Annotated in this window: 54 protein-coding genes and 1 pseudogene (1 of these 55 cut by a window edge); 27 read left to right on the top strand and 28 right to left on the bottom strand. The window is 60.7% G+C overall.

Features of this window, described 5'->3' with window-relative positions:
• The 6 genes from GGQ98_RS10995 to GGQ98_RS10970 all read right to left on the bottom strand — a co-directional run.
• A protein-coding gene (locus GGQ98_RS10995; protein ID WP_184069403.1) for a TonB-dependent receptor crosses the window boundary here: on the bottom strand, positions 1-679 show its 5' portion. The gene continues 1,727 nt to the left of window position 1, outside the view; the window shows 679 of its 2,406 coding nt (coding positions 1-679); the start codon lies at positions 677-679; its stop codon lies beyond the left edge, outside the window.
• Between the two features lie 421 nt (positions 680-1,100).
• Positions 1,101-2,045 (bottom strand): LysR substrate-binding domain-containing protein, encoded by a 945-nt coding sequence (locus GGQ98_RS10990; RefSeq protein WP_184069401.1) that lies wholly within the window; start codon positions 2,043-2,045, stop codon positions 1,101-1,103.
• Between the two features lie 59 nt (positions 2,046-2,104).
• On the bottom strand, positions 2,105-3,577 hold the full coding sequence (locus GGQ98_RS10985) for an aldehyde dehydrogenase (protein ID WP_184069399.1): 1,473 nt from the start codon (positions 3,575-3,577) through the stop codon (positions 2,105-2,107).
• A gap of 47 nt (positions 3,578-3,624) precedes the next feature.
• On the bottom strand, positions 3,625-4,893 hold the full coding sequence (locus GGQ98_RS10980) for an acyl-CoA dehydrogenase family protein (protein ID WP_184069396.1): 1,269 nt from the start codon (positions 4,891-4,893) through the stop codon (positions 3,625-3,627).
• On the bottom strand, positions 4,890-6,038 hold the full coding sequence (locus GGQ98_RS10975) for an acyl-CoA dehydrogenase family protein (RefSeq protein ID WP_184069394.1): 1,149 nt from the start codon (positions 6,036-6,038) through the stop codon (positions 4,890-4,892). The genes GGQ98_RS10980 and GGQ98_RS10975 overlap by 4 nt, the downstream gene beginning before the upstream one ends.
• A gap of 14 nt (positions 6,039-6,052) precedes the next feature.
• Entirely contained in the window at positions 6,053-7,300 is a 1,248-nt protein-coding gene (locus tag GGQ98_RS10970; RefSeq protein ID WP_207791357.1) for a CaiB/BaiF CoA transferase family protein, read from the bottom strand.
• A gap of 96 nt (positions 7,301-7,396) precedes the next feature.
• Between GGQ98_RS10970 and GGQ98_RS10965 the strand changes: the two genes are divergently transcribed.
• From GGQ98_RS10965 to GGQ98_RS10955, 3 genes are all read left to right on the top strand, one after another.
• The gene (locus tag GGQ98_RS10965; protein ID WP_184069392.1) at positions 7,397-8,170 is read left to right on the top strand and encodes an IclR family transcriptional regulator domain-containing protein; all 774 of its coding nucleotides are present in this window, start codon (positions 7,397-7,399) and stop codon (positions 8,168-8,170) included.
• Between the two features lie 354 nt (positions 8,171-8,524).
• Positions 8,525-9,829, top strand: coding sequence for an aspartate aminotransferase family protein (locus GGQ98_RS10960; RefSeq protein WP_184069390.1), 1,305 nt, complete (start codon positions 8,525-8,527; stop codon positions 9,827-9,829).
• A 37-nt stretch (positions 9,830-9,866) separates the two neighbouring features.
• Positions 9,867-10,622 (top strand): enoyl-CoA hydratase/isomerase family protein, encoded by a 756-nt coding sequence (locus tag GGQ98_RS10955; RefSeq protein ID WP_184069388.1) that lies wholly within the window; start codon positions 9,867-9,869, stop codon positions 10,620-10,622.
• Positions 10,623-10,819: 197 nt separating this feature from the next.
• Here the strand turns inward: GGQ98_RS10955 and GGQ98_RS18395 are convergent.
• A pseudogene (locus tag GGQ98_RS18395) lies at positions 10,820-10,993 on the bottom strand (helix-turn-helix domain-containing protein); the annotation flags it as partial.
• Positions 10,994-11,069: 76 nt separating this feature from the next.
• Between GGQ98_RS18395 and GGQ98_RS10945 the strand changes: the two are divergent.
• Entirely contained in the window at positions 11,070-11,681 is a 612-nt protein-coding gene (locus tag GGQ98_RS10945) for a pyridoxamine 5'-phosphate oxidase family protein (RefSeq protein WP_184069386.1), read from the top strand.
• Between the two features lie 385 nt (positions 11,682-12,066).
• Here the strand turns inward: GGQ98_RS10945 and GGQ98_RS10940 are convergent, their stop codons facing one another.
• Positions 12,067-13,350: an NtaA/DmoA family FMN-dependent monooxygenase gene (locus tag GGQ98_RS10940; protein ID WP_184069384.1), complete on the bottom strand. Its 1,284-nt coding sequence runs from the start codon at positions 13,348-13,350 to the stop codon at positions 12,067-12,069.
• Positions 13,351-13,388: 38 nt separating this feature from the next.
• On the bottom strand, positions 13,389-14,732 hold the full coding sequence (locus tag GGQ98_RS10935) for an MFS transporter (RefSeq protein ID WP_184069382.1): 1,344 nt from the start codon (positions 14,730-14,732) through the stop codon (positions 13,389-13,391).
• A 377-nt stretch (positions 14,733-15,109) separates the two neighbouring features.
• Here GGQ98_RS10935 and GGQ98_RS10930 point away from each other — a divergent pair, with 377 nt between their 5' ends.
• The 5 genes from GGQ98_RS10930 to GGQ98_RS10910 all read left to right on the top strand — a co-directional run bounded on the left by GGQ98_RS10930 (position 15,110) and on the right by GGQ98_RS10910 (position 21,388).
• Complete coding sequence (locus tag GGQ98_RS10930; RefSeq protein ID WP_184069380.1) at positions 15,110-16,183, top strand: LLM class flavin-dependent oxidoreductase; 1,074 nt, start codon at positions 15,110-15,112, stop codon at positions 16,181-16,183.
• Positions 16,184-16,213: 30 nt separating this feature from the next.
• Positions 16,214-17,716 (top strand): GMC family oxidoreductase, encoded by a 1,503-nt coding sequence (locus GGQ98_RS10925; protein WP_184069378.1) that lies wholly within the window; start codon positions 16,214-16,216, stop codon positions 17,714-17,716.
• Positions 17,717-17,899: 183 nt separating this feature from the next.
• Complete coding sequence (locus GGQ98_RS10920) at positions 17,900-19,000, top strand: LLM class flavin-dependent oxidoreductase (protein WP_184069376.1); 1,101 nt, start codon at positions 17,900-17,902, stop codon at positions 18,998-19,000.
• A 43-nt stretch (positions 19,001-19,043) separates the two neighbouring features.
• Positions 19,044-20,213, top strand: a complete 1,170-nt coding sequence (locus GGQ98_RS10915) for an acyl-CoA dehydrogenase family protein (RefSeq protein WP_184069374.1) — start codon at positions 19,044-19,046, stop codon at positions 20,211-20,213.
• Entirely contained in the window at positions 20,210-21,388 is a 1,179-nt protein-coding gene (locus GGQ98_RS10910; RefSeq protein ID WP_184069372.1) for a thiolase family protein, read from the top strand. Before GGQ98_RS10915 ends, GGQ98_RS10910 begins: the two co-directional genes overlap by 4 nt.
• 21 nt (positions 21,389-21,409) lie before the next feature.
• On the opposite strand, the gene GGQ98_RS10905 is transcribed toward GGQ98_RS10910, so the two are convergent.
• From GGQ98_RS10905 to GGQ98_RS10885, 5 genes are all read right to left on the bottom strand, one after another.
• Entirely contained in the window at positions 21,410-22,486 is a 1,077-nt protein-coding gene (locus tag GGQ98_RS10905) for a CobW family GTP-binding protein (protein ID WP_184069370.1), read from the bottom strand.
• 47 nt (positions 22,487-22,533) lie between these two features.
• Entirely contained in the window at positions 22,534-22,932 is a 399-nt protein-coding gene (locus tag GGQ98_RS10900) for a RidA family protein (RefSeq protein WP_184069368.1), read from the bottom strand.
• Positions 22,929-23,777 (bottom strand): amidohydrolase family protein, encoded by an 849-nt coding sequence (locus tag GGQ98_RS10895; RefSeq protein ID WP_184069366.1) that lies wholly within the window; start codon positions 23,775-23,777, stop codon positions 22,929-22,931. Before GGQ98_RS10895 ends, GGQ98_RS10900 begins: the two co-directional genes overlap by 4 nt.
• Positions 23,777-24,172 carry a RidA family protein gene (locus tag GGQ98_RS10890; protein ID WP_184069365.1) on the bottom strand — a complete coding sequence of 132 codons (396 nt, stop codon included), beginning with the start codon at positions 24,170-24,172 and terminating at the stop codon, positions 23,777-23,779. Before GGQ98_RS10890 ends, GGQ98_RS10895 begins: the two co-directional genes overlap by 1 nt.
• A 75-nt stretch (positions 24,173-24,247) precedes the next feature.
• Positions 24,248-25,420, bottom strand: coding sequence for an LLM class flavin-dependent oxidoreductase (locus tag GGQ98_RS10885; protein ID WP_184069363.1), 1,173 nt, complete (start codon positions 25,418-25,420; stop codon positions 24,248-24,250).
• Between the two features lie 340 nt (positions 25,421-25,760).
• Between GGQ98_RS10885 and GGQ98_RS10880 the strand changes: the two genes are divergently transcribed.
• From GGQ98_RS10880 to GGQ98_RS10860, 5 genes are all read left to right on the top strand, one after another.
• The gene (locus GGQ98_RS10880; RefSeq protein ID WP_184069361.1) at positions 25,761-26,951 is read left to right on the top strand and encodes an acyl-CoA dehydrogenase family protein; all 1,191 of its coding nucleotides are present in this window, start codon (positions 25,761-25,763) and stop codon (positions 26,949-26,951) included.
• Positions 26,952-26,962: 11 nt separating this feature from the next.
• Positions 26,963-27,934 (top strand): acyl-CoA dehydrogenase family protein, encoded by a 972-nt coding sequence (locus tag GGQ98_RS10875; RefSeq protein WP_341534195.1) that lies wholly within the window; start codon positions 26,963-26,965, stop codon positions 27,932-27,934.
• Positions 27,935-27,946: 12 nt separating this feature from the next.
• Positions 27,947-28,741, top strand: coding sequence for a crotonase/enoyl-CoA hydratase family protein (locus GGQ98_RS10870; protein ID WP_184069357.1), 795 nt, complete (start codon positions 27,947-27,949; stop codon positions 28,739-28,741).
• A gap of 78 nt (positions 28,742-28,819) precedes the next feature.
• The gene (locus GGQ98_RS10865; RefSeq protein ID WP_184069355.1) at positions 28,820-30,220 is read left to right on the top strand and encodes an APC family permease; all 1,401 of its coding nucleotides are present in this window, start codon (positions 28,820-28,822) and stop codon (positions 30,218-30,220) included.
• A 14-nt stretch (positions 30,221-30,234) separates the two neighbouring features.
• Entirely contained in the window at positions 30,235-30,564 is a 330-nt protein-coding gene (locus GGQ98_RS10860) for a DMT family transporter (RefSeq protein ID WP_184069353.1), read from the top strand.
• 10 nt (positions 30,565-30,574) lie between these two features.
• Here the strand turns inward: GGQ98_RS10860 and GGQ98_RS10855 are convergent, their stop codons facing one another.
• The 4 genes from GGQ98_RS10855 to GGQ98_RS10840 form a co-directional block, all read right to left on the bottom strand.
• Positions 30,575-31,963, bottom strand: coding sequence for an MFS transporter (locus tag GGQ98_RS10855; protein ID WP_184069351.1), 1,389 nt, complete (start codon positions 31,961-31,963; stop codon positions 30,575-30,577).
• Between the two features lie 106 nt (positions 31,964-32,069).
• Positions 32,070-33,581: a flavin monoamine oxidase family protein gene (locus tag GGQ98_RS10850; RefSeq protein ID WP_184069349.1), complete on the bottom strand. Its 1,512-nt coding sequence runs from the start codon at positions 33,579-33,581 to the stop codon at positions 32,070-32,072.
• 92 nt (positions 33,582-33,673) lie between these two features.
• Positions 33,674-35,911 carry a TonB-dependent receptor gene (locus GGQ98_RS10845; RefSeq protein WP_184069347.1) on the bottom strand — a complete coding sequence of 746 codons (2,238 nt, stop codon included), beginning with the start codon at positions 35,909-35,911 and terminating at the stop codon, positions 33,674-33,676.
• 138 nt (positions 35,912-36,049) lie between these two features.
• Positions 36,050-36,505, bottom strand: coding sequence for a RidA family protein (locus tag GGQ98_RS10840; protein WP_184069345.1), 456 nt, complete (start codon positions 36,503-36,505; stop codon positions 36,050-36,052).
• A gap of 348 nt (positions 36,506-36,853) precedes the next feature.
• Between GGQ98_RS10840 and GGQ98_RS10835 the strand changes: the two genes are divergently transcribed.
• Genes GGQ98_RS10835 through GGQ98_RS10825 form a run of 3 tightly spaced genes read left to right on the top strand, consistent with a single transcriptional unit; the run spans position 36,854 to position 39,120 of the window.
• Positions 36,854-37,147, top strand: coding sequence for a hypothetical protein (locus GGQ98_RS10835; protein ID WP_184069342.1), 294 nt, complete (start codon positions 36,854-36,856; stop codon positions 37,145-37,147).
• Between the two features lie 6 nt (positions 37,148-37,153).
• The gene (locus GGQ98_RS10830) at positions 37,154-37,654 is read left to right on the top strand and encodes a flavin reductase (RefSeq protein ID WP_184069340.1); all 501 of its coding nucleotides are present in this window, start codon (positions 37,154-37,156) and stop codon (positions 37,652-37,654) included.
• Positions 37,655-37,680: 26 nt separating this feature from the next.
• Positions 37,681-39,120, top strand: a complete 1,440-nt coding sequence (locus GGQ98_RS10825) for an aldehyde dehydrogenase family protein (protein ID WP_184069338.1) — start codon at positions 37,681-37,683, stop codon at positions 39,118-39,120.
• 51 nt (positions 39,121-39,171) lie between these two features.
• Here the strand turns inward: GGQ98_RS10825 and GGQ98_RS10820 are convergent, their stop codons facing one another.
• The gene (locus GGQ98_RS10820; RefSeq protein ID WP_184069336.1) at positions 39,172-39,789 is read right to left on the bottom strand and encodes a TetR/AcrR family transcriptional regulator; all 618 of its coding nucleotides are present in this window, start codon (positions 39,787-39,789) and stop codon (positions 39,172-39,174) included.
• Positions 39,790-40,211: 422 nt separating this feature from the next.
• Between GGQ98_RS10820 and ribB the strand changes: the two genes are divergently transcribed.
• Positions 40,212-41,330: a 3,4-dihydroxy-2-butanone-4-phosphate synthase gene (gene ribB, locus GGQ98_RS10815; RefSeq protein ID WP_341534196.1), complete on the top strand. Its 1,119-nt coding sequence runs from the start codon at positions 40,212-40,214 to the stop codon at positions 41,328-41,330.
• 31 nt (positions 41,331-41,361) lie between these two features.
• On the opposite strand, the gene GGQ98_RS10810 is transcribed toward ribB, so the two are convergent.
• Positions 41,362-42,225: an SDR family NAD(P)-dependent oxidoreductase gene (locus GGQ98_RS10810; protein ID WP_184069334.1), complete on the bottom strand. Its 864-nt coding sequence runs from the start codon at positions 42,223-42,225 to the stop codon at positions 41,362-41,364.
• Between the two features lie 165 nt (positions 42,226-42,390).
• Between GGQ98_RS10810 and GGQ98_RS10805 the strand changes: the two genes are divergently transcribed.
• Both GGQ98_RS10805 and GGQ98_RS10800 read left to right on the top strand, forming a co-directional pair.
• On the top strand, positions 42,391-43,857 hold the full coding sequence (locus tag GGQ98_RS10805; RefSeq protein WP_207791355.1) for an aldehyde dehydrogenase family protein: 1,467 nt from the start codon (positions 42,391-42,393) through the stop codon (positions 43,855-43,857).
• A 389-nt stretch (positions 43,858-44,246) separates the two neighbouring features.
• Positions 44,247-46,316 carry a TonB-dependent receptor gene (locus GGQ98_RS10800; RefSeq protein WP_184069332.1) on the top strand — a complete coding sequence of 690 codons (2,070 nt, stop codon included), beginning with the start codon at positions 44,247-44,249 and terminating at the stop codon, positions 46,314-46,316.
• A 191-nt stretch (positions 46,317-46,507) separates the two neighbouring features.
• Here GGQ98_RS10800 and GGQ98_RS10795 read toward each other — a convergent pair whose 3' ends face one another.
• Positions 46,508-46,810 (bottom strand): HigA family addiction module antitoxin, encoded by a 303-nt coding sequence (locus GGQ98_RS10795; protein WP_184069330.1) that lies wholly within the window; start codon positions 46,808-46,810, stop codon positions 46,508-46,510.
• Positions 46,811-47,317: 507 nt separating this feature from the next.
• Positions 47,318-47,626: an excalibur calcium-binding domain-containing protein gene (locus tag GGQ98_RS10790; RefSeq protein WP_184069328.1), complete on the bottom strand. Its 309-nt coding sequence runs from the start codon at positions 47,624-47,626 to the stop codon at positions 47,318-47,320.
• 194 nt (positions 47,627-47,820) lie between these two features.
• On the opposite strand from GGQ98_RS10790, the gene GGQ98_RS10785 reads away from it, so the two are divergent.
• Positions 47,821-48,021, top strand: coding sequence for a hypothetical protein (locus GGQ98_RS10785; protein ID WP_184069326.1), 201 nt, complete (start codon positions 47,821-47,823; stop codon positions 48,019-48,021).
• Positions 48,022-48,024: 3 nt separating this feature from the next.
• Here the strand turns inward: GGQ98_RS10785 and GGQ98_RS10780 are convergent, their stop codons facing one another.
• The 6 genes from GGQ98_RS10780 to dinB all read right to left on the bottom strand — a co-directional run bounded on the left by GGQ98_RS10780 (position 48,025) and on the right by dinB (position 52,372).
• On the bottom strand, positions 48,025-48,270 hold the full coding sequence (locus tag GGQ98_RS10780; protein WP_184069324.1) for a hypothetical protein: 246 nt from the start codon (positions 48,268-48,270) through the stop codon (positions 48,025-48,027).
• 56 nt (positions 48,271-48,326) lie between these two features.
• On the bottom strand, positions 48,327-48,989 hold the full coding sequence (locus tag GGQ98_RS10775) for a RadC family protein (protein ID WP_184069322.1): 663 nt from the start codon (positions 48,987-48,989) through the stop codon (positions 48,327-48,329).
• Between the two features lie 459 nt (positions 48,990-49,448).
• The gene (locus GGQ98_RS10770; protein WP_341534194.1) at positions 49,449-49,616 is read right to left on the bottom strand and encodes a DUF5818 domain-containing protein; all 168 of its coding nucleotides are present in this window, start codon (positions 49,614-49,616) and stop codon (positions 49,449-49,451) included.
• 26 nt (positions 49,617-49,642) lie between these two features.
• A complete protein-coding gene (locus GGQ98_RS10765) occupies positions 49,643-50,092 on the bottom strand; it encodes a hypothetical protein (protein WP_184069320.1) in 450 nt (149 codons plus the stop codon).
• Between the two features lie 313 nt (positions 50,093-50,405).
• Positions 50,406-50,921 carry an outer membrane beta-barrel protein gene (locus GGQ98_RS10760; protein WP_184069318.1) on the bottom strand — a complete coding sequence of 172 codons (516 nt, stop codon included), beginning with the start codon at positions 50,919-50,921 and terminating at the stop codon, positions 50,406-50,408.
• A gap of 386 nt (positions 50,922-51,307) precedes the next feature.
• Positions 51,308-52,372 (bottom strand): DNA polymerase IV, encoded by a 1,065-nt coding sequence (dinB, locus tag GGQ98_RS10755; protein WP_184069316.1) that lies wholly within the window; start codon positions 52,370-52,372, stop codon positions 51,308-51,310.
• A 253-nt stretch (positions 52,373-52,625) separates the two neighbouring features.
• Here dinB and GGQ98_RS10750 point away from each other — a divergent pair, with 253 nt between their 5' ends.
• The 6 genes from GGQ98_RS10750 (at position 52,626) to GGQ98_RS10725 (ending at position 57,056) form a co-directional block, all read left to right on the top strand.
• Entirely contained in the window at positions 52,626-52,871 is a 246-nt protein-coding gene (locus tag GGQ98_RS10750) for a helix-turn-helix transcriptional regulator (protein ID WP_184069314.1), read from the top strand.
• Positions 52,858-53,421, top strand: a complete 564-nt coding sequence (locus GGQ98_RS10745; RefSeq protein WP_184069312.1) for a S26 family signal peptidase — start codon at positions 52,858-52,860, stop codon at positions 53,419-53,421. Before GGQ98_RS10750 ends, GGQ98_RS10745 begins: the two co-directional genes overlap by 14 nt.
• A 20-nt stretch (positions 53,422-53,441) precedes the next feature.
• Positions 53,442-54,059: a lytic transglycosylase domain-containing protein gene (locus GGQ98_RS10740; RefSeq protein WP_184069413.1), complete on the top strand. Its 618-nt coding sequence runs from the start codon at positions 53,442-53,444 to the stop codon at positions 54,057-54,059.
• 614 nt (positions 54,060-54,673) lie between these two features.
• Positions 54,674-55,615, top strand: a complete 942-nt coding sequence (locus GGQ98_RS10735; protein ID WP_184069310.1) for an ArdC family protein — start codon at positions 54,674-54,676, stop codon at positions 55,613-55,615.
• Positions 55,612-56,028, top strand: coding sequence for a DUF2958 domain-containing protein (locus tag GGQ98_RS10730; protein ID WP_184069308.1), 417 nt, complete (start codon positions 55,612-55,614; stop codon positions 56,026-56,028). Before GGQ98_RS10735 ends, GGQ98_RS10730 begins: the two co-directional genes overlap by 4 nt.
• A gap of 95 nt (positions 56,029-56,123) precedes the next feature.
• On the top strand, positions 56,124-57,056 hold the full coding sequence (locus tag GGQ98_RS10725) for a ParB/RepB/Spo0J family partition protein (RefSeq protein WP_184069306.1): 933 nt from the start codon (positions 56,124-56,126) through the stop codon (positions 57,054-57,056).
• Positions 57,057-57,127 lie beyond the last annotated feature (71 nt).

Below are 57,127 nucleotides of genomic sequence, written 5' to 3'. Positions count from 1 at the left end.
TGGCGTTGTAGTTGGTGCCGCCGTGGCTGGTACTGGAGACTTCGCCGCTCAGATAGCCGCCGAATTCGTTGAGATCGGGTTTTTTGGTGATGAAACGGATCGTGCCGCTCATCGAGCCGGCGCCGTAGAGCGTGCCTTGCGGCCCGCGCAGAACCTCGATGCGATCCAGATCGTAGAGGCGGATATCGGACTGGAATCCGCCGCCGTCATTGGCGTTCGAGCCGCTGATCACTGCCTCGTCATAGTAGACGCCGGTCGTCGAAGCACCGGTCGAGCTGATCCCGCGGATGACATATTTGCGGTCGCCGGGGCCAAGGTCCTGGACGGCGAGGCCGGGTATCTTTCCCGCCACGTCCATGAAGCCGATGACGCCCTGCTTCTGCAGCGTCTCGCCTGAAATGGCCTGGATCGAGGTCGGCGCCTTGAGCACCGTCGTCGCGTCCCGCTTGTTCGCGGTGACGACGATCTCGACGAGATTTTCAGCGGTCTCGACAGTCTGGACGGGAGCGGCCTGGGCCTCGGCGGCCATGCATGAAATGCTCGTCAGCAAGCCAGCGCCGGCAACGCCGGCAATGAGCAACGCGCGCTGGGAGATGGTGCCTTGCCGGCGCGTGGGACCATCCTCGTCTGTGGCCGCTGCTGCGGCAATACCGGTTGTGACGGTGAACGGATGCATCATTTTTCTACCCCCCTTGCTTGGATGAAGGTGGCCCAAACTGGATTTGCTGTTTTCTTCGGGCCGCGCTTAAACTCTGTGAGTTTCTCACTGGTCGTAAGTTCGGCTAGTTTGTGGTTGTGGCACAAGCGAATATAATTGCTCGCCATTGATGAATAGCATTTCAGTCGCGCCTGGACCGGAGTGCCGTCCGCCTTCCCAGATTTCTTGAGTGCGAAGTTGAAGTTCAAGAGGCATGTCGCATGTATCTGGTCCGTTCCGCCTGATCTCTCAGTGGTTTGCAGACGCCGACGGTCGCCCTATTTTCGTATGCGCTCACGATCACTCAGGCATGATTGCACCTGCGGCTGCCACAGGCTTGACTCGCGACGGGTGTCGGATCGCCGCAACTTTAAACTGACGGGCGGAACTCTCTAAAAAATCGTCAGCTGATCGAATAGGAATCTTTTCGCGCCGCACTGTCCTGCAGCCACTCGGCAACCGCATCAACAGCGGAGCCGGGTTTTCCTTGCGACGGCGCGAACAGCCAATAGGAGAGCCCTGGCCGGCTGAGGTCCGGGAACGGGGCGACGAGGGTTCCGGTGAGCAGTTGACGCTCAACGAGGATACTGCTCTCGAGGATGACGCCCATACTGCGGACCGCAGCTTCAATCGCGAGGTGGGAGGGATCCATCTGCAAGGTGCTGATTGAGCTTCTGTCGGGCGCGATACCCTGCCAGTTCAACCATTCCTCCCATGTCACCGGGTTCAGGGAGGTACTCAAGAGCGTGTGTTCAAGCAGTTGGTCGGGAGACTTCATGCGCCCTTGTGCGAGGAGTGCAGGCGCGCAAACCGGCTGGAAGTCTTCTGTCAGCATACGCGAAGCTCTATCGGACCAGAGCTTGTCGTCGCCGTAAACAATCTGAAGATCCGCTGGTGCGTCGGTCAAAGGGGGCAAGGGCGATCGATCTCTCTGAACAGGAGATCCCTGCGCATTGACCCGGATATCCAGGCCCGGGTGCTGCGCGATCAGTTCCGCCAAGCGAGGCAACAGCCAGCAGTGAGCCAGCGAGGGCGGAAGCTCAATCCTGACGACCTCCAGAGCGCCGCCCGCCTTCGCGCGTGCCCTGATCTGGTTCGTGGCGATCCGCAGCCGTTGCATGCTGACCCGAACGGAGAGCGCGTAGTCAGCACCTTCGGCCGTCAGGGTCACACCACGTCCCACGCGCTCGAAAAGCCGGACGCCGAGAGTTTCTTCGAGCAGCCGGATTTGGTGACTTACAGCGGACGGTGTCAAATTCAGTTCTTGGGCAGCCGCATGAAAGCTGACCGCACGCGCCGCAGCTTCGAAAACGGCAATACCGCGCACCGGAAGCGATCTTTCTCCCATTCCTACCTCCGGCGACCGTTCTTCCCGCGAGACACGATGATCGGCACGCGGCGCTCCCGTCAACCCCCCTCGTTCGGCATCGCATCCATGAGCAAAGTCTTGGCTTCGAGGAAAGGCAGCAGCCCCTCGCGTCCACCCTCCCGTCCGAGGCCCGATTGCTTGAAACCGCCAAACGCAATCCCGAAATCCGAACGAACGGAATTGTGGCCCACCGTTCCCGAGCGGAGCCGCCGCGCCGTTTGGTATGCCCGGTTGATATCGTTGGTGAAAACCGAGTTGTTCAAGCCGTAAATCGTGTCATTGGCGATCTGGATCGCAGCCTCTTCACCATCGGCTGGAATCACGGCCAGGACCGGGCCGAAAATCTCTTCTTGCGCAAGACGCGAGCTGTTCTCGACGTTCGAGAACACCGTCGGTTCGATGAAATAGCCGCGGTTCAGGTGCGCTGGGCGCCTGCCCCCAGCCGCGAGCGTGGCGCCTTCGTCCTGCCCCAGTTGGATGTAGGTTTCGACGCGATCCCGCTGCTGCCCCGTCGCCAGCGGGCCGAGCTGCGTGGTCAGATCAAACGGGTCTCCGATTTTCACCGTGGAGAAGCAGGCGCTGAGCGCATCGACCAGATCATCGTGCCGCCGGCGATCGACGATGATCCGTGTCAGCGAGGAGCAGACCTGGCCGGTCAGGAACGTAGACATGCCGGAGATGGTTCTTGCCGCCTGCTCAACGTCATAGTCGTCCAGAATGATCGCTGCAGACTTCCCGCCGAGTTCCAAGGTGCAGCGGGCGATCCGCTCACCGCAGATGGAGGCGATCCGGCGGCCAGCAGCAGTCGAGCCCGTGAACGTCACCTTGTCGACATCCGGGTTGCGGACCAGAAGCTCGGAGACTTCCCGGTCGGCGATCACGATGTTGACCACGCCAGGCGGTAAACCGATCTTCTCGCACACTTCGGCGAACAAATATGCGGCCCCCGGCGCCTCGGGCGAGCCCTTTACGATGACGGTGCAGCCGGCAAGGAGAGCCGGCGCGCACTTGTAGGCCAGCATCAGCAGGGGTCCATTCCACGGGATGATCGCAGCCACTACGCCGACCGGCTCGCGCACGAGCAGCCCCACCTTCGCGGCGGCCGGCTCGTGTACTTCCTGGAAAGGGAACGTCTCGGCCAGCCCCGCGTAATACTCCCAGACACCGGCAACGGAAGCGGCTCTCCCGCGCGCGATCGCCAGCGTCACGCCCGACTCGATGACCCACGTGTTTGCCTGGTCATCGGCCCGCAAGGCCAACTCGTCGGCGATGCGCTTCAAGTACCTCGCGCGTTCGCCGTGCGTCATTCGCGGCCAGGGGCCATGGTCAAAGGCGTGACGCGCAGCCGCAACCGCCGCGCTCATATCCGGCGCCTGCGCCTCGGCGACGCTGACGAACAGTTCCTCGGTGGCTGAATTGAACACGTCGAACTTTGTGGTGCCGGACGGCTTCACCCATTTACCGCCAATGAAGAATTGGTCCGGATACTCGATGGGGGGAATGGCCGACATCACTTGCTCCACTTCCATTGGCAAATCTTCCATAGAAGATCAGGTGCTTACCTCGTTCCCGGCACGGGGTTCTTCAGAACTTCCCGGAACGGACGATTTGCATCAAGGTTGCCCTCCTTAGGCATACGGAGAATCCTCTCTGCAATGATGTTGCGCTGAATCTCGTCCGTGCCGCCCGCAATCGAAACGGCCGGGACCGAAACCAATATTTCCGCAATCACTCCGTCTCGGGGTGCGTCCGCACCTGCCAGCATCGCATCCGCGCCGGAGATCAGGGTGTGCACCCTGGCAGCGCTGCGCGCCACATGGCTGGCGACCAGCTTGATCAGCGACCCTGTAGGTCCAAGACCTTCACCCGGCGCCAAATCGGCGCGCGCTCTGAGCGCGGTCCATTTGGCGCTACGATCGAGAACCAGCAGTTTTGCGATCTCTTCGCGAACAACGGGGTCATTGATCTTTCCGGTTTCTCGCGCGCGCTCGAGGACGAGATCGACCCGCCCGGCGCGTTGTGGATACCACCCATAAGGCTCTGTCGCGATCGCGATCTCTTCGCGTTCCTCGTCGTAGACGCGCCCTTGGCGGCCGCCGGCCTCAGTGGGCTTTGCGGCTGAGGGATCTCCATGGCTGCGCTCGTGCATCAGCGTGGTCGTCGCCACGGCCCATCCGCCGCCGAGTTCGCCGACGAGGTGTTCAGGCGCGACCTCGGCGTCGGTCAGGAACACTTCGTTGAAGGATGCGTAGCCGTTCATCTGCCGGAGCGGCCGCACTTCGATGCCGGGCTGGCGCATGTCGATGAGAAAGAACGAAAGCCCCTTGTGTTTGGGCACATCCCAGTCCGTCCTCGCGAGGAGCAAGCCCCAATCCGCGTGGTCAGCACTCGTCGTCCAGACCTTTTGCCCGTTGGCGATCCACCGCCCGTCCTTCAGGTCGGCGCGCGTCACCGCGCCCGCAAGGTCAGAACCGCTGCTCGGCTCGCTGAACAGCTGACACCAGCTGTATTGACCCGTCAGCGTCGGGCCGAGGAAAGCGTGCTTCTGAGCCTCGGAACCGTAAGCCAGCAGGGTCTGGATCGCCAGATTCCGCGCACCAGACCTTGCGACGCCCACTGCGCCGACGCGGCGCATCTCCTCCTCCACGATTGATGCCAACGCCGGGTCAAGGCCGCGACCGAAAAGGGTGGCCGGCCAAGTGGGGGCACCCCATCCGGAACTCACCAACCTCTTGCGCCACTCAACGAGGTTCAGGTTCGGGTCCCATTCGGCGGCCAGCCAATCCTTGATCTCTGCGCGCACTGCGGCTTCCATCGACGCGGTCATTGGACTTCCCTCCCACCATCAACCCAAGCGCGCATCATGGCCTCCCGGTGCCAGACTGCATCGCCAAGGAGAACCTCCGAGCTCTTGGCACGCTTGAACCAGAGGTGTGTGTCATTCTCCCACGTGAAGCCGATGCCCCCATGGATCTGAATGGTGTGGATGGCGGTCTGCAGGTAGACATCGGAAGCCGACGCTTTCGCAAGGGAGGCGACCGCCGGGAAATCCGGCTGATCATCCGCAACCGCCTGAGCGGCTTGATAAGCGGCCGATTTGGCGAGCTCCAAATCCACCAGCATGTCAGCCTGCTTGTGCTTCATCGCCTGGAATGAGCTGACCGGCCGCCCGAACTGTACGCGCAGGTTGGCGTAGTCTAGCGCAGACTCGCGGAGCCTCTCTGCCCCGCCCACCATTTCATTTGCCAGCATGGCGGCAGCCTGCGCGAGCGTCCTTGCAATCGGCCCCGCAGCCTCTCCGGGTTTACCGAGCAATTCCGCCTCTGCGCCATCGAATTCAATCCTTGCGAGCTTGCGGGTGGGATCCAGAGTTTGCAGCGCCGTGCGCCTCATCCCCTCGGCGTCACCTCGGACGACGAACAGCGACAAGCCCTCTTCGCCTTTGCTGCCTGGCAAGCGCGCCAAAACGATGAGAAGATCCGCACTGTGACCATCAATGACGAAACTCTTCACTCCCGACAGCCGGTAGCGTCCATCGGCCTGCCGGGCCGTCGTCGCGACCGCACCCGGATCCCAGTTACCATCCGGCTCAGTGATGGCCAAAGCCGCCACCGTGTCGCCGGAAACCAGACCCGGCAGCAGGGCTGCCTTCTGCGCCTCGTCGGCACCGTTCAGGATCGCGTTCGTCGCCAAAACTGCGGAGCTGAAGAAAGGCGCGCAGAGCAAAGCACGTCCCATCTCCTCAAGGACGATGCCAAGCTCGACAAAGCCGAAGCCCATTCCGCCATACGCCTCCGGCACATGCACGCCGCAAAGACCAAGCTGGGCATTCAGGTCACGCCAAAGTGCCCGGTCCCAGCCAGCCTCTGTTTCCATTAGCCGCCGTACGACGGGGGGCGGCGAGCTCTGCTCGAAGAAGCGGCGGAGAACACCGCGGAACTCGTTCTGCTCAGTCGTGAATGAATATTGCATGGGGGGCTCTGCTGTCAGCTGGATGGGCGGGAATCGTCCGCAATACGCGGGACATGGCCGACCTCGGCCAAGACCTCAGCCGTATGCTCGCCAAGGCCCGGCGCATGTCGGCGCAGGCGGTACGGGGAAGCCCCGAAGCGTATGGGTTGCCTGACGGCATAATAAAGCCCCTCAGTAGGATGCTTGAGAATGGGCATCAGATCGACTGCGCGAACATGTGGATCTTCGGGGATGTCCTCCACCGTCAACACCGGCATGAAGGGAATATCGGCCTCATCGCAAAAAACGCCCCATTCTGCAGTCGTGCGCTTCGGCGCCTCTTCCCGGATCATGGCGTATAGGGTTTCGATCTCCGCAATGCGCTTTTCGCCATCAGCATAGCGCACCTTCCAGTCGCTGCGTCCGACGGTGTCGAAGAAGGCGAACCAGTTCCTGGACGAGTAAGGCAATATACAGGCAAAGCCGTCGGCGGTCCTGAAGGGTCGGCGTTCAACGGTCTTCATACGCGGCCAGCCGGTGGGGCCCCGAGGCGGCGTGTAGACCCCGCCGCCCAATCCTTCGACAAGGTTGAAGTCGATGGCGACTTCGAACATGGGCACTTCGATCGATTGCCCACCGCCGCCGCGAGCGCGATGCAGCAAACCGCCCAAGATCGAATAGGCAATGGCCTGACCGACAAGTTTGTCGCAGATCACCGCAGGCGCGTAGGCTGGCTCTCCTGTAAGCGGAAGACTGGCTGACGCGAATCCGGAAGCCGCCTGGATCAGATCGTCATAGGCAGGCTTTTCACTGTAAGGACCGTCACTGCCGAAACCGGTCGCCGTGCAGTAGATGATGTCCGGATTGATCGCGCGAACGACCTGATAGGTGAAGCCAAGCCTGCCCATCACTTGCGGGCGGAGGTTGTGGACGAAAACGTCAGCGGTACGGATCAGCGCCTCGAGCGCAGCCTTTCCCTCCGGCTGCTTCAGATCGAGCACGACGCTGCGCTTGTTGCGGTAGAGGTTCATCATCACGGGCGACAATCCAGAGCCACCCGTGGTGCGCAGCATATCACCTTCCGGCGGCTCGATCTTGATGACGTCGGCCCCCATGTCTCCGAGTATCCGCGTGGCCAGCGGGCCCATGAGAACCGATGTAAGGTCGAGGACTCGCATTCCGTCCAACGGGGCCGAAGGCGCTTGTGGTCCGGAATTGGTCATGGTTGCTGCTACTGACTCCACGGTCGGCTGCCGCTGGCGCATCGACGCGGGCGTCGTCATCAGGGCTGACGCAAACATTAATCGGTTATTCCCTTGCGACAAGTTTTTCACAACTGTAGTGTACATTTTCATATTGATGAAAAAGTAAGGAGACTGGTGGCGGAGGGCAGCATCAAGTCGGCACGACGGGTCTTTGAGGTGCTCGAATATTTCGATCGCATCCGGGCGCCGGTGTCGCTCACGCAGATATGCAATCAATTTGGATATGCGCCTTCGAGCGGCTCAGCACTCCTCAAGAGCCTGGTTCAGCTCGGCTACCTGGAGTACGATAAGCGCAGCCGCACGTACCTGCCGACCATGAGGATTGCATTGCTCGGCAGCTGGGTTGCGACCGATCTTTTCGGCGGGCTGAACATTCTGCGTCTGATGGAAGATCTCCGCGACGCGACACGCGAAACGGTCGTCCTTGCCGCCCGGAGCGACCTTCAAGTGCAATATGTTCATGTGGTCCATTCCAACGAAGCGCTGCAGTTCGCCGTCGCGCCCGGCACGCTGCGGCCGCTGGCTGCTTCGGGATTCGGGCGCCTGCTATTGAGCGCGGAGAAGACCGCGGACATTGAAGCGACCGTCCGACGAATAGATGCGCGCCGGGCGCCCCAAGAAGCGAAAATAGATCAACGGGCGCTGATGGCTGACCTTCAGGCCGTGCGCGACCAGGGGTTTGCGACGTCCGACAGTCGTGTCACACCCGGCGTCTGCACGATGGGCGTTCTGCTTCCGCCTACGCCTTTCGGCCGCAGGTTCGCCCTTGGCGTAGGAGGGCCTTCCGCCCGCATCACATCCAAAAGCATGACCATCCTGGGCTTCCTTCGCGAGGCGGCGAATATCTTCGACAAGGCAGTTAAGCAGGCGAGCACGACCTGCGACTGATGTCGCGCGCTCGGCAGCGACGCCTCGAGTAGATTCTCCGCCGGCGGACCACGCTAAGGCCGATAGGTCGGCGATTGCTTACTCTCGAGAACCCACCTCAGCTTTTTTTAGTGTGAACTCCCCCTCCCGCGCGCAAGCTTACCCGCGATTAGAAAATCCTGTTCACCAGTCAGGGCGAAGTATTTGCGTTTAAACTCGCGAAGGTTGGCCGCTACATCTGAATTCGCAAAGGCAGGGGTGGGCATCGTGACAACTTCAACGCGGATGTATCCGGGGCATGATATTGCCCTCTGCATTTGCGACGAGGTCGCTACCTCGATCTCAAACGCAGCGGAATAACCGGTAATGGATACTATGCTGAACAACTCGGAAGCCGATATCTGGGAAAAAGCGGATCGCCATCTGCTGAAATACATGGGCGTGGGCGGTGCTTTCACCTCGTTCATTCCAACCCGGGCCGAGGGGTCGTGGCTCTACGACGATACCGGGCGCAAAGTGCTTGACTTCACCTCCGGGCAGATGAGCTCCGTGATCGGGCACGCTCATCCGGATCTTGTTGAGGCTGTACGGCAAGCCGCCGGTACGTTGGACCATCTGTTCAGTATGATGATCTCCAAGCCGGTCGTGGATTTGGCTGCCGCCCTGGCGGAACTGGTGCCCGCTCTTCCGCGTGCGATGTTTCTGTCTACGGGCGGGGAATCGGTCGAAGCGGCGATTCGGCTCGCGAAGGTCATTACGGGCAAATGGGAAATCGTCGGCTTCGCCCAATCGTACCATGGATCGACCGGGGCTGCGGCGTCGGCAACGTATTCCCTGGGACGAAATGGCCAGGGGCCGCTGATGCCGGGATCTTTCGCCATCCCCGCGCCAAACCCCTATCGGCCGCGATTTGCCGGAGTGACGTGGCAGCAGGAACTCGACGACAGCTTCGACCTTCTGGATCGTCAGTCCACCGGCAATCTCGCCGCCTTCATCGCGGAGCCGGTTCTCAGCACGGGCGGCATCATCGACCTCCCGCTCGGGTATCTCGCGGCACTGAAGAAACATTGTGAACGACGCGGCATGCTCCTCATCCTCGACGAGGCGCAGACAAGCCTGGGTCGCACCGGAGAGATGTTCGCCTTCGAGCGCGACGGGGTTGTGCCGGACGTGCTCCTGCTTTCGAAGACGCTCGGTGCCGGTATGGCCATGTCATCGGTTCAGACGTCGGATGCGATCGCGGAAGAGGCCGAGCGGCGCGGGTTCTTTTTCGTCACCACGCACGTCAATGATCCGCTGCCCGCCGCTGTCGCCTTGAAGGTCCTAGAGATTGTTCAGCGCGATCAGCTTGTCGAACGATCGAGGGTTCTCGGCAGCCGTCTAAGACAAGGATTGCAGAACCTGATGCAACGACACCAATGCATCGGCGACGTTCGCGGCAGGGGTCTGTTGCTTGGGATGGAGTTCATTCCGTTCAAGGGCAAAAGCGCGACTGATCTTGCCCGGGAAGTTACCGAGGTTGCGCTGGAGCGCGGTTTGTTTGCAAACATCACCGGTGCATATTCAGCCGGCATTCTGCGGTTTGCTCCACCAATCAACTCGACTGACGAGGAGATTGATTTCGGCGTGAGCGTTCTCGATGCTTCCATTTCCCAAGTCGCGGAGTCTGCGGGCAAATAAAGCCCCCGTCGGGCGTACAAGGGGTCAGGAGACCTGCATGCACGAATATACGGACGTAGGATTTGAGGTCGTCGGGAACGTTGCCGTTGTGGAGATGAGGCGACCGCCGCACAACTTCTTCGACGTCGCGCTGATGGACGCGCTCGCTCAGCTTTTCGAAGACATAGATGAAGACGCTTCACTTCGCGCGATCGTTCTGGCGGCGCAGGGGACCGCGTTCTGCGCCGGCGCAGACTTCAACACGCCGGGCGGCCCGTCCCGAGATATCTACCCCGCCGCAGCACGACTGTTTGCGACGCGCAAGCCCATCATCGCTGCAATACAAGGCCCCGCCGTCGGGGGTGGCTTCGGACTGGCGCTCGTTGCAGATTTCCGGGTTGCAGCTCCGGAGGCCCGATTTTCCGCGAACTTCGTGAAGCTGGGTATCCACCCGGGCTTTGGCCTGACACATACCCTTCCCCGTTTAATCGGCATGCAGAAAGCATCGCTCCTCATGTACACGGGTCGGCGTCTGAATGGGGAGCAGGCGCTGGCTTGGGGGCTTGTCGATGAGCTGGTTGATCAGTCGGATTTGCGTGAGGGTGCGCTGAAGTTAGCAGGCGAAATCGCCGAGGCAGCGCCGCTCGCCGTCATCTCGACACGCGCAACGCTGCGCCATGGTCTCGCCGATGCGTATCGCACGCAGGTTCGGCACGAAAGCGACGAGCAGACCAAGTTACTGGCCACTGCGGATGCGCGCGAAGGAATGGCCGCAGTCGCTGAACGGAGACCTGGTCGCTTCATCGGCGCTTGACCTGATAAAGGCAGCCCTCGCCCTACGCATAATTCACTGAGAACCGGCAGCACGTGCAGTTTGCCGAACATCACCGGCGCCGTCAGATACAGCTGGCCCCGCGGCACGGATCGGCCGCCCATGGCGACCTGTTCGGCTTCCCGCAAATCGATGAGAATCCGGCGTGCGCGTTCCAGGAATGCCGCTCCGTCGTCCGTCAACGAGACCGCGCGGGTCGAACGGTGAAAAAGCCTCACACCCAGATGATGCTCGAGAGAGGCAATCGCGCGCGTGATCGCCGGCGGTGAGGTAGCGAGCGCGCGGGCTGCAGCCGCAAAGCTTCGCTGATCAGCGACCGCTACGAAGGCAGTGAGGGTTTCGAAGCGATCCATAATTCTAAAAAATGAAACAGTGAATGCCAATATTTGATTATTATCGTGCGAAATGCAATGCGCTATCTACCGGTTCATGGCACAGACATTCCTTCACACGATGTTCGGACCCCGCAGCCGCGCGCTTCAGGAGGCCGCCGGTTCACGCGCATCCTATGCCCGCATGGAGGCCGGCGCCGGGGACATCGATGTCCTCACCGACCGTGAAATCGAATTCATCCTCGCGCGCGACAGCTTCTACATGGCGAGCATGAGTGAGGGTGGCTGGCCTTACGTCCAGCATCGCGGCGGGCCTTTCGGCTTCCTGCGCAGAATCCAGGGCAACCGCATCGGCTTTGCGGATTATAGAGGCAATAGGCAGTATCTCTCGGCTGCGAACCTGGCGGCCGACGATCGTGCCGCCTTGTTCCTGATGGATTATCCAAATCGCCGGCGGCTCAAACTTATCGGCCATGCGCACGGCAGTGACGATCCTGCGGACATCGCGGCGCTTATGGCGCCGGATTACGGAGCAGTGCCTGAACGTGCCTTCCTGATCGACGTGGTCGGGTTCGACTGGAATTGCCCCCAACACATCACTCCGCGCTTCACCGAAGCCGAGATCGAGCGTGGCACGCAGCCATTGCTTGATGAGCTTGCAAGGTTGCGCGCCCGGGTCGAGGAATTGGAAGGAAACAGACATGACTGATAAGCTCACGATCGGCGTCCATCATATTGGACTGACGGTGCCGATCTCGATCAGGCGCGAGGCTTCTTCTGCTGGCTGCTCGGCTTTGATGACGTCGGCGGCGTCCCGGCCTATCCTTCGATCTTCGTGTCCGATGGCACAATCCTCCGGCCCCTCTGGCGTGCGGCCTTCTAAATTGATCTGCCGCTCCGCGTATCGGCTGTCTTGCGAGAAAATATTGACCGCTGTGAAAGGGCTCCCGGTGCCGGGAGATGGCCTCAAACGGAATGGAAAAGGGTAACGTTAATTTCTGCCCCGGCACAAAGTAGCCGATGCCTGTCGTTGTGCCAACTTAACTGAAAATTATGGTTGCGAATAAAGACGCACTATTCCCTGTCACGACAAGTCAACTTTCGTTCAGGTGACTTCTCAGTGTGTTGCCTTCGTATTCGGTGCGGAACAGGCCGCGTTCCTGCAGGATCGGCACGACGGACCGGGTAAAGGTTTCCATTGCGCTCGGCGATGTCGTCGACATGACGACGAAGCCGTCGCAACCGTCTGCGCGAAAAATGCCGCCCATCCAGTCCGCGATGTCTTCAGCCGTTCCCACGATCTCTGGACACAAGGCATTGCAGGCGTATCGACGCGCGGCTTCCACGATGCTGAGATTTTCCCCTGCGGCTGCGATCTTCAGAATGTCCATTGCTCCGCTTGAACCGCCTTCCGCCGACAGGTCGCCCAGCGACATTCCCGGCTTCAGTTTTGTAAGGTCGAAGCCGATCGACATGGATGTGCGGGCAAGCGCGACGTCATCATCGACCAGACTGTACAGGTAGGCCTGCTTTTCCTTGGCGATACTCCGCGTTTCTCCGACGATCGGCTGAAAAGAAGGCAGAATAGCGCAGGCATTGGCGGGCCTGCCGAAAGCGGCCATGCGACCATGCATGTCCTTGTAGAATGCCTGCATGTTCGCCAGCGAGTGCTGGTACGTAAACAGAATCTCCGCCCATCGTGCAGCAAACTGCCGCCCGCGCTCGGAAGACCCGGCCTGCATGATAACGGGTCTGCCCTGCGGGCTGGGCGGCACGGTGAGGGGGCCCTCTGTCTTTACATGCTTCCCTTCATAGGTGAGGTGCACGAGCTTGTCTGGATCGATGAAGAGTCCGCGCTTCTTGTCGGCAACGAGGGCATCGGGCGGGAAACTGTCCCACAGCTGCATGCATGCCTCGATGACCTCGTCGGCGCGGTCGTACCTTTCGTTCTTGGGAAGCAGCCCGGGCATCCCGTAGCGGTGGGCTTCCTGATCCGAAACGGAGGTCACGACGTTCCACGCGATACGTCCGCCGCTGAGCACGTCGAGCGTGCCGAGCGCGCGGGCGATGCCAAAGGGCTCAAACAGGCTCGTGGAAATCGTGATGCCGATGCCGAGTTTTTCAGTTGCGCGAGCAACCGACATCGCAAGGGGGACTGGATCGAGCAGATAGACGTCCCCGCCCTTGCGGGTCATCTGCTCGTTGTAGAACGTCTGCGCGTCGGCAAAGAAGATGGCGTCGAACCGGCCGTTCTCGAGTGTCCGCGCAACCCGGTCCCAGCATGCTGGATCGAGATAGTCAGCATGGGCTTCCGGGTGGCGCCAGCCTCCAACCAAAGGGCCGGAATGGTTGAGGCCAACGAGGTGCATTTTTTTCATTGTCTACGCCCTTTCTGCTGGTCGTCGATGTCGGGATGTCAAAACGAGGCCGGCTTCGGAATAGGCAGCCATGCATCGGCGTCGGCGCTGCGCCCCGCCTTGAAATAGCAGATCGATGCGCAGAGGCCGGCGATTATCACAACGGGGAGCAGTGCATAGCGGAGTGACTCAGTCTGACCGACGATTGGTGCAAACGTATCGCTCAGAATGCCGATGGAAAGAGAGCCGATGCCGAGTCCGAGCTGCATGAGAAGGAACAGGATGGCCGATGCTTTGGCATGGCTGTCTTCGGGCGTCACGTCCTGAACAAAAGCGAGAAGTGCGCCGTAGCACGATATCGTAAGAAAAATGACGATTGCCAGCATTCCCAGAGTGATGGCGGCGGAGCTTGACAGGCAGGCAACCGTATAGGCCAGCGATATGCAAATTGTGACGGCTGTTCCAAGATATTGGGGCGAACCAACCGACCTCTTGCGCAGCCGCGTGGCAAAGACGGTCCCCACCACGATGCCGGCGAGACCGAGGATGCCATAGCCGATGCCGAGGAACCACGAAATGTGCAGCTGACTCATTGCGAGTGATCGTGACAGGAAGAGCGGCAACCATTGTACGGTCGATTCGGTCAGAATGGTGTGCAGAATGGCCGCGCCCATTGCCCAGCGGAAACTCTTGATCCTGAACAATGCCGGAAACTCGCGAAGATCGGTGAGCTTCATCGCGCGGTTCGCGCGGTTGGGTGTTTCCCGCAAACTGATGAGAACGCATGCGGCGACGACAAGACCCAGTGCGCCGGCACAATAGAACGCTACGCGCCAGCCGAACCAGGCGCTGATGCTTCCGATGAGAATATAGGCGCCGAGCATGCCGAACACGCCGGCGGTTGCATAAACCGAGTTCGCCCATTGGCGCCTAGGACCATCGAAATGATCGGCGATCAGTGAAAGCGACGGGGGCGCGGTTCCGCCTTCTCCAATGCCGACGCCGAGGCGGGCGATGAACATCGACCAGAAGCCCTGGGCTGCTCCACAGCCTGCTGTCATCACTGAAAAGAGCGCAACACAAAAACCGATCAGCCTGATCCGGTTGAGCCGGTCCGCCACGACCGCTGCGATCAGGCTGACGAGGGCATAGACGACTGGAAAGGCGATGCCGGTCAATTGACCGATCTGCGTGTCGGTAAGAACGAAATCGCGATTGATTTCAGGCAGAAGCAACGCGAAAATCTGCCGATCCATATAGCTGACGACATATACGGCAGTGATCATGACCAGCACGAGGATCGCCGACTGCTGTCTCGCCGGACTGCACTCCGTCGGCTCGACAACGACCGCTGACGAAACTTTCAATCCTTCAGAAAACGCCGCTTCTGTCTGGCCGCTCATCATAGGCAGGAACTCTGGCACCGCACGACACAGCTCCGTTCTTATAAGGGCCGTGGGCCAGCCCAATCGCCCCCGGAAGTCAGGGAACCGCCGAGAGTCTCTCCTGCTCGTGCCATCGGACTCGCAAACGACAGGCAGAACAATGACGACGATATTCGCATGCGTCAACATTATATTCGCAATGTTCACAAAAATGACCAATCGGTATATCCTTTTAGACTGATAGATGCGCTGCGTTTGATTCTGTTGAGAACATCAACGAAAAACCGGCTTGCGATCATACCAATTGGTATATATTCAAACCCTGAGGAAGTTGAATTAGATTTGGACGCCCGGTCTGATTCGAAGCGAATGACATTGCTGGAGGGACGTGCACCATGGAGTTCGGGATTTTTCTGCCGTCTGCGCGCAACGGGTTCATCATCTCGGAAACGTCGCCGCAGTATTCGCCAAGCTATCCGATGATCCGCGAGATCGCGCAGGCGGGCGAGGAAAGCGGCTTTTCGTTTGCACTTTGCCTGTCGTGCCTTCGCGGTCTCGGCGATGGCGGCCCCACCGGCTTTTGGGACGACGCGCTCGAGGCGATGACCGAGATGGCGGCGCTTTCCCGCGACACGACGTTCATGAAACTGATCGGCTCCGTGAACATCCTGGCGGTGCATCCGGCCCTTGCCGCGCGCATGGCGATGACGATCGATTCGGCAAGCGACGGACGCTTCCTGCTCAACATCGTGCCGGGTGGCTGGCATCCAAAAGAGCTTGAGGTTCTAAATACGTGGCCCGGCTATGACTACAACAGCTATCGCTGGGAGTACGCCGGAGAATATTGCCAAGTCGTGCGCGACCTTTGGGAGAAAGGCGTGACGAACTTCAAGGGTAAACACTTTCAGTTCGAAGACCTCCGCATGGGGCCGCGCCCGCCGCGGCACATCGACATCGTCTGCGCCGGCACGTCGGACAAGGCGATCGAGTTCACGACGCGCTACGCCGACTACCAGTTCCGCCTTGCTTTCGGCGGCAAGGAGAAGCTGGCAGAGGTAATGAAAAAATATCATGCCCAGCTCGAAACAGCCGGCCGTTCAATCAAGGCCTATGCCGCGCTCGGCGTCGTCATCGCAGATACGGACGAGGAAGCGCAGGCGCGCCTTCGCGACTTTGAGGAGCATCCCGACCGTGCGGCCATAAACTACATGGTAGCACAGGCGTCCACGGACAGTGGCGCCACGTCCCACAATATTGTCAATGTCGAAATGGGGGACATGGTGCGCATGTCGACCGATTTCATCGCCGGCTCGCCCGCGACGATCGCGAAGGAACTCGACAAGTGGGCGGAAGTTGAGGGGGTGGAGGGCTACATGCTCATCTTCCCGGACTATGTCGAGGACATCAAGCGGATGGGCGAGGAGGTGTTTCCGCTGATGAAGAATTTCACCCCGCCGATCCACGCTTAGCCGACGGTGAAGCCAACCCGGCGGTCGGTCATGCAGGCGTTCGACGTGATCGTGGTCGGCGGCGGCACTGCGGGGTGCGTGCTCGCTGCGCGGCTGAGTGAGGATCCGGTCCGGCGCGTGTTGCTGCTCGAAGCCGGCGGCGACGACCGGCTTCCTGAAATCGAGAACCCGACAGCTTGGCCCGCAACACTCGAATCCGCTTCTGACTGGAATTATGCGACGATACCGCAGCGCGTGACAGGGCGGTCCTATCCCTGCCATCGGGGCAAGGTGCTGGGTGGCTCGAGTTCAATTAACCTGATGACCCATATTCGTGGGCATGCTCATGATTTCGATCGTTGGGCGGAACTGGGCGCTGAAGGTTGGGACTACGAATCGGTTCTTCCTTTTTTCAAACGATCCGAACATGTGCCTGACGGTGATCCCCACTATCGCGGGACGGGAGGTCCGCTCACGCCTCGGCCGGTGGAGAACCCGCACCCTTTGGCGCTCGCCTATATCGACGCGGCACGGTTGGCCGGCCACGCTGTTGTGAAGGACCTGAACGCTGCATCGCTGATGGGAGCGAGCCGGCAGGACGTTTTGATCGCGGGTGGGAGGCGTCAGAGCACGGCAACGGCGTATCTACGACCGGCTATGGGCCGGCCGAACCTGGTCGTAGAGACGGGCGCGTTCGTGCGCCACCTGACATTTGACGGCGCGCGCTGTACAGGACTTGGCTACCAGATGTCAGGGACGGCACTTCACGCGGAGGCAGCCGAGGTGATCCTCTGCGCCGGAGCGATCGATTCGCCGCGTTTGCTGCTGCTGTCCGGTATCGGCGCTGCCGCGGAGCTGAATGCACTGGGCATTCCCGTGGTAGCCGATCTTCCCGGTGTCGGTCGCAATCTGCAGGATCATGTCCTGCTTGCCGGCATTCGTTATCACGCATCAAAACCGTTGCCGCCGCCGTCTGGAAATCTGGCGGAATCGACGTTATTCATGAAAACCGATCCAGGGCAGAGCCGGCCTGAACTGCAGATCGTGCATGTTCAGGTGGATTATCACACGCCCTGGCAAAGGCCGGTCGCGAACAGCTTCACCTTCGGCATCGGCCATATGCGCCCGCGCAGCCGCGGCAGCATATCCCTGCGCGACAGCGATCCGCGCACGGCACCATTGATCGACTTCGATTATCTCAGTCATCCTGACGAAGTCGCGCAGTTAATATCCGGCGTCGAGGCTGTTCACAGGATGACCCGCACGGATGCCTTCGAAGAATGGGGTGGGTACTCCGGAACGGACGCACTCCTGTCGCTTGACCGCCACGATCTCGAACAGACGATCCGGGACGGCCTCAGCACGTATTTCCATCCGGCGGGAAGTTGTCGCATGGGAACTGATGCATTGGCAGTCGTGAACCCTCAGTTGCAGGTTCATGGGATTGCCGGACTTCGCGTGGCTGATGCGTCCATTATGCCGGAGATCGTCTCGAGCAATACTGCTGCGGCGACTATAATGATTGCAGAGAAAGCAGCATCGCTCTTCGATTGATATCGATCCAATCGACTCATTCTGTGTAGGCGTCACAGGGCCATGCGAGCGAAAATCGATGGCCCACGCGCGCATCTCTGACCCTGTAGCGATATACCTAAAGGTATTACAAGTAAGTTTTTGATTGCCAGATAATACCTAATGGTATATTTTTCTAACATATAGATTTTGCAAGGGTGAGAGATGGCTGAAAATCAGGCGGTCGCGTTCAGCTTTCAGGTGGGCGCCGTAGGCGAACCCGGGACATCGGACGAGCAGCTGTACCGGGATGCGATTGAGGATGCGAAACTGGGGCAGTCACTCGGTTTTGAGGCGGTGTGGGTGATCGAGCATCACTTTACCGATTATTTCCCAACTCCAAATCCGGTCACGCTTCTCTCGTACATCGCTGCCGCATGCCCGGGGCTCGATCTGGGCACATGCGTTCTTGTCCTGCCATGGTACAATCCGCTGCGGCTGGCCGAAGAGCTCGCGATGCTGCAGATGCTGTCGGGGGCCAATCTTCACATTGGCATGGGCCGGGGCGTTGCGAAACTGGAATATGATGCGTTTGGCGTCGACATGTCGGAAGCGCGTGAACGTTTTCGCGAGGCTTACGAGATTATTGAGCTTGCGCTCAAGGGAGAGCCCTTCAGCTACAAGGGTGAATATCTGAGCGTCGACCGTACAATCACAGCGCGTCCCCGTCTTACCGGAAAACGCCCCAACTTCTATGGCGCGATTGGCAGTGCCAGCAGCGCCGGCCTGATGGCGGACCTGGGATTGCCACCGATCGCCATCGGCCAGTTTCCAGGAAAGGTTCTCGAATCCATTCAGTCCAACTGGAATGAAAGAGCGAAAGAGATTGGACTGCCTGCCGCGGAGACCCGCCCGATACTGGTTCAGTGCTACATTGGCGATACGGATGAAGAGGCCCGGCAAGAAGCAATCAAATACCTGCCATCTTACTTCCAGACGCAGGTCGATCACTATCAGGGCGATCTCACCAATTGGTCCGATATTACAGGCTATGAGCAATTCGAACGGACGTTTGCTAATCTGAAGAAACTCGCGAACCCAGACAATCTTGAGGATTTCCTGAGCTTCAACATCGTCGGCAGCCCGGATACCGTAGAGCGACGCGTTCGCGAATTCATGGAGATCGGGTTCAACCATATTATCGTGAACAACTGCACGCCCGGGGTTCCCAAATATGTGCGTCACCGGATGTTGAACCGGTTCGCAGCCGAGGTCATGCCGCGCTTTGAGGGGAGTTCCCGCTTGCAGAAGCGTTTGGCGCAGTAGTGATCCCCAACAGTTCGTACGCGTCGCCTGGAGATGCACGGCGATGAGTTGGCAATTACCGACTCTGCCGTTCTTCGAGGAAGAACATGCCCGGCTTGCGCTTGAGGTGCAGCGCTGGTGCGTTGAGCACCGCGAACTTCTGCACGACGCCAACGGGAGTTTCGCCGGCAGATGCCGCCGGATCGTGGCAAGCCTCGCTGCGGGCGGATTGCTGGAATATGTCCTTCCTAACTGTAATGACGGCGCCGTCCCTCGTTTCGACCAGCGCACGATCTGCATCGTCCGCGAAGCCCTGGCCTATGAGAGCAATCTGGCCGCGTCTCTGTTTGCCACGCAAGGGATCGGACTTTCACCCCTGACACTTTCCGATCATCTACTGCGCGAGCGCTATATCGATCGGGCTCGCCGCGGCGAATCCGTCAGTGCAATTGCGATCAGCGAGCTTCACAGCGCTTCTGATGTTGCATCCGTCGAGACGACAGCATCGCCTCAGCCCGGAGGTTATCGTCTCAACGGCGAAAAGGTGTGGATACAAAATGGGCATTTTGCCAATCACTATTTCGTGCTGGCGCGCTCCGCAGACCGGGATCGTCCGCCGCAAATCTCGGCCTTTATCGTCGATTCCGGCACACCGGGAATCCGCATTGATCGTGAAATTCCCATGATCGACGATTGCCCACTCTCCACTGTCGTATTCGACGATGTATTCGTTCCGGACAGTCAGCGGATTGGTGGTGAAGGGGACGGAATGCGCATGGCGATGGCCGGGTTTGATATGTTCCGGCCTTCCGTCGGGGCAGCCGCGATCGGCCTTGCAAAGCGCGCTCTTTCCGAGTGTGTCGTACGGGTCTCGTCACGGCGCATGTTCGGAACCCGCATGTCAGATCTGGATGGCGTGCAGACGCGTCTTGCCGAAATGCGCGCCGATATCGAGGCTGGCATGCTCGCGGTCTATAGTGCGGCGTGGACAGCGGATGTTATCGGTGGGCGTCGATCGACCGAAGCTGCGCTTGCCAAGCTGATCGCAACCGAGGCTGCCCAGCGCGTGGTCGATGCGGCGGTACAGCTGTTCGGCGCGGAGGGCGTAAGCGGTGAAAGCGTCGTTGGACGCCTCTACCGCGAACTCAGGCCCATGCGCATCTATGAGGGCGCATCCGAGATTCAGAAAAAGATCATTGCGCGCGGTATTCTCCGCGCCGGAGCCCCAACATGATCGAAGCTGTCATCGTCGATGCGCTGCGCACGCCCATGGGGCGTGGCAAGCCAGGCGGCGCATTGTCCGAAGTGCATCCGGTCGATCTGCTGGCAGGGGTGTTGAGGCAGATCGTCGACCGCAATGGACTCGATTCGGGCCTGATCGACGACGTTATCGTCGGTTGTGTCTCCCAAGCCGGAGAGCAAGCGAATACGCCGGGGCGCATGGCGCTCCTTTCAGCGGGGTTTCCAACTCATGTGCCGGCGACAACAATCGACAGGAAATGCGGATCGAGCCAGCAGGCCATCCAGTTTGCCGTCCAGGGGATCATGGCCGGCCATAATGAGATCGTGATTGCTGGCGGAATCGAATCCATGAGCCGCGTCCCATTGGGATCGGCCCGCATGGGTGCCGACATTTTCGGATATGGCGTGAGCGCGCGCTTTGCCCCCGGGCTTGTCTCGCAAGGCGTCGCCGCCGAACTGATCGCGCAGCGCTGGGGGCTTTGCCGCAGCCAGCTCGACGCTTATGCGGCGGCCTCGCACGCGCGTGCGGCAAGGGCACAGGACGCCGGCCTTTTCGATTCCGAGACCGTTTCCGTCGCTACGCCCGGCGGGATCATGTCGCGCGACGAAACGATCCGACCGGGAACCACCTCGGAAGCTCTTGCGGCACTGCGTACATCGTTCGTTTCCGCTGAGATGTCGGCGCGCTTCCCGGATATCGAATGGAGTGTCACAGCCGGAAACTCTTCGCAGCTGGCTGACGGTGCTGCTGCACTGCTCATCATGGCTGAGCCCGTTGCGCGCCGATTGGGCCTCACGCCAAGGGCGCGATTTGTCGCTTTCGATGTTGTGGGCGACGATCCACTGTTCATGCTGACCGCGCCAATCCCCGCAACGCGCCGAATTCTCGCCAAGAGCGGCCTTGGAATCGATTCGATCAGCCATTTCGAGGTGAACGAGGCGTTCGCGTCCGTGCCGCTCGCCTGGGCCGCCGAATTCGGCGCCGATCCGGACCGTCTCAACCCGCGCGGTGGTGCGATCGCACTTGGCCATCCTCTCGGCGCTTCGGGGGCACGGCTCATGGTCACGATGCTCCATGCGCTCGAACAGAACGGAGATCGCTACGGCTTGCAAACCATGTGCGAGGCCGGCGGAATGGCCAATGCGACAATCATCGAGCGTCTTTGAAGACGGGCCTTCAAAATCGCATCAGGGCTGCTCCGTGAATACGGGCTTGAGCGTTTCGGACAGGAACGTTGCCCAGTGCGCCTGAAGCGTCTCCGTAAACTCTCCGGTGAACATGAACACGATCCGCGTGCGGCGATCGGCGTCTGGCCAAGCCTTGAGCGCGACGGGAACGTGCAGGGTCGATTGAACCGCGTGGACCACAATCGGTTCTGCGCTGCCTTCGACATTTACGATGCCCTTCACCCGCAGCAGATTCTCGCCGAACGCGCGCTGCATTCGCCCCAGCCAGAGGTGAAGTTGGCGCCAGTCGAGCGGGGCGTCGGCAATGAGCGTGGCGGAGGCGGCCTCTGCCGTGTGTGAATGATGATGGACATGTGCGTTCTGGTTATCGCAGGTCACCGGTAGCGGGCGGACTCCTCTGGTCCATTCGCTGAGCATCGAGGGATACTGGTCTTCATTCAGGAAGAATGGGGAAAATATCCGGTCAATGGAGAGGGCAGGGTCCTTTCGAAGCCACTGAGTGGCATTGCCGTTGATTGTGCGCAGCGTTTCCTGAAGCGCGTGCACATCTTCTTTCTCCGCAAGATCGGCTTTCGTGATGATAAGCCGGTCCGCCAGCCGCGCCTGTTTGCGCGCTTCCCGATGACGTTCGAGTTGCTGCAGTCCGTGCACGGCATCCACGGTCGTGACGACCTGATCGAGCCAAAGGAAGCGCCCTCCGAGCGGATTGTCGAGGATAGCCTGCAGCACGAATTCAGGATCGGCGAGTCCTGACGTTTCGATGATGAGGCGCTTGAAGCGAGGGATATCGTCGCGCTCGCCATGGCGGAAAATCCGGGCAAGCGCGGCGCCGAGGTCGTCGCCTGCGAAGCAGCACATACAGCCGTTCGCAAGCACGATGACATCGTCGGGGGCCGCCTCAACGAAATTGTGATCGAGTGGAATCGATCCGAACTCGTTGATGGCGACCGCCGTATCGCTGAGCGACGGATTCTGCAACACCCAGTTGAGAAGCGTCGTCTTGCCGCTGCCCAGGAAGCCGGTCAGCAGCGAGAACGGCAGGTGACGGTCAAAATGCCCTTCCGGCGCCCATACCATCGGCCTGTACTTTCCTCAATCAACGTCCACGATTGGACCGCGCAGCTTTAGGTCTCGTCCGCGTTCTTCGCGGCGACTGCCTCGATCTGGACGCGCAGATTGGAGGCAAGGCCGAGCACGAAGCTGCAGCGCGCGGGGTAGGGGCCGGGATCGAACACGGCTTTATATGCAGTGATGAATTCGCCGCGATAGGTCTCATCACGCAGGTAGCAGGTTGTTTTAACGACATTGCGCAGGGTCAGGCCTTGTTCGGCAAGGATGATGCCAATGTTCTCAAGGCAAATGCGGACCTCGTCCGCTATAGTCTCGGCATCCGCGCGTCGCTTCATCGTGTTCTGATCGAGCGCGAGGCCGGCGGCATAGACGAACCTGTCGGTCGCCGTTCCGGACGAGAGGCCGGATCCGCTGTAGTCGCCGAGCTGCGGGGGATTGATGTATGTGATCATTGGTTCACCATCATGTCGAATGGACGATTGTAGAGAATGTCTTCCAGAACATCGCGCGGGATCGGAAGCGGCATGCCCAGATCGGCGATCGCGAGAAAGTCGTCGGCAGCCTGCCGGGGGTTGAACGACGGGAAGTCGGAGCCGAAGACGAGCCGGTCGGTGACGCGCCCCTCGATCGCGAGGCGCAGGCCCGTGTACATCTGCCACGTCTTGATCGGCAGCGTCGAGATATCCGCATAGACGTTGCGGTTCTTCATCATCAGCTCGACGGTCTCATTCATCCATGGCTTGCCGAAATGGGCGAGCAGAAGCTTGGTGTCCCGGAACTCGCGCGCGACCTTGTCCAGCAGGCTCGGGCTCGCATACTCGTGGAAACCGATGGGCGAGAACACGCTTGCCTGATGAAACATCAGAAAAATGCCGAGATCGGCCGCCGCGCGGTACACGGCGTAGCCCTCTTCCGAATGGGGGTGCCAGCCCTGGTACGGCGGCGACAGTTTGACACCATGCAGCCCCCATTCGCGGACAGCGGTCTTCAGCGCTTCCGCCGCGCCGGGCTGGGTGGGATCGACGCTTCCGATCCCGATGGCGCGATCCTTGTTCGCGTGCAGATAGGAGCCAATGAAGTCGTTGGGAACATGCATTCCCATGATGGCGATCTGGAGGCCGACGATAGCGAAGCGGTCGACTCCGGCTTCGTTCATCGTCCGTAGATGTTCCTTCGGATCGGCAGGCCCGAACGCGGGGCGCCCGACAAGTTCGGTGCCGCGTTGGGTCCAGACCGGGCCCGCGTGTTCCGGAAGATATATATGTGTATGCCAGTCCGTGAACGTGCGGACGGCCATCACGCGTTCGCTTTGGGCTGGACCGCGATGGCGTCGAGTTCAACCCGGCACCCACCCGCGATGCCGACAACGAACGTGCAGCGCGCGGGATAGGGACCGGGATCGAAGAATTCCTTGAAGGCACCCCAGAACTCGGCCCGATAGGAATCGTCGGAAAGGTACGCGGTGACCTTCACGATATCGCGCTTCGTGCATCCGGCTTCGGCGATGATCTCCTCGATCTCTTCCAGGCAGAGCCGGGTTTCGACGGGGACGGAAACCGCGTCGGCGCGGCGTTGCATCGTATCGAAATCGAACGCCATGCCGCCGGCGAACACCATGCCGTTCGCCGCAGCCCCGGGATTCAGGCCGTACTGCGGGAAGGGAGCATTTCGGGGATTGAGGAACTTGGTCATATCTGCTCCTGTGTTGCGTGCGGAAACCCTGGATGCCTGCCAACAGACACGGAAGGGTAAGCGCACTATCGGCATTTAAAACGATTTGAGCGCGGGGAGAACTTCCTTGCCGAAAAGCTCGAGCGACGATTCCAGGTCCGCGTTGCGGATACCGGGGAAGCCCATCTGCAAGAGCCAGTGCTTGACGTTGTGAGTTCGGGAAAGCCGGGTCATGCGTTCGATAACACTGTCGGGTGAACCGATCATCAGGTGATCGCGTTCCATCAGCAGGTCGAACATCGGGATTTCTTTAAAGCGAGGGTCATTCTGGTCCTCGTCGACGTCGAGCCACATGTTCGCGCGTCGCACGTAGTTCACGAACTTTGCAAATCCATCAATGGCGTCTTCTGTGACCTTCCGCGCCTCCGCGTCGGTCTTGGCGACAAAGGCCAGCCGCAGGACCGCGCAGCGTTCGCCGAGCGCCAGTTCCCTGTTATGAAGCGTCTTCACTTCGTTGCGATAGGTTTCGAACAGTTCTTTCAGTCCCTTGCCGGTCGGATACCAGGTGATCGCGCCAATATCGCGGCGCGCCGCACCCATGAACCCGCCCATGCTTTCGGTGACGACGTACATCGGCGGGGTGGGCTTCTGCAGCGGCTGCGGGACAATGCCAAGGCCACTGAGAATGCCGTTCTCATCCGGTGTATTGCAACCATGATCAACCGGGTTGTGATTCTCGATGGCGCCGAAGCCATGCTTGTACTTTTGGTTGGGGTAGGGGAACGTATAGCGTTCTCCCTTGAAATTGAACGACTTCATCGTCATCGCGGCCTTCAAGGCCTGGAAGTTTTCTTCGAATATGGCTTCGCTGGTTTCGGGGCCCTTGCTCCAGCGGTCCGCTGCGGGGTTGATGTTCATCACCTCGAAGTCGACGATGCCGCGCGCAAACGCCGGCTCAAGACGGCCGCCGCTGAAATGATCGAGCATGGAGAGATCTTCCGCGAGCCGGACCGGATGCCAAAGCGGCAACTGGACGGCCGCGAGGCCGAGGCGGATGCGCTCCGTCCGTGCTGCGAGGTCGGTGGCCAGCATGATCGGATTCGCACATGCGTCCACGCCGTCGGCATCGAAGTGGTGTTCGCCGAGCCAGATTCCATCGAAACCTATCTTGTCCGCCATGATGGCATGCCTGCGCGCGGCTTCCAGAACCTCGTGCCAGCTCATTTGGCCCGACCGGTTTGTCAGCGCGTAAAGCAGGTCGACTCTCATTTCCCTCGTCTCCGTCCCTCAAATGGCTTGGCATGATCGCGAGGCTCTGCGCGGATCAGCACAATTCAATACCGTTGAATAGCGTATGATACCGATCAGTTTTATGTCAAGACCAATCGATGCCAAGGGTCGGAAAGCCGCGACCTGCGTTAGCCGCAGTCAAGATGTGTAACGCTGGGTGAACACATGGGCGAACAAAGTCGAATCGGCGGCGTTTCCGACGGCTCCCAAAAAAAGGCGCCGTTGTCAGCACCCTCTTGATCCAGATTTATGGTGTGTGGTAGGCATTTAAAAATAAGGGTACCAAAATATACTGAATGGTTTCACAGCACAGAGCCCCATGCTGGCACGTGGGGTGTTGCGAAATGGAGAGTGTTTCGTGTTAGGAAATTTTGAGCTTCAGGGGCTGCCGGGTAGCGCGGAAGCGCTGCGGGCTCCGCTGCGGCAATTGCTTGCGAAGCACGTCGGGCATCTGCCTGTCGATGTCCGTGCCAGGTCATGGATGGGATTCGACCGATCTTTGAGCCGAACGCTCGGCGCCGCAGGCTATCTGGGTCTCACCCTGCCTCGTGAATATGGGGGACAGAACCTCGACCCCTTCTCTCGCTTTGTGATTGTCGAGGAACTGCTCGCGGTCGGCGCCCCCGTGGCGGAGCACTGGATCGCCGACCGCCAGTCGGGACCGCTCATTCTGCATTTCGGGACGGAAGCGCAGCGTGAACGCTATCTGCCTGGGATCGCCAAAGGCGAGCTTTGCTTTTGTATCGGGATGAGCGAGCCCGGCGCAGGCTCCGATCTCGCGAGCGTGAGAAGCCGGGCCGAACGTACGGACAACGGCTGGATACTGAACGGCCAGAAGATCTGGACGACCAACGCCCAGCATGCCGACTACATGATTGCGCTCGTGCGCACGTCGGGCACTGCGGCAGACCGGTCCGAAGGACTTTCCCAATTTATCATCGATCTCAAATCACCCGGCGTGACGGTACGGCCGATCAGAGATCTTGGCGGCGATGAGCACTTCGCCGAAGTTTTCTTCGAGAACGTCTTTCTCGCTGAGGACATGCTCGTCGGCAACGAAGGGGCCGGGTGGGCGCAAGTGACTGCCGAGCTTGCGCTCGAACGCAGCGGCCCGGAGCGCATATATTCAAGTGTCGTGCTTCTGGATGCCTGGATGGCACATTTGGAGGCCAACGGCCGACGGAACGAGGCCGGCACAACGCTTCTCGGACGCCTGACGGCGCAGCTCGCAACGCTTCGGGCCGTCTCCATCGCTGTCACTGCGCACCTCGCCGCAGGCGAGCGGCCGGTCGTTGAAGCATCGATCCTGAAGGATCTCGGTACGGGGTTCGAGCAGTCCGTGCCGGACCTGATTGCCGACGATCTGGCGAGCCATCCCGAGGAGGACGCTAGCGACGCACTTTTGCGGACATTGTTCTATCTCACGATGATGGCGCCAAGCTTTTCGCTGCGTGGCGGAACACGGGAGATATTGCGCGGCATCATTGCGCGCGGATTGGGGCTGCGGTGATGGACGATCTAGTGCTCGATCATTTCAGGAAGCTCCTGGAAGATGTCTGTTCTCCAAACGAAATCCGTGCCGTCGAAAACGGTGGCTCCACGGCGGTCATGTGGACGGCTTTTCAGGACTCGGGGTTTCTCGATGCCCTCATTCCCGAAGCGGACGGCGGCGCGGGTCTCGGCCTCGCCGATGTTGCGCCACTGTTTCTTGAACTCGGAGCGCACGCCGTGCCGCTGCCCGTTGCCGAAACGATGATCGGTCGCGCGCTTCTAGGCAAGGCTTCGATCACCTCGCCGTCAGGGCCACTCGCTCTTGCCGACCTGACGCTATCGCGGTCGGCGCTGGTGTTGTTCGCAGACCAAGCCACGCATGTACTCGCGGATTTGGGGGATCGTGCCGCGTTGTTTGAAATGGCAGGTTTCGAGGCTACCGTGCCGGATTCGCGCGGGTGGTGCGGCGCCCGACTCCGGATTCGGACGGATGCGGTTCCCGTTGCTGAACTCGGCCAGCCTCGTCCCGGATTGCGGGCCATCGGCGCCGTGGCTTGCGCCGCGCAAATCGCCGGCGCGACGCGACGCGTCCTCGATATGTCGGTCGCCTATGCGGGCGAGCGTGTCCAGTTCGGAAAACCGATCGGGAAGCAGCAAGCCGTCCAGCAGAATCTGGCGGTGATGGCCGAACATGTTGTGATGGCTGGGATGGCAACGCAAATCGGCTGCGCCGATGGCCTTGACCCGACGCTAGAAGCCGCCGCCGTTGCAAAGCAGGTAGCAAGCGCTGCTGCGGCGGCGGTCGCGGATATCGCGCACGCCATCCACGGTGCCATCGGCATCAGCGAGGAGTATGATCTGCAGCTGCTGACCCGGCGCCTGCACGCGCTTCGCCTGGCGCACGGGTCGGAAAGCTGGTGGGCCAAGGCGCTAGGCGTCGCGCGACTTGAGCAGGGATCGACATCGACCGTGGATTACATCCGCGCGATCGGTGCAGTATGAAAAGGAACAACTGTGACTGACCTGCTCCTCACGGAAAAAACCGGCAGTATCCTCACCATCATACTGAATGCGCCCGAACGCCGTAATCCGATCTCGGATTTGCCGATGGTCGATGCGCTGTGTGAGGCTTTCAAGGCGGCCGATACCGACCCGGAGGTCCACGCGGTCGTACTCACAGGTGCGGGCAAGGCATTTTCCTCGGGCGGCGATGTCAAGAAGATGGTGGCAGGTGCCGGGCTAAGAGATGCACTGCCTGTCAACACCCGCTCGAACTACAGGGAGGGAATTCAGCGTCTTCCGCTGATGTTCCAGTCCATTGACGTTCCGGTCGTCGCTGCCATCAATGGTCCGGCGATCGGAGCAGGCTGTGATCTTGCGTGCATGTGCGACGTCCGCATCGCGTCCGAGACCGCAGTTTTCGCCGAAAGTTTCGTGAAAGTGGGACTCGTCCCCGGGGACGGCGGTGCATGGCTGCTGCCCCGGATCGTGGGCTTTTCCAAGGCCTGCGAGCTTGCGCTCACCGGCGAGACGATCGATGCTGCCGAGGCGCTGCGGTGCGGCCTCGTATCCCGTGTCGTTGCCCCGGATCAGTTGATGACAGCAGCCAGCGACGTCGCACTGAAGATTGCCGCCAATTCCCGGCCGGCGACGCGGCTCACGAAACGCCTCCTGCGGGAGGGCCAAACGACAACGCTCCTCACGCTTCTGGAGCTCTCAGCAGCTTTCCAGGCACTTGCGCACATGACAGACGAGCATGAGCAAGCCGTTCATGCTTTCATCAACCGGGATACGCCGGTCAGGAAATGAGGTGACAGGTCGCGAGGATCCTGGCCGCGTGCTGATGTCTGTCTTTGATTCTCGCGGGGCAAGACGGAGGGCGGAAATATGCTGACGGGATCGCATTCCTCCGACGGTACGGTCTCCGTGGTGAAGCCCGGCAACGGACTGCGCTGGTATCAGATGTTCTTTCTTGCAATGGGTATTCCGGGTACGGTTTTTACGCTTTTCGGCTACACGCTCGGCAAGGTGGGAACGGTGCCCGCAGTGGCGCTCTGGACGGTTGCCGGAATCTTTGCGCTGGTGCAGAATCTCCTCTGGCTGAGGCTCGCCAAAGCGCTCGGTTTCCAGAATGGCGGCCTTGCCCTGTTCGCTGCGGAAGCCTGGAAGGGGCGCGTTCCTCTTGTCGCGCCGGCGGCATCGATGGGTTATTGGTTGGCTTGGGTCGTCACTCCGGCCGTGATGGCGCAGATCGCCGCAGCGTTCATCATTGAAAGATGGTTCCCCGGCTTTGACATCGCGCTGGGCTTCGCCGGGTTCCAACTGCATTTGGCCAATTTTCTGGCGATTGGCATTGTCGTGATCTTCGCCCTTGCGAATCTGCGCGGTGTCGAAGCCTTGTCTGGATTCGCGTATCTGAGCGGTATCAGTTTGCTGGTGCCGATCGGACTTTGTCTTGCAGCGCCCTTTGTGGTTCCTGACTGGTCCTTTTCCGCACGTCTAATGCAGCCGCTTGCCGTGCTTGATCTGGAAACGCAGGTACAGGCGCTCCTCGCCTGGATGCTCATGGTCTGCGCGTCGGCCTACGCCTCGGAGATGGTCATCACCTTTGCAGGGGAATATCGTTCCCCGCGCGACATGAAAACGGCGACAATTGCGATCAGCCTGTTCAGCATCGTCGTGTTCTCGGTCGTTCCCCTCAGCATGGCCGGCATGATCGATTCCACGGCCTTTGCGTCCAACCCGGCCGGTGCTTTCGTTCACCTGTTTGTCGAGCTGACCTCGTTCGGCTACGCAGCGGATGCGGTCGTGATCATACTGGTGGCGAACATGCTCGTCGCAACCAACGGCGCGATAGCCGATTCGGCGCGGGGGCTCTGGTCGAATGCAAAGGAAGGCTTTGTTCCAAAGCCGCTTGGCCGCCTCAATCGCCACGGTGTGCCGGGACGAGCCATACTGTTCGGCCTCCTGCTCGAGGTGGTTTTGCTGGCGACCGAGACGTCGCCGGTGGGCATGGTTGCGACGGGCACGATCGGTTACATGACGGCAACTGTCCTCAGTCTCTCGGCGTTCCTGATTCGTACGCCGACCGGAACGGCGCCATCGTGGCGCCTCGCGGCAGCAAGCCTGCTGGTCGTTAATCTCGTGATTTTCTTCGTCGGTGTCTATGCGTTCTCGCTCACCGGTTACGGAGGGCCGCGTGAGATTGTCATCGGTTTCCTCATACTGCTGGCCTCGGTTGTGTTCTTCGCCTGCCGCCGAACGCCGGCGATAAAATCTCGCCCATGAATGTGGAGAATTCCATGCAAGGCTACCCACTTCTGGCCCTGGCCATCGTCTGCGAGGTGATCGCCACGTCCTGCCTGAAATTGTCGGATGGCTTCACGAGGCTGGTGCCTTCGGCGATCACTGTCGTCTTCTACGGCATCTCGTTCTTTGTTCTGTCGCTAACGCTGAAATTCATTCCCGTGGGCGTCGCCTATGCAATCTGGTCAGCCCTCGGCATCGTCCTGATATCGATGGTCGGCTACGTGGCCTTCGATCAGAAGCTCGATATCGCGGCAATGGTCGGCATGGCACTGATTATCGTTGGCGTGCTCGTGGTCAGCGTGATTTCAAAAGCGGGGAACTGATCGCCGGAAATCAATCGCCGACAGCGACGGTTTTGGGCTTTCTGTCGCTTTTGACGATGATCGGTGGCGCATGGCGATCGATGATCAGAGTGCCGATCATTTCGACGAACAAGATGGCCGCGACGAACGCTAGAAAGACGAAGGGCGATGGTTCGAGAAAAATGAGCCAGCCTCCGATGAGCGTGCTTGCAAGACCGCCAAGTCGGCCGACGCTGTTCGCCCAGCCAAGTCCGGTCGCGCGGGCGCGGACAGAATAGGCATGGACAGAAAGTGACCAAAGGCTGGCGGTGGCGCCCGATACACCCCAGTAGGCAAGACAGGCTCCAGCGAGGACCATCAGCGGCGCCGGAATAGGCCCGGCTGCCCCTTCGCCCAAGGTTGACAGCCCGGCGATCAGCACAGCGGCAGACGGTACGAGCAGCATAAGGCCAAATGTTCTGCGCGACCCGAGGCGCGGATAGATGAGCGCGGCAAGGACGAGGCCGACGATTCCCGCGAGGTTCATGTAGAAGGAACCGCGGATCGCCTCCGCCTGCTCCGTGCCGAGCATGGTGAGCAGCATGGGCAGCCAGTTCATCACGAGATACGCGACCGTGAAGTTGCAAAAGAAAGCAAGCCAGAAACCTGCTGTGACACGCCGGTTTCGGGCGGCGAGTATGGAATCCCGTTCGCTATGGTCTGTGGTCTGCGCCGACTCTTCATTTCCCATGACGATGTCGGCCTCGGATACACTTCCCTTACTGATGCGCGCCACTATCTGCCGGACCAGCGTATGACGTCGATCGTCCCTGGCCATGAACGCGAGCGATTCCGGCAGGCTGAAATACATCACGACGGCAATCACCAGCGGCAGAATGCCCGCAGCAAGGAAAGTCATCCGCCAGCCCAGCGCGGGGATCAGGTACGCCGAGATGGCTGACCCGATCAGTCCACCGATGGGAAGGCCGAGCGTGAGCAGCGCAATGGCCTTCGCGCGAACACGCAGGGGCGTCCACTCGCCCACGAGCACCGCGGCGTTAGGATAGGCCGCCCCGAAACCGATGCCCGCAATGAAGCGCAGCGCAGTCAGCTGCCAGAGGTTGCTTGCGAGTGAGGCAAGGCACGTCGTGACACTGAAAATCACGACGGCGAGGATCAGGGTCGGACGCCGCCCGATGCGGTCTCCAAGCGAGCCGCCGACCGCGCCGCCGATCGCCATTCCGACCATGACGGCAGCGAGCATTGGCCCCATCGCAGATACCGCGAGGCCCCATTCCTCCCGTATCGCCGGTGCAGCGAAGGCCGCCAGCTGGATGTCGAAACCTTCCAGTATGAGCGCCAGTGTGACGAGAGCGACGACGCGCAATTGCGTGGTCCCGAGTGGGGCGTTGTCAAGGACGTCCTGAATTGTTGCCTTCATGTCGCCGCCGCCTCCAAACCCACGGACAGATACCTACCGGTTTTCTCTCTTACTTAACGGTACGAAGAGAAACGGGGTAATGCAAGAATGCAGAGGGCTGAGCATGTCAGGTCTTCCCGCTCTTTACAGTCAGCCGCTCGACGACGCGCCGTGCCGAAAGCACCGCACCTTCCTGCCAGTGACCGGAGTAGGCGGAAAGATAGGAACCTGCGAAGGAGAACGGGCCGTCGCCTTCGTTAAGCGCTATCGCGGATTTAGGATCATTTCCGGTAGCGCCCCACTCGATCCACGCGCCCTCGCTGTAGGGGACGCGCCGCCAGTTGACGACGACCGGCTTTTCGAGATCTTTTCCATGTCCGGGATGCATACGTTCGATAACGCGCCGTGCTGTCTCTATCCTCTCTCCGAGGGGGAGCGCCGCGAGACGGGATCCGAGGTCATCCCAGCCGTAAGCAGCGACCAGAACCTGACGAGGCGATTGAAAACTGCCGCTTGGATACCAGATGACCCCCGTGTCGCCGTCGACATAGCTGTTGCCGCCATAGATCTGCTGCCGTTCCCAGAAGGGGATGCTTTCGAACGCAACCTTCACGGCATCCGAATAGTTTGCTTCGGCGATCGCCCTTGCGACGGCCCGGCTGAAGTCGTGCCGCGCTTTTCTGAGGACGGGAAGAGGGGCCGTTATGACCGCGTGGTCGGCCTCGACGGTTTCGAAGCGCTCCGTTGCCATGTTGCGATAGACGATACGGACACCGTCGCCTTGCCGCCGGATTTCTTGCACGTCGGCGTGCAGCCGCACTGGATTACGCAGTCGTCCGGCGAGGGCGAGCGGCAGTCTGTCCATACCGCCGACTGGCTGGAGCATTGTGGGCTGCATGAGGATATCCTCCTCATAAAGTAGCGTCGTCAGTTGCACGTCTGCCAGCAGCGAATCGAGCGTCAGCGGCTCAACGGGCGCAGGCTGTTCCGCCACGGTCGCGCCCGGCATGCGCGCGTAGCCCGAGCGCGTTGTCCCCAGAAATCGACTGTCTGCCGAAAGGTCGCCGTAGAGCCTGAGAAATTCTGACAGTCGACTCCGAACTGCCGGCGGCAGCGTCCGGTCGAGCCCGCCTGTGCGCAGTGCTGATTCCAGCAAGGCGGAGAGGTGTCCTCGCAGATCGTTCGCCGCCTGCCTCAACCTTATCTGGTCCGTTCTCCCGCCTGCGCGCGTCCGGAGCAGCAGGTTGCCTCGGCTTTCGTTGACGAGAACTTCGAGCGAAACGCCCAGTTCGCGCGCGTAGCCGAGAATATGATCGTGATGGCTGGGGATGCGCCCCGCGCCGGCATTCAGGTAGTTGCTGCAGGAAAACCCGACCTGCTGCTCCTCCTCGCCGATGTGGCTGACCTTGTCGCCCCCGCGCAGGGCCCAAATGATGCCGCCGACCCTGTCGCGTGCTTCAAGGATGGTGACGTCAATGCCGGCTTTCTGCAGCTCATAGGCGGCCGAAAGGCCTGCCCAGCCAGCGCCGACGATCACGACGCTACGGACCGCGGACGGCCCTCGCGCAGCGACGGGCTTCGAAAACAGCGCTGACGCGGCAGCCGCGCCGAACGTGGTAAGAAATTTGCGGCGGTGCATGCAACTCTCGTTTGAGACGAGGGGGCGTCGTCGACAGACAAAAGCCCTGCCACCGCTTGCGAAGGGCGGCAGCAGGGCTTCCTGCAGACTACTCAGACACCAAACTTGTAGCGAAGTTCCAGTCCGAACCAGCGCGGTTCGACATAGTGGTTGGCCACGCTGCCGAATGCCGAGCTGTCGAGCGTGTAGGTGCGGTAGAACTCCTTCCAGATGTTGTTTCCAAACGCCGAGATCGACCACCGATCGCCGATGTCGGAGATGCTGAGCCTCAGGTTTCCTGAGGCGTAGCCAGGCTCCTTGTTCACTTCGGCCGGGAACAGGCCGAAAGTGAAGTTATCGCTCCATGTCATCGCGAAATTCGCGGAAACCTTGAGCGCATCGGACACCGGCGTTTCATAATTCACCACAGCGTTGCCCGAAATACCCGGCGACTGCGGCAAGTCGGTACTGACGACTCGTCCGCTCGGCAGCTCAACGTCCTTGACCTTGCTCTTCATTGCCGACAGTCCGCTCGATATGGTGAGACCTTCGACAGGGATCACCGTTAGCTCGGCTTCCAGCCCCATAGCCGATGCGGGCTTGTTACGGATCGCCGAAACGAGATCCTTGTAAGAATAGGCCTGATAGTCCTTGTAGTCATAGATGAACCCGGAAAGGTTCAGGCGGACGCGGCGGTCGAGGAAGGAGCTTTTCAATCCGGCCTCGTAGGACAGCAGGGTTTCGCCCCCGTGCGGCGCGTCCTCGGCAATGAACGGTGTGAACGCGGGCGCGATGAAGTTCGGGCCCTTGATGCCGCGATTGAAGCCCGCATACAGCAGAACGTCGTCGTTCACCTTGTAGTTCACTTGCACCCGCGCCGCGTAATCAGTCCACTTGCGCTTCGCAAGCTCGGGATAGGTGGTCGGATTGAAGAAGAGCTCAGCGGTGGTGACGCCTGCGAATGTTTCGAGCGAATGCACGTCAGCCGTTTTCTTGTCCTCGACGTAACGCAAGCCCGCTATCAGGGTAAGGGACGGCGTGATGTCGTATTCGGCCTGACCGAACAGCGACCAGGATTTGGTCCGCATCCTTGCGTCGTAACCGCTCACGAAATCGGTGAACGAGGCGAGATGCAAGCCGTTGTTGGACCGCGTGTTCAAGTAATAAAAGCCAGTCGTCCAACGGAAATCGGCACCTTGGCCTGACAGTCTCAGCTCCTCGGAAAACTGCCGCGAACGTTGGTAATATTGGCTTTCAAACAACGGATTGGGTGAGCCATCATCATCGCTGAACGTCGTCCGGCGGTTCCAGAGCACATCGGTGATCGAAATCAGGCTGACGCCGCCCAGGTCCCATTCTATCCGGGCTTGCCCGCCGTAGAGCTTCCGATTGAACGTGCCGGCGGTGTCTGCGGACACGGCGTAGGGATTGCCGTCGGTATCCCGCCAGCCAACCGCATCGCAGCCGTTGCAGGTTCCCCACGGGTTTTCGTCGGGACCGACAAAGAGCCCGAGACCGTCAGCATCCGGATAGGCGGGGACGCCGGCGGGCGTTGTCTGTTTCTCGTTATCGTTCTTGGAGTAGCGTCCGATAAAAAGAACATTCAGGGTCTCGGATGGCTGAAAGGCAAGCTGACCACGGAAGGCGTAGTTGTTGAGCCCCTGGCCGCCATTGCCGAGGTCATTTTTTAAATAGGGCCGCCGATACGTATAGGCTCCGGCGAGGCGTGCCTGCACGTTTTCGGCTAACGGCCCGCTGATGGCGCCTTCGAGATTTGCATGACCATTCGTTCCGCCCATCACGCTGAGATAGCCGTCGAGTGTCTCTGTGGGACGCTTGCTGATGAAGTGGATGAGGCCGCCCGTGGCATTGCGGCCGAAAAGCGTTCCTTGCGGTCCGCGAAGAACCTCGACACGCTCGATATCGAACGTTGGAACGCTCTGCGCGCCCGCGAATGCGACATAGGCGTCGTCGATATAAACCGCGACGGGTGTTTCGAGGTGGTCATCGAACGAGTTCTGTGACACGCCGCGGATATTGAACACCGGGCTGGCGCTCGAATACTGGTTCATCCGAAGACCCGGTACCTGCCCGACAATATCGATCGTCTGGCGCACGCCGAGCTCTTCCAGCGCCTTGCCGCCAAACGCTGTTACTGAGATGCCGACGTCCTGAAGGTTCTGCTCGCGCCGTGAAGCCGTGACAACGATTTCATCGAACCCCCCGCTTGTTGTTTCGACCGACTCGGTGGATTGCGACGGGGCCTGATACGCGAGCGAGGTCCCCGACAACAGGCAGGCCAGTGCGCTGCCGAAAGATACGAAAGCCGTTCTTCTGGTATTGAATGACATTGCAGTTCCCCTCCCTTGATCAGTTGTTACTCGCAGAGATTTTCCAGCTGAATGTGTGCCGGGTTGTTGTTGCTGTTACTCGCTCGGGCAGATTGCTCGTGCTGCCGCGACAAAGTTTCCGGATACGCGGTAAAGGCCCTATTCAACAGCGATCGCCTCGATTTCGACCAGATATTCGGGATGCGCGAGGGCGGCGACCTGCACCACGGAACGCGCGACTTTATGCGGCTGATTCTCCGTTCCGAAGAATTCCGCATAGGCTTTTGAAAAACCCTCGAAATCCATGGTTCCACCCCTACGGGGATCGCCCGCGAGGAAGACGGTCAGCTTGACGATGTTGCCAAACCCCAGCCCGCTTGCAGACAGGATAGACTCGATTTCGCGGAACACTGCGATGCTCTGAACGCGCGTATCGATCCCAAATGTCATGGCCTCGTATGGTGCTTTTGGATCAAGCGGCGGCGGCACCTGTCCACTTAGAAGGATAAGCTTGGATCCCGGAGGAATGGTGACAGCTGCAAGAATCGGCGACTCATCCGGCCCATGGTGGCGGAGTGGCTGCGCGTGCGCCGAAAAGGCACCCAGGCCGAGCATGCCGCACAGCGCAACCAGGAAGGAGAGCCCCCGCGTCGCGCGACAACTCTTGCACGAAGAGGTTATAGGTCCGCTCGGACTGGAAGCCGGAGCAGAACCTCGCATGGCAATTGTTTCCACCCTCGTCCCCATTGCCTCATCCCCAAGCGAAAGGCAGCGCCTCTCGCACTCCATCCCGCTCAACGCGTATATACTATTCGGTTGACGCGAATACCATATGGTACATAATAGTACGTACGATGCAAGTGAAGATATATCGAGGTATCAATCTGTGCTAACAGCGTCGGAAAATTGTACGAATGGTATTACCACGCCAAATGCGGCGGCGGGCTTGAAGGGAGTTTGGTCTTGATAATCCATGTTGACGCTTCGACTCCTCCATCGCTTGAGGATGCCGAGAACTTTCGCGCCTTCAAGGTGGAATGCGCCTCCGACCGGAACGACTGCTCGGACGCCTTCGCCGAAGTGGGACGGCTCGACGGCGATCACCTCTGGGTCGACCCGGTTTGGCTGCGCAGCCAAGGGCGGCCAGACGCGGACTGGGTGACGGGCCTTCAAAAGATGATCGACTATGCAGCAAGTGCGGGCTGGGTTGATCAGGCTGGTGCCATCCGCGCCCACATCGACGACGTCAGGGGCTGAAACGTCGTGCTGCCTTCCATCGACAATGCAGCTTTCAGGCGCGTTCTCGGGCACTATCCCACGGGAGTGTGCGCGATCACGTCGGTTTACGACGGCAAGCCTGCCGCAATGGTTGTAGGTTCATTCTCGTCGGTTTCTCTCAATCCGCCTTTGGTCGGTTTCTTTCCGGACCGGGGCTCGACGAGCTGGCCGAAAATCCGGTCGTCGGGGCGCTTCTGCGTGAACGTGCTGGCCTCCGATCAACAGGGCGTCTGCAAGGCACTTGCCTCGAAATCGGACGATAAGTTCTCGGCCGTCGGCTTTCGGCTGTCGGACCGGGGCACGCCTGTCCTCGATGATGTCGTAGCGTGGATCGATTGCGATCTCCATGCCGTCGGGGATGCCGGGGATCACCATATGGTGCTCGGGCTCGTAAGGGACCTCGAAACTGGAAGCCGCCGGGACCCGCTCGTCTTCTTTCAGGGCGGATATGGACAGTTCGCGCCTCTGAATTTCGAGAGTGCCTGAAGGATCGAACTCGCAAGGATGATGTCATGCGCAAGGATTTGAAATTTTATATCGACGGCCAGTGGGTCGATCCCGCGGGCGGCCGCGTGATCGAGGTCATCAATCCCGCGACCGAAGCTGCCGCGGGCGTGGTCGCACTTGGTACGGCGGAAGACGCGGACAGGGCGGTGAAAGCCGCGCGGCAAGCGTTTGGTGCTTATTCCCGCGTATCGGTCAAGGATCGCCTCGCGCTGTTCGACAGGATCATCGACTCCTATCAGAAACGCATGCCCGACCTTTCCCGGGCCATGACGGACGAGATGGGCGCGCCGGTCTGGTTGTCCCAACAAATGCAGTCGGTTCTCGGTCTCGTCGCCTTCCAGAACGCGCGCGAGATACTCGCCCGCTATTCCTTTTCTCATCTGCAGGGGACAACGCGCATCATCAAGGAGCCGATCGGCGTCTGTGCGTTGATCACACCTTGGAACTGGCCGGTCAATCAGATTTGCGTGAAGGTCGCACCCGCGCTTGCCGTAGGCTGCACGATGGTTCTGAAGCCATCGGAAATCTCGCCTTTTTCGGCAACGATATTCGCCGAAATCATGGACGAGGCTGGTGTTCCGCCCGGCGTCTTCAACCTCGTGCACGGGGATGGGCCGGGCGTGGGCGCGGCGATGAGCGTGCACCCGGATGTCGATGTGGTCTCCTTTACCGGATCGACGCGTGCCGGCGTCGAGATCGCGCGGTCGGCGGCGCCCACGGTGAAACGCGTACTTCAGGAACTTGGCGGGAAATCAGCCAACATCATCCTGCCTTCGGCCGATCTTGAAACCGCTGTTTCCGGCGGAGTCGCGATGATGATGATGAACACCGGGCAGAACTGTAACGCACCAAGCCGCATGCTGGTGCCCGCAGCGAAAATGGATGAAGCCAAACGTATCGCAAAACGCGCGGCCGAAGATCAGGTGCCCGGTCCGCCCGACAGTAACGCCAAGATGGGGCCGGTCGTGTCCGAGACGCAGTGGACCAAGATACAGAAGCTGATCGAGATCGGCATCGCTGAGGGCGCGACGCTTGTGGCGGGTGGTGCTGGCAGGCCCGAGGGCCTGGAGACAGGATATTACGTGAAGCCGACGGTGTTTGCGGACGTCACAAATGACATGGCGATTGCACGCGACGAGATCTTCGGCCCGGTGCTTACGATTCTCGGTTACGATAGTGTCGAACAGGCGATCGAGATCGCGAACGATACGCCTTACGGGCTTGCCGGTTATGTGCAGGGGAAGCATGAGGAAGCCGAAGCCGTTGCGGCCCGGCTACGCGCCGGACAGATCATGTTGAACGGCGCGGATTACGACTTCAACGCACCCTTCGGCGGCTACAAGCAATCCGGAAACGGCCGGGAATGGGGCGAGTATGCGTTCATTGATTTCCTTGAGTACAAAGCGGTGATCGGGGCCGTTCCTGTTCCACAAGCTGCGGACTGATGCGCCGTGCGCCCTGGGGCCGGCCGCAGCCCTTGCGAAATCCCTTCCCGACTAAGCTTTTCGAGTCGACGGCTTCTTGCGGGTTGTCGAATAGCAAACGACGTTCAGAGCATAGACGGCCATTTTGTCTGCGAGTTGCTCCGGTGACAGTCTGCCGTCGGGACGGTACCAGCGGTGAACCCAGCGCACCATGCCGCTGATCGCAAGGGATGCGAGCATGGGATCATCGACTTCGAAGATCCCGGCCTTCGCACCTTCCGCAATAAGATTCGCCAGTTTTTTATCGAAAGCATGATGGCGCGCGCGCAGGTTTTTCTGGGATGCTTCCGACAGGTTTCTTTCTTCGTTGAGAAATATGGTCGTTATGTCCGTGCTGCGAATATTCTCCAGTACATAATAACGGGCAAAGGCCTTCAGTCTCTCTTCCGGTGGGGATTTGATCGCAATGACCTGTTCCGCGCCAATGAGGATATTGTCGGCAGCGCGCTGGAATATTTCCTCAAGAAGCGAGTCCTTATTTTTGAAATAGGTGTATATGAACGGCTTGGTGACCTTCAGTTTTTTGGCGATTTTATCGATGCTGACGCCCTGAAATCCGTGTTCCGCGAAGAGAGGCACGGCTTCATCTAGAATCCGTTCCCGTTTGAATTCCCTGACTTCGTCTTTCATGGCCAAGCGTACCCCTGATCCCATCAACAACCTGAGAACCCCGTCAATAGCCTCTCTCACAAGAGGCTGTCTATACCGAAGGTAGAATCTTATACTATAGAGTCCGAAAATCGCGCCCTTCGGCGGAATTCAGTGTTGGCCTCCCCCCCTGGCGACAGCGTGCTCGTGCAAGGTCGTCAAGGGTTTCCGAAAAATAATATAGGTACCAATATATACTATGTGGTATTTTCATGGTACTGAGAATCATATATTGAGTGTAGGGTATTCTCGGGCTTCGATCTGTGTCTCGGTGGGTGCCCACTATGGGCACGCGGAGGGAAGCAATGGAAATGTGGGAGGGTGAGTTGGACAATCTCGATGGTGGTGCCGTTGTCCCTGCTTTGGTACCGTGCACCGCAGCAGAGCAGGCGGCTGGCGAGTCCGTGGTCAATTGCACGCCCTCCCTCGTTTTGTCGAGCATTGAAGAACTTCTCGACGAGGCGATGAACGGCAGGATGTTCATCCTCGTTGATGATGAAAATCGCGAAAACGAGGGCGATCTTGTCCTTCCGGCGCAAATGGTGACGCCGCAGGCGATCAACTTCATGGCGAAGTATGGGCGGGGCCTTATATGCCTCGCCCTCGAAGCAGAGCGCTGTGATCAACTGGGCCTTCCGTTGATGGCGCGTGAGAACGGAACGGCTTTCGAGACCGCGTTCACGGTCTCGATCGAAGCGCGCGAGGGTGTGGACACAGGCATTTCCGCCATTGACCGCGCAAAAACAATTTCCGTCGCGATTTATTGCGACGATCCGGCGGAAGCGCTCGTGAGTCCCGGTCATGTATTTCCGCTGCGTGCCCGGCCGGGTGGCGTTTTGGTACGCGCTGGACACACCGAGGCGGCGGTTGATATCGCACGGCTCGCGGGCCTCAATCCCTCTGGTGTGATTTGTGAGATCATGAGCGAGGATGGCACGATGGCCCGGCTGCCCGAGCTTGTAAGATTTGCTCAGAGGCACGGGCTGAAGATAGGGACCATCCGAGACCTGATTGCTTACCGATGCCGGCACGATCATATGGTGGAAGCGTGCGGCGATGCGTCCTTGACGAGTAAGTGGGGCGGTAACTGGGAGGCAAGGAGCTTTGCAAATCGGGTGAGTGGCTCAACTGCTGTTGCCATGATTCTGGGGAATCTCGATGCGTTGCGGCCGGCGCTTGTGCGCATGCACGCGCTTGACGTGATCGCCGATGCATTCGGATCTGAACAGCGGCGCAGCAGCGACCTGCTGCAACGGTCAATAGAGGCGATTGTCGCGAACGGCTCGGGCGTGATCGTACTCCTCGGTCAGTCCTCGCCAGATGCCGTAAGGGGACTCATGCATTCGTACGCCGATAAGGGTGGCCGTTCGGGAATGGGGCACCTGCGTGACTATGGATTCGGGGCGCAGGTTTTGACCGAACTCGGCATTCATGAGATTGAACTGCTTACGAATTCGGACGGAACGCCTGTGGCGCTGGAAGGCTACGGCCTCTCGATTAAGGCAAAGCGCTGCCTCAAATGATCCTGGCGCGCCAATGGGTTCTACCTTGCCGTCAGGGCTCGGTGGCACGTACGTCGGCTTTCTGTCCTGTCGTGCCGTACATCATGCCGGCGCGATCCTGAGGTGGATTCACCATAGGCGTATCGGCCAGCGGCCCGGCGGTGAGTAAGCCCCCGTCCACCGTAAGACATATTCCCGAGACAAATGCGCTCTCGGTGCTCGCCAGATACAGCGCGGCGTGCGCAATATGCTCAGGTTCGCCTCTGAACGGCAGCGGCTGTGACGAACGCATAACCGCATCTGCCCGGTCAGGTTTTCCGCGATGCATCAAGGGTGTGAAAACAACGCCGGGGCATATCGTGTTAACACGAATACCATGGTTTCCCAGCTCCAGTGCGGCTGATTGCCCAAGGCGGATCACGGCGGCCTTGGACGCAGAATAGACCAATGCGCCTGAGCCTGAGGTGAGGCCGGCAAGCGATGCAGTGTTGATGATCGAGCCGCCTTCGTTCTGGCCGATCATAATTCTCGCCGCATGTTTGATTCCGAGAAAGACGCCCCGTGTGTTGATCGCGAAGGTGCGGTCCCAGTGATCGGCATCGATCTCGGTGATTGCACCGAAAGCACCTTCGATGCCTGCGTTGTTGAACATAATATTGAGATGTCCGAAGGATTTGACGCAGGTTTCGACGAGCGCCTTGATGTCCGCTTCATCAGAAACATCGCATCGCAGGAAGGTCGTGCGATCGCTATATCCTCTGGCCGCCATTTCGTTGAGGAAAACAGTTCCCTGTTCTTCGTTGAGATCGCCGACGACAACGTTGGCGCCGTGCTCGAGAAACAGCTCGGCGGTCGCGCGGCCTATCCCGCTCGCTCCGCCCGTAATCACGGCTGATGCACCCGCCAGTCGGTTCATTGCGTCCTCCTTTCATAGCTGCTGCGCGCGTTTCGTTCATGGTTGGATCGACACTTCGCCCTTGACTCGCTCTTTCGGCAGATTTAGTAAAGGGTACTATTCAGTAGATTTCCATACTAAATGGAAATTCTCATATTGTCCGGATAGCAGCTCCTAGGAAAAACCATGCACGGAACGATGAATAAGATTACCACGCAGCACCTGATCGGTGGCCGTTGGCAGGCGGGCGAAGGTCCGAACACGATAACGATATTTGATCCGGCGACCGGCCGCCCCGTCACTGATATGGTGGAATCGTCGCTCGATCAGGCCGATGCAGCAATTGAGGCCGCCGCAGCAGCTTTTCCGGCATGGTCCGCGCTTTCCATCACGCGCCGCGCAGATATCGTTCTTCAGATGAAAGTCCTCGTGGACAGAAACGTCGATGAGCTGGCCCATCTGCTAAGCCTCGACAACGGCAAGACGCTGACTGAAGCCCGCGCTGAGGTCGGTCGGGCGGCCGAAGCCATTGCGGGTGCGGCCGGGGCTCCCGGAATCTATCACAGCCAGTGCGGTAACATCGCCCCCAATCTGGATGCACGCCGCGTTCGGATACCTCTCGGAGTCTGCGTTGCGATCACGCCGTTCAACTTTCCGGTGATGAATCCCAGCATGTTCGCTGCATGGTCGATCGTGTGTGGCAACACGCTCGTTCTGAAGCCCTCCGAACAGACGCCCATGATCACCAACATGCTGTTTGATCTGTTTCGACAAGCGGGTGTTCCCGACGGCGTTCTCAACATTGTTCACGGTGGCGTTGCACTCGGCGAGCGACTGGTCTCACATCCAAAGGTCGCTGCGGTTTCGTGCATAACGTCCTCGCCGGTCGCAAAGGCAATCTATGCGAACGGGACTGCCCACGGAAAGCGTGTGCAGGCCAATGGCGGTGGCAAGAATCCCTTTGTTGTTCTTGCTGACGCGGATCTTGACAAGGCGGCAGAAGGAATTGCTGACGCGGCGTTCGGCATGTCCGGGCAGCGGTGCCTTGCGGCGAGCCGCTGTATCGTGGTGGGAGATGTCTACGATCGCTTTCTGGACAAGCTCGCGGCGAAGTCCCGTGAATACGTGCTCGGTGGTGGGCGTCATCCCGGAGTGACCATGGGGCCGGTCGTGTCAGCGGGTAGCAAGGCGCGTGTGATCGCTGCAATTGAAAATTCGGTGCGGAGCGGGGCTACGCTCGTTCTGGACGGGCGGGCGCATTCGGTGGTCGGAGGTGAAGATGCAGCGGGGGGCTATTTCGTAGGCCCAACAATCGTCACGGGTCTCTCCTCGAAGGATCCGGTCGACTGCCAAGAGGTGTTCGGGCCGTTCCTTGTCGTACATAAGGTTGCTTCGTTCGACGATGCGATCGCGATGGCGAACGACACGGAGTTCGGCAATGCCGCCGCGATTTATACGTCCAATGGTTCCAGTGCACGTGCCTTTGAGATGGCGTGCAGGGCAGGCAACATTGGCGTGAATACATTTCCGGCGCCGCCGATGAATTTCCAGATGGGCGGCATAGGCGCATCATTTTACGGCGATATCCATGTTCTCGGGGACGGCTACATGTTGTTCTATACCGACCATAAGGTCGTTGTCAGTCGTTGGTGATTATGCCGGTCGTCTAAGCTGAGCATGACCTCGACGTGCCTGGGACGGCGCGATGGGGTGTTTACCCCTTGTAAACTTGCTGGTTCACGCGAGTGGGCTGTCCGCCGCATTGTGCCTCTACACTTCAAAGGGGTGTCTTTTGGCACGATAACAAAGGGTTCGAAAATATACTAAAAGGTATTGACAGAATATTGTCGGTATAACATTCTATTTCCGTTGGTTCGCGCTCGCCGTCCGTTGGAATGTTGGCGGCGCAGCCACATCTTTGCGGGAAGAATAAGCATCCAAAAGTGATGCGGATAACCGGAACAATGGAGGGATTAATGGGGATCTACGGGAGTACTGGGCGCTGGGCAGGGGCATGCAGTCGAGCAGCGCTCCTCGCGGTGATGGCGCCCAATCTTGCTTACGCACAGACTGCGGAATCAACGGGCAACGAGAGCGACGCGAACGAAGCGATCGTTATTACTGCGGAACGCAGAAATTCGACTGCGATCGAAACGCCGATCACGCTTACCGTTCTTTCAGCCGGTCAATTGCAGGAAACCGGCGCGACCGGTGTCCGCGATTTGTATACCGTTACGCCCGGTCTGAGACTCGATCAATTCGGGTCCAATATATTGCCCGCCATTCGTGGCGTCAGTACGACGGCTAGCGGTGTAGGCGTATCGCCTAACGTCGCGGTTTATTTGGACGGATTCTATCTGCCGAATCCGGCCTCGCTCAACTTCGAGTTTCCTGACATCGAGAACGTTCAGGTGCTCAAGGGGCCGCAAGGGACACTCTTCGGCCGCAACGCGACTGGCGGCGCGATCCTGATGAAGACGCGTGACCCCGGGTCGACACCCGAAGGGCAGGCCACGCTGGGATACGGAACGTACGATGAGAGGGTCGCGAACGCCTTTGTCAGCGGACCGCTCGCGGACCGCCTCTATGCAAGCGTTGCAGTATCCTATCGTTCCACGGACGGTTACACGCGGAATATCGTGACTGGCGAAAAGGACGGTTATTACGAAGGATGGTACATCCGCGGCAAGCTGAGGTTCGAAGCGACCGACTGGTTGAATTTCAACCTGCGCGCGGAACATGGTGCGATCGACGATCCCATTACTTGGGTTTTTCGAAATGGTGCGGGCAACGATCTCGCATCCGCATTGAACCCCGATGCGATCATCACCAGCGAGCGCTACAAGAGCTCGGCTGATATAAAAACGATCGGCAGAAAGCGCCTCGACGGTATCTATCTGTCAGCCGATGCTGATCTTGGCTTTGCAACGCTGACATCTTACACTGGCTATCAGGACGAGTATAATGTCAATCAGTTCGATTTCGATGGTTCCGATCAGGCGCTGGTGAACTTCAGATACGATCTCGATCTGACAACCTTTACGCAGGAATTGATACTGGCCGGCGAAACGGGATCGCTGGAATGGTCGACTGGCGCGTTCCTGCTCGCCAAGAACGACAAGATGCCTTTCATGAGGATCAACGGCGCCACCTTGCTGCGCGACAGCGTCAAGACCGATGCCTATGCCCTGTTCGCGGACGGCACGTACAACCTCGTGTCCGATCTTTTCGTTACGGCGGGCATCCGCTACAGCCACGAAAAGAAGACGTTCAAATTCGGCGGTGCGACCGGTCCACTGGTGAGCACGGACAAGACCTGGGAAAGCTGGACGCCGCGGTTCGTGCTTCGATATCAGTTCGATAACAACACCAGTGCATTCGCGTCCTATGCGAAGGGCTTTGCTGCGGGCATCTATTCGGCATTTACGCCGGCGCTAGAACCTGCGGACCCCGAGAAGCTCGATGCCTTCGAGGTGGGGTTCAAACACAGCCGTTCCGGTTTCTCGATCGATCTATCGACGTTCTTCTACAAGTATAAGGACATGCAGTTCGTCAGCTATACGACGACGGAAACGGGGGTGGTATCTGCGCTTCGCAACGTCGGCCGGGCGGAAACCTATGGTCTCGAGGCAGCTGCCAGTGTCGATCTTACGGATTCGCTCACGTTTCGTGTAAACGGTGCTTACACGCACGGTGAATACAAGGAATTTCCGGGCGCAGTCGGCTATGACCCGGTTCCCAGCGGGGGGTGGACAACAGTTCCTGTTGATGCTTCAGGCAATCAGATGTTGCGTACCCCGCGCTGGAGCGGAAACCTTGCCCTAGTCTACAAGCAGGCGCTTGCAGGAGGTGAGCTTCAGCTCGGGACGAACCTTTTTCTGACCAGCAAAATATATCATGATCCGGCAAATCAATTCAAGATCAGCGGTTATCATCTTCTCGATGTCAACGTCAGCTGGACCACGGGAGATGGTAACTGGACGTTTGCGGTAACCGGTAAAAATGTTACTGACAAATACTATATCAACTACTGGGATCCCACGTCAGCGGCATTGCTGGTGAACGATGGCATACCGGCAACCGTCCGAGGAACCATTACGCGGCGCTTTTAGGGCTGTGACCAGTCTCACCGGGTGATATGGCCGAATTTTTGGCGTTGAGGCCTTGAATTGCTTTGGCTACTCGGCCGGTGTTGGTTTCCAGCTTGCCGGGCCCCGATCGGGGCCCGGCAAAATCTGATCCAGAAAGTCGTTTTCAGGACAGCCTAACGCGGGCCGGAACGACCGCCATGTTGGCGAGAGTGTCAGGCCGCCCGAACGGACTTCTCGACCCTGATGTCGGCTTCATTCCGACGTGCTTGGGCAAAGTCATAGGCGGTCTGCATCCGCAGCAGCGTATCCGCCTTCACGCCAAAGGCCTTCTCGAACTGAATCGCCATATCGGCGGAGAGACCAGTATCGCCGTTGAGCAATGTACTCAGAGCCTGCCGTGAGACGCCAAAATGCTCTGCCAGCGCGGTCACACTGACTCCCGCAGGCTCAACGATTTCCGTCTTCAGCCAGTCGCCGACATGGACGGTAAGCGTTGGATGGATCTTAAGCGCCATGAGAATCCTCCAGATCCATATCTATGAGCGCACCTTCGGCATTCACACTGAGGGTGAGCCGCCAGTTTCGCGTCACGGTCATCGACCAGCAACTCTTCGGTCCCCGGTCAGTTCATGCAAGCGGAAGTTTGGCGGCCCCGACGGCTCAGTCAAACTCTCCGCTGCATCGATGAAGACAGGCATCTTGCGGAGCGGTCCCGCCTCTCCCACCAAGGCTTTCGCATTGCCCGTTTCAAAGAAGCGCCGAAGGCCCTTATGCCTGATGCTCACGATTTGCATACATATTGATATGTTGGAAAATGCGAAAATGTTAAGTGTTGCTTGACGGATGCCGTTTGATGTTCGTAGTTTGAAGGTTCTGCTCTTTGCAAGGCCGATGCAGCCTTTGGGGAAAGCAACGGCCTGACCGAAAATTCTCAATGGCGCGAACACAATTCTGGAGTAGGGGAGAATAGGGCGGCAGAGCGCGTGCAAACCCGCCGAGTATCCAGCCGAACCTGGCAAGGATCATCGACCGCGATAGGGCTCGCACGCGACGCCGTCACCGTCCCGGTCGAGATGGGGCCCGTACCCGGTCTCGCCGATGCGGATCGGCGCTGCGCCCGCGGCGCGCGCCTCGGTGCAGTTTCGGTAGGCCCCGCCCGAGGCGCCGAACAGCCGGGAAGGCGTTTCGGACCGAGGCGATGCGGACGGCCGGTGACAGTGATAGTCGCCGGTCTTGCGGTTGGTGTGGCAGCCCTCGGCATTGAGGCCGCCCGGATGCGAGAACGCAGGGGCGGGCGCAAGCGCAAGGCAGAGGATCGCGAGATAGCGCATGTCCGCTCCCGATGATGCGTTCGACCGAGCGTGACACCGCCTGCATTAATATCGCGTTTCCCTGTGATGACTTGACCTTGCCGTGCGTTTTTCGGATCGAACCGGGCGCGCGAGGCACGGTCGACGGGTCGCGGAATCTGTCATGGCCCGCATTGCCGCATGGTGAGGCGAAGCGCAGGAGAGGGGGCAGGCAGATGGCGTCGTCGATGCTGAGCGACTGGGAACTCTGGGCTGTCGCGAGGCGGTTCATCGAAGAGCATGGCGACATGGCTGCGGGCCATGCGAGCCTGAAAGCCGCGGCGCTTGAAGCGCAAGGCGACACGCGGGGGCGGGATGTCTTCCTCGCGGTTGCGGCCAGGATCAACCAGCTGGGATCGTCCGGTACCCGGCACTAACGGCTAGAAGCCGGCATCCTCGAGACTGACCGCGCGGGCGCGGATGGCCGGTTCCAGGAACGTCTCCCCGGCAGGCGGGGCGAAGCCGAGCCTGCGCGCGACCAGCCAGAGCGCGAGACGCAGTTCTTCCTGCGGCTCATTTGCAATTGCCGTTAATAAAGATGAAATACCGCGCTCGTATTCGGCAGTCGACAGGCTTGTGATGTCCAATCGGCCAAAGTGCTCGGCAATGATGGTGTCTGCTACCATCGGGCCTCCACGAGACTTCAAGCGTCTATTTAGATCCCGCGTACCTTAACGGCAAGTTAAAGCAGGCCCAGTGTCTTGAAGCTTTGGGTGCCGCCTTCGCCGACGACCACATGGTCGTGGAGGTGAATGCCCAGAACGCGCGCTGCGTCGCGGACATGGTTCGTAAGCTGGATGTCGTCGCGGCTGGGCTGGGGATCGCCCGAGGGATGATTGTGCACGAGGATCAGCGCCGTGGCGCCGAGATCGAGCGCGCGGTGGATCACCTCACGGACATAGACGGGGGCCTGGTTGACCGTACCGACGCCCATTTCCTCGTCGGCGATCAGCGCATTGCGCGAATTGAGGAACAGCACCCGGAAATGCTCGCGGCGGCTGTGTCCGAGGCTCACATGCAGATAATCGAAAAGCGCCTGCCAGCCTGAAAGAATATTGCCGTGCGTCAGTTCCCGATACAGCGCGCGTTCAAGGCTCTGCGCGACCGTCGCCAGGATGTCGAGCCCTTCAGGGGGAACCCCGAGCTTGATGAGCGTCGACGGCGCGCTCGTCAGCACGCGCGGGTAGTTGCCGCGCTCCGCAATCAGCTTTCCAGCGAGGCTGTCGGCTTCGCGGTTCGGCATGACGAAGCCGAGCAGATGCGCAAGCAGGGCCCGGTCCGCGTCCGGCCCGTGGGCGCGGTCGCAGGTAAATGGTACGTTCCTGACATCAGACAAACTTCTCACGGCACGTCTCCCAGAAACTCCAGGACGTGGCCGCGCAAATGTCGTCCTCGGTACCGGCCGGATTGTTCCAGCTCACCGCCGGCAAAGCTCCGGCGAGGTATCCTCTATTGCGCGGTTTCAGCAGTACCCCGACTGTCGAACCGGTCGTTCTCAATCATTCCGGACGCAGATTTCCTGACGCAGTGCGCGTTCGGCGACGGACCTGAACCAGCCCTCCCTCCGCAAGATTACCAGCATGGCGCGCTCCTCCTCGATTTGTTCTGTGTGCGATTGTATGCGTTCGAGAAGACAAGATCATATCTTACCCGTATCGATTCGCGAGTGGAGATTTTTACAGGCGCCATACCTGCAATTGCTTCGATGGAACCCGTGCTGATAACGCGCATTTGGGCGCGATTACACGATCTTTGTTCACGCGATATTGGTCGAAGCCTGAAACGGACGCGAAGACTGCAGTGATCAGCAGCGCGTGATCGTTATGACCGAAAGCCTGTCGAAGCCGATGCGCTGCCCCGTGACGCGGACGCTGTGCCCGACAAGCGCTTCTGCGCTTCGCGGCGCATCGAGTTGCCAGGTTCCGCCGCCGTCGCGCGACAGAACGAGGCCCGTGGGACTGTGCAGAAGCACTCCGCTCTCCTGGCGGGTTCGCGGCATCATCGCGCGCAGCGCCGGTAGGCGCCTTTCGAATAGCGCAGCCATTCGAGGACGGCCCCGCCTGCGATCAAGCGGCACGCAAGATCGCTGCCGTCCTCAAGCGCGCAGGCGGCGGCAGTCCGGTTTCCGTTCGCCCCGCCGTGCGAACGGCAGGCAAGCGCGGGGGCGTCGGTCAGCACAACATGGCCTGTTGGCGCCGTGCCTGTTTCCGCCGGGCGCAATAGCGTGATGAGCGCATCTCTCGCCGCCGCCGGTGCCATGTCGGGGCAGGGGTGGCCGGGGCGGCAGGTGCCGTCCATCTCGCGCGCGGCGATACCGTGTATCCGGACGCGCGGGCCTTCCGCGCACCAGATCGGGCCGTCGGCGTCCCAGACCCGCACAGGCGTACAGGTAAAGGCCTCGCCCGCCGGCACGACGAGCGCAGCAGCGGCAAGCACAAGCGCGATCATGTCCGGTGTCCCGACGTTGCAAATCGCCCCTGGCGCCGGCGCCGACAGAGGGTTTGACGGGTCTTCATATGGTGTTTCCGCCGCACCGGCTGACTCTGTATGTCCATTTCCAGATCTGACATCAGACCGCGACGCGGGCGTCAACAGGCAAACCTGCGCGCTGCGAGGCGCGGCGGCGAGAGCGATACGCGGCGTGCTGCGCGCGGGGTCCGCCTCCAAACCGGCCACGTCTCGAATCCGCGGGGCCCTGAAAAACGAAAAAGGGGCCGCGCGGGAAGCGCTGCCCCTTCGCCGTCAGGACAGGAGGCTGCCCTTAGAAGCGGAACAGCACGCCGACGACGCCCTGGTTGTTGATGACGTCGTCTTCGAAGTTCACGTGGTTGAACTCCGCCCGGAGCGCGGCATTGCCGCTGATCGCGGTCTCGACGCCGCCGCCGAAGCGCACGCCGTCGCCCCAGGCGCTGATGCCGCCGCCGCTGATCTTGTTGCGCTGATAGCCGACGCGGCCGTAAAGGCCCGTCGCATCATTGATCTTGAAACCGACGCGCGCGCTCGCGCCCCAGCCCCACTTCGCCTCGATGCCCGCAGCATCGGCGGTGTTGAGGTCGATATTGCCTTCCAGGCCGACGAAAGCGGCGCCGAGGGGCAGGTCATAGCCGACAAAACCGGTGAGGCCGGCGCCGCTTGCGCCCAGGCCTTCAAGGGGGCCGGAACCGTTCACGTTGTCGAGTGTCGCGCCGAGACCGGCATAACCACCGTTGAACATCTCCGCGGACGCGGGCGACACGACAGCGAGCGCCGCGAGCGACGCCAGAACGAGCTTCTTCATTTGAATGTGTACCTTTATTTGAATCAACGAACATTGCCGCCGTGCGAGACTGTATTTTTTATCCAGCGGCGGCGGGGAAATAGGAAGCGCCGCAACATGCGACAAGACTGTAATGTCTTTGATCTAAAGCGATAAATTTGTGTGTTGCAGATTTACGACACATCGACCGAGCATGCCGATTGGATAGATATTTAAGTATATCGGGCCAATTTTGATAAATCTCCCGGTATTCCGCGAAGTCAAGTGCGGCATGTCTTCGCGCTTTCTATGAAGTTGTTTGCACCTCACCCGAGTCCAGAGATGTGTCGTCAAGAAAAATCGCGCGTGACTACGGAAAATATACTTCCTGCGCTCCGGACGTTGCCCGGGCCGAATGTCGACCCCTCTTAAAAGAGCAGCGGCGTTCCGTCCGCCTGCGACGCGGCGAAGTTCGAGACGGTCACGCCCACAAGCCGTATGCCTTTGTGCGTCGGCAGCACGCTGCGGATCAGCGCAAGGCTGGTTTCGCGCAGACGTTCGCGGCTCGCGACCGGCACGGACGTGCTGCGGCTGCGCGTGACCTGCGTGAAATTCTCGTACTTCACCTTGACTGTCACGGTGCGTCCGAACGCCTGCGTTTTCTCGCACCACGCCCAGACGGCATCCGCCTGTCCGAGCACACCGGTCTCGATCTCTGCGCTGTCGGTGAGATCGCGCGCGAACGTCGTCTCGCTGCCCGAGGACTTGCGCACGCGGTCGGGATCGACGGGCCTATCGTCTTCGCCGCGCGCGATGGCGTGATACCACTGCGCCGAACTCCCGAAATGCTGACTGAGAAAGCCGACGGATTTCTCGCGTAAGTCGCGGCCGGTTTCGATGCCGAGCCGCTTCATCTTTGCCGCCGTCACCGGACCGATGCCGTGAAAGTGCGCGACGGGCAGTGTTTCGACCCATGCCGCACCCATCTCGGGCGTCACCGCGAACTGGCCGTTCGGCTTGCGCTGGTCCGACGCGAGCTTTGCAAGAAACTTGTTGTAGGAGACGCCCGCCGATGCGGTGAGTCCGGTTTCGGCGTGGATACGCGCGCGGATGTCCTTTGCTGTCTCCCACGCCGTCGCGATGCCGCGGCGGTTCGCGGTCACGTCGAGATAGGCCTCGTCGAGCGAGAGCGGCTGGATGAGATCGGTATAGTTGGCGAAGATGGCGTGTATCTGCTTCGAGACGGCGCGGTACACCTCGAAGCGTGGCGGCACGAAGGTGAGTTCGGGACATCGCCGGAGCGCCGAGACCGACGGCATCGCCGAACGCACACCGAACGTGCGCGCCTCATAGCTCGCGGCCGCAACGACGCCGCGCGCCGCGCCGTGCCCGACCGCGACCGGCTTTCCCTTGAGCGTGGGATCATCGCGCTGCTCGACCGACGCAAAGAAGGCGTCCATGTCGATGTGGATGATCTTGCGGACCGTGCTCACGTGGTACGTTTAGCGCGTCAGGAACAGATTGTGAACATGGCGCCGGCGCATGGACGTTTGCAATCCTGCGCACGTCGTCGTCGAAGCTGACGGAAACGAACGGCTGTCTTTCCAACGCCGGGCGTGATTTTGCGGCGCGCAGTCGCGGCGGTTTTTTTCGGCGGGTCGCAAACGCCCATGTCTGTTTGCGACTCTGGTCCCGGGCCTGACGTCGGTCAATCTGCGGACACCCTCACGGTTGGAGCCGACGCTGATGAGCGAGAACACCCGCAGCCGCGTTGCCGCGATCAGCAGCGCGAGCCCGTTTCTGAACACGCGCCAGGCCGCGCATTATCTCTGCGTGTCGGTGCGTCATCTCGAGCGGCAGCGACGGTGCGGCGCCGGGCCGCGCTTTCGCAGGCACGGCCGCTTCGTCTTCTATCATATCGACGACATCGACAGCTGGTCGCGCGCGAGCGCCGGCGCCGGTCGCGATGGCCGGGGCGATGACCGGGGCTGAGGACTGCCGCGGCGTCCGGCACGCGGCCCGGTGCGGTACGGCACGGTCCCGGCGCGTCCGTCTCCGCGCGCTCATGCTCGCGGGGCTCGGCGGCGGTCTTCTCCTCACGCTCGTGTGTCCGCCGCGTCCACGGCTCGTCTGGAACGTCTCGGCGAGCGCGCCGGTCGGCCTCTATGCGATCGGCGGGCGCGATGCGATCGCTGCGGGCGATATGGTGCTCGCGCGAGTGCCGGCGCGGTGGCGCGGGCTTGCCGCGGAGCGGCGGTATATTCCCGCGAACATCCCTCTCGTGAAGCGGGTCGCGGCCAAAGACGGGGACAAGGTCTGCGCGGAGGGCGGAACTGTGGTCGTCAACGGGGTACGGCGTGCTGCGCGGGCCGCCCGCGACAGCCTCGGCCGTCCAATGCCGTCGTGGAGCGGCTGCGTGACGCTTCGCCGCGGCGCGTATTTTCTGCTCATGGACGATCCCGCCTCGTTCGACGGGCGTTATTTCGGGCCGACCCTGCACGGCGACATCATCGGCGAGGCCTGGTCCCTGTGGTCCCGGTGAGGATCGTGATCGCGGGTCTGATGCTGGTGGCAGCGCCCCCGCACGCAAGCGCGCACGCGGATTCCCTCTCACGGTGGCGGCCGCATATCGAGGCGGCCTCAGCGCGTTTCGGGGTTCCGGCGGAATGGATCGAGCGTGTCATCGAGGCGGAGAGCGGCGGACGGACGACGCTGAAGGGCCGCCTGATCGTCAGCCGCGCCGGCGCAATGGGGCTGATGCAGCTGATGCCGGGAACCTGGGCCGAGATGCACGCGCGCCTGCGGCTCGGGGACGACCCGCATCATCCGCGCGACAATATCATGGCGGGCACCTTCTATTTGCGGCTCATGTACGACCGCTTCGGCTATCCGGGCCTGTTCGCCGCCTACAATGCCGGGCCGCGCCGCTACGCGCAATATCTGCGGCAGGGACGCCCGCTTCCCGCTGAAACACGCGCCTATTTCGCGTCGCTCGTTCGCCCCGGACCCGCGCGACCGCGTTCGGTCGCAGGCACGCGCCTGTTCCACATGAACGCGCGATCCGCCTGCGCGGGAAACACGAACACGCTCTTTTTCGGGTGTCCGGGCAGGCTCGCTGCCGAGGCATCAGATTCGGCCGGCACCGGCACGCTGGCGCCAGACATGCGGTCTGCGAATTAAGCAGCAAAGCGTGATGGTGTGATGCCGGTCCGTGTTTGGTGATGGGACGATGTCGCCTGTTCAGGGAGACCGGTCGTGAGTCCCGTCTCAACGCGGACGGCATTTCGTGCGTGCTTGCCTTGCCGAGGTGGGGGGGAACGTACCCGATACGCGCTGTCCGCGTCATTCAGGAGGGCGCGGCAGGCGGCAATATCGGTACGCATGTGTTCGCGCGTGAGGGTGTGAAACGGCTCACCGGGTGCGCGAGCGCGAAGCGGCGCTCACGGCATATGCTCAGTATGCTTGCGCGCCCATCGATCGGCCGCCAATCCAATGCTGCCCAGCACGGTCATGATCAACAAGCGGAGACGCGCCGCGGCCTATTTCGGGCCGCGCGCGTCGCGGTTCTTGATCGGGCCTTCCCCGTGTCCGCGGGGGTGGGCGGCGCTCACCGCTGGGCGCGGCCCGGCGCGCGCCAAGCCGGGCCTTGCGGCCCGGCGCCTCCACATGCGTTCCGGCCCTTCGGGTGACGCGCGCCTCGCCGGCCGCGCCCTCTGGATCGCGCGTCGCCGCCCACCTCCCGCGTCCGGGGGGAGGCCCCGCGGGCTTTTGGGGGCGGCGATGGGAGGACCGTCATGCATCAGCCGTCTCGCCGCAGCGACCGCCGCACGCGCGCGGCGCCGCGCGCCGCGCGCGCCGACCTTTATGAGGACGTCACGCGCCGCATCATCGCCCAGCTTGAAGCCGGACGCGTCCCGTGGGTGCGGCCTTGGGAGGCAGGCGGCGTCGCGCCGGGCCTGCCGCGCAACGCGCTTACAGGGCGACCCTACAGCGGCATCAATGTGCTCATTCTCTGGAGCGCGGTCGCCGAGAACGGCTGGCCATCGCAGGCGTGGCTGACCTTCCGTCAGGCGCTCGCCGCAGGCGGCAGCGTCCGCAAGGGCGCGCGCGGGACGTGCGTCGTCTATGCCGACCGCTTCACGCCCGAAGCCGAGGCGGAGAAGGCGCAGGCGCGGGGCGAAGAGGCGAAGACGATCGCGTTCCTCAAACGCTTCACCGTGTTCAACGTCGAGCAGTGCGAGGGCCTCCGCGCGGACCTCGCGCCCGATCCCGCGCCGCTTGCCGATGACGAAATCGTGCCCCACGCCGAGGTGGTGATTGCCGCGTCGGGCATCGATGTGCGCATCGGGGGATCCCGCGCCTTCTATGCGCCCGGCGAAGATTTCGTGCAGCTGCCGCCGAGGCATGCCTTCCGCGAGTGCGTCAACTTCTACAGCGTCGCGCTCCACGAACTCACGCACGCGACCGGGCACAAGACGCGGCTTGACCGGCAGATCCTCAACAGCTTCGGCAGCAAGGATTACGCTCGTGAGGAACTCGTCGCCGAAATGGGCAGCGCCTTCCTCTGCGCCGCGCTCGGCATCGCGCCGACCGTGCGCCACGCCGATTACCTTGGCGCATGGCTCGACGTGCTGCGCGCCGACAATCGCGCGATCTTCCGCGCGGCAAGCGCCGCGAGCAAAGCCGCCGACTGGCTGCTCGCCCGCCGCGCCGACAGCGAAGGCGGCGCGGTATGATCACGCTTCCCCATGCGCTGCATTTTGCGCTCCGCGCCAATGCCGTCACCGCCCGCATTTGCGAAGAACGCGGCGAACGCTTCGACCCGCTGCCCGTGCTCAAACTGTTCTCGCCGCTCGGCGCGGCGACATGGATCGCGACCGAACTTTACGATGACGGCGACACGCTCTTCGGGCTTGCCGACCTCGGCTTCGGCTGCCCGGAACTGGGTACGTTTTCGCTGCGCGAGATTGCCGCCGTCCGTCTGCCGTTCGGCCTCACCATCGAACGCGACATCGCCTTTACGCCGCGCGCGCCGCTCTCGGTCTGGGCCGACACCGCGCGGCGCTGCGGCTCGATCATCGCGGCCGAGCAGGCGCTCCGCCGTATCCCGATGCCGCCGGGCAAACCGCTTCCGCCTTCCTGCGGATGACGTGCGGCGCGTTTCGCCGCGATCAACCGGTCCCGCCCGCCTGCGCTTTGGATTTGAGCAATCAGGCGGAACCGGCGCTCACAAGGAGTAGTCCCATGAAACTCGACTTCATCGACCTTGGCAAGCTGTCGATCAGCAAGGCCAATATGCGCTGCGCGAAGACATTGCCCGACGTTTCCGACATATTGCCGACGCTCCGCGCGCGCGGCGTCATCGTGCCGCTTCTCGTCCGCCCGGGCGCGGTAGAGGGTGATTATGAGATCGTCGCGGGCGCGCGGCGCTACATCGCCGCGCGGATCATCGCGAGGGAAACCGGCGAGGCCGAGCCGCTGCCCTGCGCGATCCTCGAGGACGGCGATGATGCCGACGCGCTCGAGGCCTCGCTCATCGAGAATGTCGCGCGCCGCGACGCCGACGCGGTGACGCAGTGGGAAACCTACACGCGGCTCGTCCGCGAAGGCCGCTCGCCCGCCGACATCGCGGTGACCTTCGGGCTTCCCGAACCCGGCGTCCGCCGCATCCTCGCGCTCGGCAATCTCTTGCCGCGCATCCGCGACCTTCACCGCAAGGACGCGATCGATGCCGCGACCGTCCGCCACCTGACGCTCGCGAGCAAGGCGCGCCAGAAGGCCTGGCTCGCACTGTTCGACGACGGTGACGCGTGGTGCCCGACCGGTCATCAATTGAAGGACTGGCTCTTCGGCGGCGCGGCGATCAAGGCGGAGCACGCGCTGTTCAATGTCGAAGCATCGGGGCTCGCGCTCATTACCGACCTTTTCGGGGAGGACCGCTACTTCGCCAACAGCGACGCGTTCTGGCAGCATCAGGACGCGGCGATCGCGGCGCGCAGGGACGCCTATCTTGAGGACGGCTGGAGCGATGTCGTCGTCCTGCCGCGCGGCGAACATTTCTCGGTGTGGGCGCACCGCAAGGCCGCGAAGCGCAGGGGCGGACGCATCTATGTCGAGGTGCGACGCAGCGGCGAGGTGACGTTCCACGAGGCCTATGTGTTTAGTCCCTCGTTTTGATGGTGCGGTTCTCTGATAAACCGTTTTGGCTGCTCGGACCATATTTTGCAGACATATTCATATGGGGTGAG

It is taken from the genome of Sphingosinicella soli, from assembly GCF_014199685.1.
Classification (GTDB): Bacteria; Pseudomonadota; Alphaproteobacteria; order Sphingomonadales; family Sphingomonadaceae; genus Sphingosinicella; species Sphingosinicella soli.
This window is presented reverse-complemented; position numbering and strand designations above follow the sequence as displayed.

Coding starts and splice junctions, on each gene's coding strand:
- GGQ98_RS10990 (WP_184069401.1), bottom strand. CDS start 2,045: ATGGGAGAAAGATCGCTTCCGGTGCGCGGTATTGCCGTTTTCGAAGCT.
- GGQ98_RS10985 (WP_184069399.1), bottom strand. CDS start 3,577: ATGTCGGCCATTCCCCCCATCGAGTATCCGGACCAATTCTTCATTGGC.
- GGQ98_RS10980 (WP_184069396.1), bottom strand. CDS start 4,893: ATGACCGCGTCGATGGAAGCCGCAGTGCGCGCAGAGATCAAGGATTGG.
- GGQ98_RS10975 (WP_184069394.1), bottom strand. CDS start 6,038: ATGCAATATTCATTCACGACTGAGCAGAACGAGTTCCGCGGTGTTCTC.
- GGQ98_RS10970 (WP_207791357.1), bottom strand. CDS start 7,300: ATGACGACGCCCGCGTCGATGCGCCAGCGGCAGCCGACCGTGGAGTCA.
- GGQ98_RS10960 (WP_184069390.1), top strand. CDS start 8,525: ATGCTGAACAACTCGGAAGCCGATATCTGGGAAAAAGCGGATCGCCAT.
- GGQ98_RS10955 (WP_184069388.1), top strand. CDS start 9,867: ATGCACGAATATACGGACGTAGGATTTGAGGTCGTCGGGAACGTTGCC.
- GGQ98_RS10945 (WP_184069386.1), top strand. CDS start 11,070: ATGGCACAGACATTCCTTCACACGATGTTCGGACCCCGCAGCCGCGCG.
- GGQ98_RS10940 (WP_184069384.1), bottom strand. CDS start 13,350: ATGAAAAAAATGCACCTCGTTGGCCTCAACCATTCCGGCCCTTTGGTT.
- GGQ98_RS10935 (WP_184069382.1), bottom strand. CDS start 14,732: ATGAGCGGCCAGACAGAAGCGGCGTTTTCTGAAGGATTGAAAGTTTCG.
- GGQ98_RS10930 (WP_184069380.1), top strand. CDS start 15,110: ATGGAGTTCGGGATTTTTCTGCCGTCTGCGCGCAACGGGTTCATCATC.
- GGQ98_RS10925 (WP_184069378.1), top strand. CDS start 16,214: ATGCAGGCGTTCGACGTGATCGTGGTCGGCGGCGGCACTGCGGGGTGC.
- GGQ98_RS10920 (WP_184069376.1), top strand. CDS start 17,900: ATGGCTGAAAATCAGGCGGTCGCGTTCAGCTTTCAGGTGGGCGCCGTA.
- GGQ98_RS10915 (WP_184069374.1), top strand. CDS start 19,044: ATGAGTTGGCAATTACCGACTCTGCCGTTCTTCGAGGAAGAACATGCC.
- GGQ98_RS10910 (WP_184069372.1), top strand. CDS start 20,210: ATGATCGAAGCTGTCATCGTCGATGCGCTGCGCACGCCCATGGGGCGT.
- GGQ98_RS10905 (WP_184069370.1), bottom strand. CDS start 22,486: ATGGTATGGGCGCCGGAAGGGCATTTTGACCGTCACCTGCCGTTCTCG.
- GGQ98_RS10900 (WP_184069368.1), bottom strand. CDS start 22,932: ATGATCACATACATCAATCCCCCGCAGCTCGGCGACTACAGCGGATCC.
- GGQ98_RS10895 (WP_184069366.1), bottom strand. CDS start 23,777: ATGGCCGTCCGCACGTTCACGGACTGGCATACACATATATATCTTCCG.
- GGQ98_RS10890 (WP_184069365.1), bottom strand. CDS start 24,172: ATGACCAAGTTCCTCAATCCCCGAAATGCTCCCTTCCCGCAGTACGGC.
- GGQ98_RS10885 (WP_184069363.1), bottom strand. CDS start 25,420: ATGAGAGTCGACCTGCTTTACGCGCTGACAAACCGGTCGGGCCAAATG.
- GGQ98_RS10880 (WP_184069361.1), top strand. CDS start 25,761: ATGCTGGCACGTGGGGTGTTGCGAAATGGAGAGTGTTTCGTGTTAGGA.
- GGQ98_RS10865 (WP_184069355.1), top strand. CDS start 28,820: ATGCTGACGGGATCGCATTCCTCCGACGGTACGGTCTCCGTGGTGAAG.
- GGQ98_RS10860 (WP_184069353.1), top strand. CDS start 30,235: ATGCAAGGCTACCCACTTCTGGCCCTGGCCATCGTCTGCGAGGTGATC.
- GGQ98_RS10855 (WP_184069351.1), bottom strand. CDS start 31,963: ATGAAGGCAACAATTCAGGACGTCCTTGACAACGCCCCACTCGGGACC.
- GGQ98_RS10850 (WP_184069349.1), bottom strand. CDS start 33,581: ATGCACCGCCGCAAATTTCTTACCACGTTCGGCGCGGCTGCCGCGTCA.
- GGQ98_RS10845 (WP_184069347.1), bottom strand. CDS start 35,911: ATGTCATTCAATACCAGAAGAACGGCTTTCGTATCTTTCGGCAGCGCA.
- GGQ98_RS10840 (WP_184069345.1), bottom strand. CDS start 36,505: ATGCTCGGCCTGGGTGCCTTTTCGGCGCACGCGCAGCCACTCCGCCAC.
- GGQ98_RS10825 (WP_184069338.1), top strand. CDS start 37,681: ATGCGCAAGGATTTGAAATTTTATATCGACGGCCAGTGGGTCGATCCC.
- GGQ98_RS10820 (WP_184069336.1), bottom strand. CDS start 39,789: ATGAAAGACGAAGTCAGGGAATTCAAACGGGAACGGATTCTAGATGAA.
- GGQ98_RS10810 (WP_184069334.1), bottom strand. CDS start 42,225: ATGAACCGACTGGCGGGTGCATCAGCCGTGATTACGGGCGGAGCGAGC.
- GGQ98_RS10805 (WP_207791355.1), top strand. CDS start 42,391: ATGCACGGAACGATGAATAAGATTACCACGCAGCACCTGATCGGTGGC.
- GGQ98_RS10800 (WP_184069332.1), top strand. CDS start 44,247: ATGGCGCCCAATCTTGCTTACGCACAGACTGCGGAATCAACGGGCAAC.
- GGQ98_RS10795 (WP_184069330.1), bottom strand. CDS start 46,810: ATGGCGCTTAAGATCCATCCAACGCTTACCGTCCATGTCGGCGACTGG.
- GGQ98_RS10790 (WP_184069328.1), bottom strand. CDS start 47,626: ATGCGCTATCTCGCGATCCTCTGCCTTGCGCTTGCGCCCGCCCCTGCG.
- GGQ98_RS10785 (WP_184069326.1), top strand. CDS start 47,821: ATGGCGTCGTCGATGCTGAGCGACTGGGAACTCTGGGCTGTCGCGAGG.
- GGQ98_RS10780 (WP_184069324.1), bottom strand. CDS start 48,270: ATGGTAGCAGACACCATCATTGCCGAGCACTTTGGCCGATTGGACATC.
- GGQ98_RS10765 (WP_184069320.1), bottom strand. CDS start 50,092: ATGATCGCGCTTGTGCTTGCCGCTGCTGCGCTCGTCGTGCCGGCGGGC.
- GGQ98_RS10760 (WP_184069318.1), bottom strand. CDS start 50,921: ATGAAGAAGCTCGTTCTGGCGTCGCTCGCGGCGCTCGCTGTCGTGTCG.
- GGQ98_RS10750 (WP_184069314.1), top strand. CDS start 52,626: ATGAGCGAGAACACCCGCAGCCGCGTTGCCGCGATCAGCAGCGCGAGC.
- GGQ98_RS10745 (WP_184069312.1), top strand. CDS start 52,858: ATGACCGGGGCTGAGGACTGCCGCGGCGTCCGGCACGCGGCCCGGTGC.
- GGQ98_RS10740 (WP_184069413.1), top strand. CDS start 53,442: ATGCTGGTGGCAGCGCCCCCGCACGCAAGCGCGCACGCGGATTCCCTC.
- GGQ98_RS10735 (WP_184069310.1), top strand. CDS start 54,674: ATGCATCAGCCGTCTCGCCGCAGCGACCGCCGCACGCGCGCGGCGCCG.
- GGQ98_RS10730 (WP_184069308.1), top strand. CDS start 55,612: ATGATCACGCTTCCCCATGCGCTGCATTTTGCGCTCCGCGCCAATGCC.
- GGQ98_RS10725 (WP_184069306.1), top strand. CDS start 56,124: ATGAAACTCGACTTCATCGACCTTGGCAAGCTGTCGATCAGCAAGGCC.